The organism is Ulvibacterium marinum (genome assembly GCF_003626755.1).
Lineage (GTDB): Bacteria > Bacteroidota > Bacteroidia > Flavobacteriales > Flavobacteriaceae > Ulvibacterium > Ulvibacterium marinum.
Map to the genome: position 1 here is coordinate 518,921 of NZ_RBCJ01000002.1, position 57,671 is coordinate 576,591.

Annotated in this window: 50 protein-coding genes (2 of these 50 running past the window's edge); 34 read left to right on the forward strand and 16 right to left on the reverse strand. The window is 39.5% G+C overall.

The window, feature by feature from the left end:
- The 3 genes from D7Z94_RS09470 to D7Z94_RS09480 all read left to right on the forward strand — a co-directional run.
- Window positions 1-219 carry the final stretch of an RNA polymerase sigma factor gene (locus D7Z94_RS09470; RefSeq protein WP_120711319.1) on the forward strand. It extends 369 nt beyond the left edge of the window, so the window shows 219 of its 588 coding nt (coding positions 370-588); its start codon lies off the left edge, out of view; it ends in the stop codon at window positions 217-219.
- Complete coding sequence (locus D7Z94_RS09475; protein WP_120711320.1) at window positions 216-542, forward strand: hypothetical protein; 327 nt, start codon at window positions 216-218, stop codon at window positions 540-542. The genes D7Z94_RS09470 and D7Z94_RS09475 overlap by 4 nt, the downstream gene beginning before the upstream one ends.
- Before the next feature lie 80 nt (window positions 543-622).
- On the forward strand, window positions 623-1,456 hold the full coding sequence (locus D7Z94_RS09480) for a 3-keto-disaccharide hydrolase (RefSeq protein ID WP_245967173.1): 834 nt from the start codon (window positions 623-625) through the stop codon (window positions 1,454-1,456).
- A gap of 36 nt (window positions 1,457-1,492) precedes the next feature.
- On the opposite strand, the gene D7Z94_RS09485 is transcribed toward D7Z94_RS09480, so the two are convergent.
- Window positions 1,493-2,599 (reverse strand): Gfo/Idh/MocA family protein, encoded by a 1,107-nt coding sequence (locus D7Z94_RS09485; protein WP_120711321.1) that lies wholly within the window; start codon window positions 2,597-2,599, stop codon window positions 1,493-1,495.
- A gap of 170 nt (window positions 2,600-2,769) precedes the next feature.
- Window positions 2,770-4,023, reverse strand: coding sequence for a mechanosensitive ion channel family protein (locus D7Z94_RS09490; RefSeq protein ID WP_120711322.1), 1,254 nt, complete (start codon window positions 4,021-4,023; stop codon window positions 2,770-2,772).
- A 238-nt stretch (window positions 4,024-4,261) separates the two neighbouring features.
- On the opposite strand from D7Z94_RS09490, the gene D7Z94_RS09495 reads away from it, so the two are divergent.
- The 4 genes from D7Z94_RS09495 to D7Z94_RS09510 all read left to right on the forward strand — a co-directional run bounded on the left by D7Z94_RS09495 (window position 4,262) and on the right by D7Z94_RS09510 (window position 8,085).
- A complete protein-coding gene (locus D7Z94_RS09495; protein ID WP_120711323.1) occupies window positions 4,262-4,723 on the forward strand; it encodes a cold-shock protein in 462 nt (153 codons plus the stop codon).
- Between the two features lie 225 nt (window positions 4,724-4,948).
- Window positions 4,949-6,037 (forward strand): sensor histidine kinase, encoded by a 1,089-nt coding sequence (locus D7Z94_RS09500; protein WP_120711324.1) that lies wholly within the window; start codon window positions 4,949-4,951, stop codon window positions 6,035-6,037.
- Window positions 6,027-6,767, forward strand: a complete 741-nt coding sequence (locus D7Z94_RS09505) for a LytR/AlgR family response regulator transcription factor (protein WP_120711325.1) — start codon at window positions 6,027-6,029, stop codon at window positions 6,765-6,767. Before D7Z94_RS09500 ends, D7Z94_RS09505 begins: the two co-directional genes overlap by 11 nt.
- Window positions 6,768-7,227: 460 nt before the next feature.
- Window positions 7,228-8,085 carry a phosphatidylserine decarboxylase gene (locus D7Z94_RS09510; protein WP_120711326.1) on the forward strand — a complete coding sequence of 286 codons (858 nt, stop codon included), beginning with the start codon at window positions 7,228-7,230 and terminating at the stop codon, window positions 8,083-8,085.
- Window positions 8,086-8,206: 121 nt separating this feature from the next.
- Here the strand turns inward: D7Z94_RS09510 and D7Z94_RS09515 are convergent, their stop codons facing one another.
- From D7Z94_RS09515 to D7Z94_RS09525, 3 genes are all read right to left on the reverse strand, one after another.
- Window positions 8,207-8,947: a LytR/AlgR family response regulator transcription factor gene (locus tag D7Z94_RS09515; protein WP_120711327.1), complete on the reverse strand. Its 741-nt coding sequence runs from the start codon at window positions 8,945-8,947 to the stop codon at window positions 8,207-8,209.
- 103 nt (window positions 8,948-9,050) lie between these two features.
- A complete protein-coding gene (locus D7Z94_RS09520; protein WP_120711328.1) occupies window positions 9,051-9,560 on the reverse strand; it encodes an ankyrin repeat domain-containing protein in 510 nt (169 codons plus the stop codon).
- A gap of 161 nt (window positions 9,561-9,721) precedes the next feature.
- Window positions 9,722-10,804, reverse strand: a complete 1,083-nt coding sequence (locus tag D7Z94_RS09525; protein WP_120711329.1) for an adenylate/guanylate cyclase domain-containing protein — start codon at window positions 10,802-10,804, stop codon at window positions 9,722-9,724.
- A gap of 102 nt (window positions 10,805-10,906) precedes the next feature.
- Between D7Z94_RS09525 and D7Z94_RS09530 the strand changes: the two genes are divergently transcribed.
- The 9 genes from D7Z94_RS09530 (at window position 10,907) to D7Z94_RS09580 (ending at window position 23,135) form a co-directional block, all read left to right on the forward strand.
- Window positions 10,907-12,496 carry an L-serine ammonia-lyase, iron-sulfur-dependent, subunit alpha gene (locus tag D7Z94_RS09530; RefSeq protein ID WP_120711330.1) on the forward strand — a complete coding sequence of 530 codons (1,590 nt, stop codon included), beginning with the start codon at window positions 10,907-10,909 and terminating at the stop codon, window positions 12,494-12,496.
- A 79-nt stretch (window positions 12,497-12,575) separates the two neighbouring features.
- Entirely contained in the window at window positions 12,576-13,433 is an 858-nt protein-coding gene (locus D7Z94_RS09535; protein WP_120711331.1) for a sulfite exporter TauE/SafE family protein, read from the forward strand.
- Between the two features lie 794 nt (window positions 13,434-14,227).
- The gene (locus D7Z94_RS09550) at window positions 14,228-15,664 is read left to right on the forward strand and encodes a CotH kinase family protein (RefSeq protein WP_120711334.1); all 1,437 of its coding nucleotides are present in this window, start codon (window positions 14,228-14,230) and stop codon (window positions 15,662-15,664) included.
- A 504-nt stretch (window positions 15,665-16,168) separates the two neighbouring features.
- The gene (gene fabD, locus D7Z94_RS09555) at window positions 16,169-17,044 is read left to right on the forward strand and encodes an ACP S-malonyltransferase (RefSeq protein WP_120711335.1); all 876 of its coding nucleotides are present in this window, start codon (window positions 16,169-16,171) and stop codon (window positions 17,042-17,044) included.
- A gap of 248 nt (window positions 17,045-17,292) precedes the next feature.
- Window positions 17,293-18,981 (forward strand): leucine-rich repeat domain-containing protein, encoded by a 1,689-nt coding sequence (locus D7Z94_RS09560; RefSeq protein ID WP_120711336.1) that lies wholly within the window; start codon window positions 17,293-17,295, stop codon window positions 18,979-18,981.
- Between the two features lie 276 nt (window positions 18,982-19,257).
- Entirely contained in the window at window positions 19,258-19,860 is a 603-nt protein-coding gene (locus D7Z94_RS09565) for a 2'-5' RNA ligase family protein (RefSeq protein WP_120711337.1), read from the forward strand.
- A gap of 236 nt (window positions 19,861-20,096) precedes the next feature.
- Complete coding sequence (locus tag D7Z94_RS09570; RefSeq protein ID WP_147415864.1) at window positions 20,097-20,387, forward strand: hypothetical protein; 291 nt, start codon at window positions 20,097-20,099, stop codon at window positions 20,385-20,387.
- The gene (locus tag D7Z94_RS09575) at window positions 20,380-21,912 is read left to right on the forward strand and encodes an FAD-dependent oxidoreductase (RefSeq protein WP_120711339.1); all 1,533 of its coding nucleotides are present in this window, start codon (window positions 20,380-20,382) and stop codon (window positions 21,910-21,912) included. The genes D7Z94_RS09570 and D7Z94_RS09575 overlap by 8 nt, the downstream gene beginning before the upstream one ends.
- Window positions 21,913-22,202: 290 nt before the next feature.
- Window positions 22,203-23,135, forward strand: a complete 933-nt coding sequence (locus D7Z94_RS09580; protein ID WP_120711340.1) for a hypothetical protein — start codon at window positions 22,203-22,205, stop codon at window positions 23,133-23,135.
- A gap of 219 nt (window positions 23,136-23,354) precedes the next feature.
- Here the strand turns inward: D7Z94_RS09580 and D7Z94_RS09585 are convergent, their stop codons facing one another.
- Window positions 23,355-24,179 carry a dienelactone hydrolase family protein gene (locus D7Z94_RS09585; protein ID WP_120712006.1) on the reverse strand — a complete coding sequence of 275 codons (825 nt, stop codon included), beginning with the start codon at window positions 24,177-24,179 and terminating at the stop codon, window positions 23,355-23,357.
- A gap of 383 nt (window positions 24,180-24,562) precedes the next feature.
- Here D7Z94_RS09585 and D7Z94_RS09590 point away from each other — a divergent pair, with 383 nt between their 5' ends.
- On the forward strand, window positions 24,563-25,336 hold the full coding sequence (locus D7Z94_RS09590) for a 3-keto-disaccharide hydrolase (RefSeq protein ID WP_120711341.1): 774 nt from the start codon (window positions 24,563-24,565) through the stop codon (window positions 25,334-25,336).
- A gap of 13 nt (window positions 25,337-25,349) precedes the next feature.
- Here the strand turns inward: D7Z94_RS09590 and D7Z94_RS09595 are convergent, their stop codons facing one another.
- Complete coding sequence (locus tag D7Z94_RS09595; RefSeq protein WP_120711342.1) at window positions 25,350-27,572, reverse strand: S9 family peptidase; 2,223 nt, start codon at window positions 27,570-27,572, stop codon at window positions 25,350-25,352.
- A 765-nt stretch (window positions 27,573-28,337) separates the two neighbouring features.
- On the opposite strand from D7Z94_RS09595, the gene D7Z94_RS09605 reads away from it, so the two are divergent.
- Both D7Z94_RS09605 and D7Z94_RS09610 read left to right on the forward strand, forming a co-directional pair.
- Complete coding sequence (locus D7Z94_RS09605; RefSeq protein ID WP_120711344.1) at window positions 28,338-28,955, forward strand: hypothetical protein; 618 nt, start codon at window positions 28,338-28,340, stop codon at window positions 28,953-28,955.
- A gap of 205 nt (window positions 28,956-29,160) precedes the next feature.
- On the forward strand, window positions 29,161-30,672 hold the full coding sequence (locus D7Z94_RS09610) for a PQQ-dependent sugar dehydrogenase (protein WP_120711345.1): 1,512 nt from the start codon (window positions 29,161-29,163) through the stop codon (window positions 30,670-30,672).
- 71 nt (window positions 30,673-30,743) lie between these two features.
- On the opposite strand, the gene D7Z94_RS09615 is transcribed toward D7Z94_RS09610, so the two are convergent.
- From D7Z94_RS09615 to D7Z94_RS25630, 5 genes are all read right to left on the reverse strand, one after another.
- Window positions 30,744-31,850 (reverse strand): Acg family FMN-binding oxidoreductase, encoded by a 1,107-nt coding sequence (locus D7Z94_RS09615; RefSeq protein ID WP_120711346.1) that lies wholly within the window; start codon window positions 31,848-31,850, stop codon window positions 30,744-30,746.
- A gap of 12 nt (window positions 31,851-31,862) precedes the next feature.
- Window positions 31,863-32,414, reverse strand: coding sequence for a hypothetical protein (locus D7Z94_RS09620; protein ID WP_147415865.1), 552 nt, complete (start codon window positions 32,412-32,414; stop codon window positions 31,863-31,865).
- Between the two features lie 212 nt (window positions 32,415-32,626).
- Entirely contained in the window at window positions 32,627-33,268 is a 642-nt protein-coding gene (locus D7Z94_RS09625; RefSeq protein WP_120711348.1) for a DUF3313 domain-containing protein, read from the reverse strand.
- A gap of 222 nt (window positions 33,269-33,490) precedes the next feature.
- On the reverse strand, window positions 33,491-34,063 hold the full coding sequence (locus D7Z94_RS09630) for a Crp/Fnr family transcriptional regulator (protein WP_158594616.1): 573 nt from the start codon (window positions 34,061-34,063) through the stop codon (window positions 33,491-33,493).
- Between the two features lie 23 nt (window positions 34,064-34,086).
- On the reverse strand, window positions 34,087-34,353 hold the full coding sequence (locus D7Z94_RS25630; protein WP_158594617.1) for a hypothetical protein: 267 nt from the start codon (window positions 34,351-34,353) through the stop codon (window positions 34,087-34,089).
- Between the two features lie 391 nt (window positions 34,354-34,744).
- Here D7Z94_RS25630 and D7Z94_RS09635 point away from each other — a divergent pair, with 391 nt between their 5' ends.
- Entirely contained in the window at window positions 34,745-36,580 is a 1,836-nt protein-coding gene (locus D7Z94_RS09635) for a phytoene desaturase family protein (protein ID WP_120711350.1), read from the forward strand.
- Between the two features lie 53 nt (window positions 36,581-36,633).
- Window positions 36,634-37,548: an alpha/beta hydrolase family protein gene (locus tag D7Z94_RS09640; RefSeq protein ID WP_120711351.1), complete on the forward strand. Its 915-nt coding sequence runs from the start codon at window positions 36,634-36,636 to the stop codon at window positions 37,546-37,548.
- 511 nt (window positions 37,549-38,059) lie between these two features.
- Here the strand turns inward: D7Z94_RS09640 and D7Z94_RS09645 are convergent.
- From D7Z94_RS09645 to D7Z94_RS09660, 4 genes are all read right to left on the reverse strand, one after another.
- Entirely contained in the window at window positions 38,060-39,103 is a 1,044-nt protein-coding gene (locus tag D7Z94_RS09645; protein ID WP_120711352.1) for an alpha/beta fold hydrolase, read from the reverse strand.
- A complete protein-coding gene (locus D7Z94_RS09650) occupies window positions 39,100-39,747 on the reverse strand; it encodes a hypothetical protein (protein WP_120711353.1) in 648 nt (215 codons plus the stop codon). Before D7Z94_RS09650 ends, D7Z94_RS09645 begins: the two co-directional genes overlap by 4 nt.
- 273 nt (window positions 39,748-40,020) lie before the next feature.
- Window positions 40,021-40,719, reverse strand: a complete 699-nt coding sequence (locus D7Z94_RS09655) for a LytR/AlgR family response regulator transcription factor (RefSeq protein WP_120711354.1) — start codon at window positions 40,717-40,719, stop codon at window positions 40,021-40,023.
- 4 nt (window positions 40,720-40,723) lie between these two features.
- Window positions 40,724-42,409, reverse strand: a complete 1,686-nt coding sequence (locus D7Z94_RS09660; RefSeq protein WP_147415866.1) for a histidine kinase — start codon at window positions 42,407-42,409, stop codon at window positions 40,724-40,726.
- Between the two features lie 208 nt (window positions 42,410-42,617).
- Here D7Z94_RS09660 and D7Z94_RS09665 point away from each other — a divergent pair, with 208 nt between their 5' ends.
- The 13 genes from D7Z94_RS09665 to D7Z94_RS09730 form a co-directional block, all read left to right on the forward strand.
- Window positions 42,618-43,856: a serine hydrolase domain-containing protein gene (locus D7Z94_RS09665; RefSeq protein ID WP_211341775.1), complete on the forward strand. Its 1,239-nt coding sequence runs from the start codon at window positions 42,618-42,620 to the stop codon at window positions 43,854-43,856.
- A gap of 23 nt (window positions 43,857-43,879) precedes the next feature.
- Window positions 43,880-44,794 carry a PD40 domain-containing protein gene (locus tag D7Z94_RS09670; RefSeq protein WP_120711356.1) on the forward strand — a complete coding sequence of 305 codons (915 nt, stop codon included), beginning with the start codon at window positions 43,880-43,882 and terminating at the stop codon, window positions 44,792-44,794.
- Between the two features lie 53 nt (window positions 44,795-44,847).
- On the forward strand, window positions 44,848-46,836 hold the full coding sequence (locus D7Z94_RS09675) for a serine hydrolase (protein WP_120711357.1): 1,989 nt from the start codon (window positions 44,848-44,850) through the stop codon (window positions 46,834-46,836).
- Between the two features lie 1,067 nt (window positions 46,837-47,903).
- Entirely contained in the window at window positions 47,904-48,905 is a 1,002-nt protein-coding gene (locus D7Z94_RS09685) for a DUF4097 family beta strand repeat-containing protein (RefSeq protein ID WP_147415867.1), read from the forward strand.
- 500 nt (window positions 48,906-49,405) lie between these two features.
- Window positions 49,406-49,984 carry a TetR/AcrR family transcriptional regulator gene (locus D7Z94_RS09690; protein ID WP_120711360.1) on the forward strand — a complete coding sequence of 193 codons (579 nt, stop codon included), beginning with the start codon at window positions 49,406-49,408 and terminating at the stop codon, window positions 49,982-49,984.
- Between the two features lie 58 nt (window positions 49,985-50,042).
- Window positions 50,043-50,456 carry a nuclear transport factor 2 family protein gene (locus D7Z94_RS09695; RefSeq protein ID WP_120711361.1) on the forward strand — a complete coding sequence of 138 codons (414 nt, stop codon included), beginning with the start codon at window positions 50,043-50,045 and terminating at the stop codon, window positions 50,454-50,456.
- A gap of 19 nt (window positions 50,457-50,475) precedes the next feature.
- Window positions 50,476-50,919: a nuclear transport factor 2 family protein gene (locus D7Z94_RS09700; protein ID WP_120711362.1), complete on the forward strand. Its 444-nt coding sequence runs from the start codon at window positions 50,476-50,478 to the stop codon at window positions 50,917-50,919.
- 69 nt (window positions 50,920-50,988) lie between these two features.
- A complete protein-coding gene (locus tag D7Z94_RS09705) occupies window positions 50,989-51,774 on the forward strand; it encodes a hypothetical protein (RefSeq protein ID WP_120711363.1) in 786 nt (261 codons plus the stop codon).
- A gap of 144 nt (window positions 51,775-51,918) precedes the next feature.
- Window positions 51,919-52,326 (forward strand): hypothetical protein, encoded by a 408-nt coding sequence (locus D7Z94_RS09710; protein ID WP_120711364.1) that lies wholly within the window; start codon window positions 51,919-51,921, stop codon window positions 52,324-52,326.
- A 533-nt stretch (window positions 52,327-52,859) separates the two neighbouring features.
- Window positions 52,860-54,083 carry a DNA cytosine methyltransferase gene (locus tag D7Z94_RS09715; protein WP_120711365.1) on the forward strand — a complete coding sequence of 408 codons (1,224 nt, stop codon included), beginning with the start codon at window positions 52,860-52,862 and terminating at the stop codon, window positions 54,081-54,083.
- Window positions 54,076-56,433 carry a sensor histidine kinase gene (locus D7Z94_RS09720; protein ID WP_120711366.1) on the forward strand — a complete coding sequence of 786 codons (2,358 nt, stop codon included), beginning with the start codon at window positions 54,076-54,078 and terminating at the stop codon, window positions 56,431-56,433. The genes D7Z94_RS09715 and D7Z94_RS09720 overlap by 8 nt, the downstream gene beginning before the upstream one ends.
- Complete coding sequence (locus D7Z94_RS09725; protein ID WP_120711367.1) at window positions 56,426-57,535, forward strand: hypothetical protein; 1,110 nt, start codon at window positions 56,426-56,428, stop codon at window positions 57,533-57,535. The genes D7Z94_RS09720 and D7Z94_RS09725 overlap by 8 nt, the downstream gene beginning before the upstream one ends.
- Window positions 57,535-57,671: the 5' end (the start) of an HNH endonuclease gene (locus tag D7Z94_RS09730; RefSeq protein WP_120711368.1), read on the forward strand. It continues 628 nt past the right edge of the window; only the first 137 of its 765 coding nucleotides appear in the window; the start codon lies at window positions 57,535-57,537; its stop codon lies off the right edge, out of view. Before D7Z94_RS09725 ends, D7Z94_RS09730 begins: the two co-directional genes overlap by 1 nt.

Genomic DNA, 57,671 nt, shown 5'->3' on the forward strand with positions numbered 1-57,671 from the left:
GAAAAAAGGAAATATATAGATCGCGCAATGGACCGATTATCCCCCGAAGATCGCTTACTGTTTACTTTACATTATGTACGCGGAAAGACGATTTCCGAGATAGGCAATATAATGGATCTGAAAAGGTCGGCCATTAAGATGCGCCTGTTACGGGGGAGGAAACAATTGAAAATCGAGTTGGAATCCGTATTGGGAAACGAAGTAAAGAATCTATTATGAAAAAGTACAGTATCGAGGATGAGGAACTCATTGAGCTATTACGAAAAAGTAAATTAGAAGAGCCATCGGAAGATTTTACTAAAAGACTCACTGAATCGGTGATTGGGAGGTACCATAAAAAGAAGGTTCCGGAAAGCATCTTCGACAAATATTTCGGAAGATTTGTCCTTTTTTTCCTTGTCTTTTCCAACCTGTTGTTTTTATATGATTTGAAGCTTTTCCAAGCCGAGCCCCAACTTTTTATGGGTGTAATTGCCTTTGTTATTGGTTTGTGGTTACTAATGGCCTTAATGATCGGATTCAGAAAACCATCTCTTTCTTGATAGTTTGATGGATTCCTTTAGCGGATTATCTTTTTATCCCTACATTTAAAAAGAAAATGACGCTTTAAATCTGACTATAAATGCAATCAATCCCTTATAAATTGATGAAATTCATTTTATTATCATTGTCACTATTGCTAGTTTCCTGCGGAGAGAAAAAGACCGACGCTAATAAGGAATCAGCCGTTTTGGAAAAAACTGAATCGAAAAAAAACAATTGGGTATCTATCTTCAACGGAAAGGATTTAGAGGGTTGGACCATGAAAATCAGCAGTTACCCCCTTGGTGAAAATTTTGGAGATACCTTTCGTGTGGTTGATGGAATCCTAAGCATCCGCTATGATGGCTACGGCCCGGATTTGAATAATCGTTTCGGCACCCTGTACTATGATAAAAGACTCACGGACTACCGCCTCAAAGTAGAGTACCGATTTGTGGGTGAAACAGCGCCAGGGGCGCCTGAGTGGGGCTATCGCGATAGTGGTATTCAATTTCACGGCCAACCACCAAATACACAAAAATTGAATCAACCATTTCCTGTTTGTATGGAATATAATTTCCATGGCGGAAATGGTAAGGACGACCGCCCATTAGGAGCCTTATGCGTCAATGGAATATTTGTGGAATTTGATGGGGCAAAGAATACGACTACCTGTATTCCGGCAACGGTTCCCCGAACCTTTCACGGAGATCAATGGGTAACCGCGGAAATAGACATCAAGGATGGAGAAATAACCCACTTTGTCAATGGAGAAGAGATTTTAAGTTATACCAATCCCTCCTACGACCCCAACAATGAAACTGCAAAAACATTGATTGTGGATGGAGATACCTCTGTAAAGGGCGGCTATCTTTCCTTTCAATCCAATAGTCACCCCATCGACTTTCGAAAAATAGAGCTGTTGGAATATTAGTCTCCGATCATCACCTTTGGAAGTTGTCTTGATATGTCATAAATCAACACGTTTTCCGGTCTTTACCGCTAGGTATATGGCATCTATAATCTTCATATCCTTAACACCTTCCTCACCATCAAGAGGTACAATAGGTTCAACACCTTCAAAAATGAGTTGGGCCATCCCGTCCATTTGAAGGGTCTGGTGCGTAATATGAGGCTGCTTCAATTCACCCTTATGTGTACGTCCCTTGATAGGGCCATAGCCTGTAGAGGGTTGCATTTCTGCAAAACCGTCCTCCCCGTTAAGAAAAAAACGATCCAAATGACTCATGGCGTAAGTAGATAGGCAAGAAGCTACGGCACCACTGGGAAAACCCATTTGAAACTGTATGGTTTCGTCCACCCCTTCCTTAAATTTCACCGAATCTGTTTTTGTCTCCTGGGCAGTGACCCAAATAGGTTCCTCCCCGAGCATATAGCGCGCGCCATTAATAGAGTAGATACCGATATCCATCATAGCGCCACCACCGGCCAGTTTCTTGTTCAAACGCCATTGCGTAGGATCTCCTATGGTAAATCCGGATTGGCCTTGAAAAAATTTAAGCTTTCCAAATTCACCTGCTTTACGCATCCGAATCACTTCTACCGTCTTTGGTTCGTAGTGCATGCGATAACCTATCAACAATTTTACATTGGCCGCTTTGCAGGCGTCTACCATTTCTTGGCCCTCTTGGGCGTTAATGCCCATTGGCTTCTCGCAGATCACATGTTTCCCAGCCTTGGCGACCCTTATCGTCTGATCCTTATGTAGTCCATTGGGGGTAATAACATAAACGACATCTATATCCGGGTTCTCCTTGATACGATCAAAATTATCGTAGTTATAACAATTCTTTTCGGGAATACCATATTTGGCACGCCATTCAACTATTTTGGAGGGGGTTCCACTAATGACGCCAGTCAGTTTGGCCCGTTTGCAGGACTCCATCGCTTTTGCCACTCTACGTGCATAACTGCCCAACCCCATAATGGCGACCTTTAAAATAGGCCCGTCATAGGCTTCATCTGAAGCAGCGAACAAGTTTGTGGGATTGTACAATAAGGGTAAACTAATTGTTGAAACGGTCAATTTTTCTAAAAAATCTCTTCTTGAACCCATAGTGTCATATTTGTTGGTTCTAAAATAACCAAAATGAAGTTATACCGCCTTCAGAATAAAAAATGTTTTGTTATAAAACAGCAGAAATACAAAGTTTTGGGTCGTACTACGTTTACTGAATAGTATACTCCTAACCAGACGGACCACGCAAAAATCTCTTTAAAAACATGTTAAGTATTTATTGCGGATTCCAAAGATGTGGGCAATTCAAAGACTTCCAACTCAAAATAGGGGAGGGCCGCCAATAAGTGGTCGAATATATCTGCCATGATATATTCATAATTTTCCCACCGCTTATCACTGCTAAAAGCATAAATTTCCAAAGGAATTCCTTGCGGAGTAGGGTTCAACTGGCGTATCATCAAAGTCATATCCTCGTTAATCGCAGAATGGTTCTCCAAATAGCTCTCCATATATTTGCGGAAGACACCAAGGTTTGTAAGGTTCCTTCCGTTTATGGCCAGATCCTTATTAATTCCACGTTCTTGGTTAAACGAAGCAATTTTTTTATCCCTGGTTTCCAGATATCGGGTGATAAGCTCTATTTTCATTAAAGATTCCACATCATCCGGACTTAGGAATTTTACACTTTTCTGCCGAACGATCAATGCCCGCTTTATACGTCTTCCTCCTGATTTCTGCATACCTCTCCAATTTTTAAAGGAATCTGAAATCAAGGCATAGGTAGGAATAGTGGTAATGGTCTTATCGAAGTTCTGCACCTTCACCGTTGCCAAACTTATTTCAATAACATCGCCGTCCGCACCATACTTCTCAAAGGTAATCCAGTCGCCGATTCGAACCATATCGTTTATGCTCACCTGTATGCTCGCCACAAGGCCCAGAATGGAATCCTTGAAAATCAATAGGATAACTGCGGATGCGGCACCAAGGGCCGTAAAAAATTTCCAAATGGTCGTATCCGTGATAATGGCGAAAATGGTCAAAATACCGCCTGCCCAAGCAAATATCATAAAGACCTGAATGTAGCTATCCAAGGGTTTGTCCCGCAAATGGGGTAGCGTCCTTAAGTAGTCCTTGGTGCTTGAAAGTAAACTTTTTACCAGCACCAAAGCCAACAGTACCCCTAAAATCATTAATACTTTAAGTACTAGGGCACCTCCATATTCAAAATCCATGAATACTATCGGGATAAGCTCAAAAAGCAGTAATAAAGGAAAGACATGGGCAATATATCTTGGCACCTTGTGGGCAACAAGGAAGTTATCAAAATTGGTTGCCGTACGCCTTGCCAACCGGACCGAAAGTGTTCGGAGGATTTTCCAGATAATGAAATCGAGCAGCCAGGAAATAGCAATACTCCCCACCAGTAGCACAAATAGATTAATATAGGATGCAGGGGTTTCCTCTATTCCGATTTTCAATAGATAATCATAGAGAATATGACCATATTGGGTGTCCATAATTGGGTTCTGTTGAAATTAGCAACTGCAAAAATACGGCTTACCGTGGATTGTTGTAGCAAACCAAGGAAAAGCCTATGAAAAATTTAACAGAACCATAGGGGTCAAATGTATTAGCAGATGAGCCATTGAACCTTTAAAATTAGAATGTTAGCCCTACTGTTTGGATTATTTTAATGTAAAGAGATATCTTTGTATACTAATCGTACCTTTTGGTCAAAACATTTTAAATAGACGAATGGCAAAATCACAGCAAACATTTAACAAAAGTGAAAAGGAAAAAAAACGTTTAAAAAAGCGTGAAGAGAAACGGAAGAAAATGGAAGCTCGCAAGGCCGAGGCAAAATTAAACGGGAAAAAGGGAATTGAGTTTGCCTATGTAGACTATAATGGCAATTTAACGGATACCCCACCCGATCCCTCGCAAAAAATTGAAATAGAGGCCGAGAACATAATTATCGGTATTCCAAAGACTTTGGAAAGCGATAAAGAAGAATTTGATCCGGTTAGAAAGGGAACTGTTTCCTTTTTTGATTCTTCCAAAGGATTTGGGTTCATAATCGATGCCGAAAACCAAGAGAAATACTTCACCCACGTCAGCGGTTTAATCGATGAAATCGCGGAAAATGACAAAGTTACTTTCGAACTGGAAAAGGGAATGAAAGGTATGAATGCCGTTAAAGTTACCTTACAAAAGTAACACGGATTACTCTATTTACTTTATATTCTGTGTCATACCCCATAACTTGATTTTTTAAGAGTATGATATCATACAGCTATTCCATTACTCTGCTTTTAATCTAAAAAAACGTTTACAGGGACAAAATGGACTTTAGCGGTCAAAAGCATGTCGTTTAGTTTCGTTATTTTATAAGCTAATCGGTAATTAGTAATTTCACCAAGAATTGCTGGCAAATCGCTCCTAATGATCGACAAGATTTCAAATCGTAAAAACAGGGTGTACTACCACGTCCTTTTTTGGATGTCCTATGTAGCGCTGTATACCCTAATGTGGGGGAGCTATGATGATGAATATTGGGAACAATTTCAACAACTGCTATTTCTTTTGCCGTGGAAAATGATTCCCACCTACATTACCCTCTACTATTTAATGCCCAAGTTTCTTTACCCAAAGAAAACCGTCCAGTATATATTCCTTTCCATACTTTTGGCTTTGGCCATAGGAGTAATAGACCGTTATATGATATGGACCTATCTCTATCGCTGGTATAGCCCGGAAAAGGAACACTGGAAAACACCCATGTTATATCTGCCCAAGTTGCTTAACTCCATTGTGGCGGTATATACTCCGGTATTCGTAGCCATGGCCATTAAACTACAGTTATTTTATTATCAGAAGGATAAGATCAATAAAGAACTGGAAAAAGAGAAGGTGGCCACGGAGCTTAAATTTCTTAAGGCACAGATCCATCCCCATTTTTTGTTCAATACCTTGAACAGTATTTATTCCCTATCGCTTTCCCAATCCAAAAAAACCCCTGATGTGGTCTTGGGGCTGTCCAAGTTTTTGGATTATATGTTGTACGAATGTAACGAGCGTTTTATTTCCATTGGAAGGGAGTGGGAGCAATTGATGAACTTGGTGGCCTTGGAGCGCATACGGTATGAAGAGGGTTTAAGTATAAACGTTTCAGAATCCATTGATAATACCGAAACACTTATTCCTCCTTTGTTGTTATTACCTTTTGTGGAAAATGCATTTAAACATGGAGCGGACAATGAAATCAATGATGCCTGGATCAACATAGACCTTAAGTTGATCAAGGAAAATCTGGTATTTATGGTGGAAAACAGCAAAAGTTCCGAGCTTTCCAAAGAAGGGTTGGATACGGACAAGAACATAGGACTTACCAATGTAAAAAGGCGATTGGAGCTGTTTTTCCCGGACAAGTATGAACTAAAGATTTTGGAGGAGGAAGATAGTTTTTTGGTAAAATTGAATATCGATTTGAGCGACATCTCCGACCTAATGCAAGAAGAAAATGTCCAATAAGATCAAGTGTATCATTGTAGATGATGAGCCCCTGGCCAGAGATGTATTGGTAAAGTATGCCAAGCAGATCGATCAATTGGAAGTGGTGGCAAGTTGTAGTAATGCCCTGGAGGCCTTTGAACATATTCAGCAAGGACATGTACAGTTGGTTTTTTTGGACATTAAGATGCCTAAATTGAATGGATTGGAACTGATCGAATCAATAAAGAATCCACCACTGATCGTTTTCACTACCGCCTATAGGGATTTTGCCGTAAAGGCATTTGAGCTGGATGCCATAGATTACCTCTTAAAACCGATTTCCTTAACTCGTTTTTTAAAGACGATTTCAAAGGTGAACAAGTATCTTCAGGGGCAGCAGATAGAACTTAATGGCGGGGAATCCGAAATGGCAAAGAGGGAAGGAACTACTACTTTAGAGCAAGAGTTTCTCTACATAAAGGCTGATCGCAAAGTGGTTAAATTGGATTTGGCCTGTATCCATTATTTGGAAAGTCTAAATGACAAGGTCATTATTCACCTAACGGATAGGGAAGTCATAACTACCCAACGTATCAGCTATTTGGCCGAGAAACTGCCCAAACAACAATTCATTAGGATCCATCGCTCTTTCATCATTTCACTCTCACATATAACCGCCTATAACAATATTATGGTGGAAGTAAAGGGCCGTGAACTTCCCATCGGAAGAAATTACCGCTCCCAAGCGTTGGAAGCCTTGCGCCAATAAGCACCCTTTTTTAGTTTTTTTCAATCTACAAAATAGATCTTCGTTTCAGGAATGTGGCTACGCTTCCCGTCTTAGGAATGGTATTTCATGTGGTTTTCTGTTAATCATTCCTTAAATGGGAGGTCAGTGACTTTTTACATCCTTGAACAGCACTTTTAGACCCGTTTTCGTCATCAATCGACCCTTAAAAGTCATATCCTAAGTGAAACGGGTCATTCACAAAAATGTCTTGATAATAGACTTTAAGGTGCCTTACTTTGAATTGTCATCAAAAAGCGGACAGTCTTTTTTATAGAGCTTTCATCAGGTTTTGAAAGACTTCCAAAAGAGAACTAATCCCAATATCAGAAAACAGGTATTGGGATATCTATTACGGATTTGGCAAGGTGTTCATACTATTTGGACCTTGAGGAGGGAAAACTGGATAGTTGGGCACTTGCCATTTAAATAAAAGAAACGTATGTCTTCTGTTTTCTATTCTACATCGGAATCCGATATTCATTTCACAGTTTTTAAGGTACCACGGTGGAGAGCTGCCATTTATCAATTCCTTTCTGTTCAACTTTGGGGAAATTTACCCAGTAACCTGCAACGTGGCATATCCGCATGGTACTCGTCCCTATATACCAAACCTTATTCCAAAAAAATAATAGGGCCGTATCTAAGGGTCAACTATTCCGATAAGAACTATCTGCAAAAGTTTAAACCGCCCAATGGGAAAAAGGAGTTTACTAATTTTCAGGATTTTTTCACCAGGGAATTAAAAGAACTCCCCCAAAACCAAAATGCCCATGTTTGGCCATGTGAAGGTCTGCTTTGTGATATGGGATCTGTAGCGGATACTACAATCTCCAATGTAAAGGGCGACAAGCGCCATATCGAAGCTATTTTTCAGATAGGTGAAGGTACCATCCCAAAGGATTATTACTTTACAAATGTATTTTTGCATAATAAGAACTATCACCGTATCCATGCTCCGATATCAGGTACGGTAAGCCGAATTCAACATGTTCCCGGTGATCTTGTGGTACTCAGGCCATGGATTTATAAGCAAAATCCTTCTTTACCCGCATTACGCAACGAACGGTATAACATCGATATTGTGGATATCTGGGGACGTACATGGTACCTATCCATAGTAGGTGGTCCGGCAGTGGGTACCATTGCGCTTCCTAAAAAAATAAGCGTAGGGTCCACCGTTGAAAAACTAGAGGAGATTGCCTTATTTTATTTAGGGTCTACCTGTTGTATGGCAGCTCCCGAAGCACCAAAATACCACTCAAAAAATAGTTTTGTTCGGGTGGGCGCTACGTATTAGACATGGTTAGTTAAGATCGTAGGCTATGTTGAGCTCTACTCATATAGTTATGTAGCGCCTTACCCAAAACAATTTGGTTTTGCTTGGTACGAGTTTTAAAAGAGCCGGTAATCCGGTGTTTTTACCAAAACACAGGTGCAAAAGACTGACCCACTTTTAGCCTTTTTCCTGAACTTAAGAGGATAAATTCCTGGCGTTGCTTCTTTTCTTTAGAAACGATTTGACTTTTGTTGACCACATATTTTCGGTGAATTCTAATAAAATCCGGTGCGAGTTGTTTTGCCATATCGCCCAGATTGGCACGTTTGATAAAAACATCGGTTCCCGTATAGAAGTTGAGATAGTGATCATCCGCTTCAATCCAATGCACTGTATCCAAACGGAGGGTAATGGTTTTTCTTCCCTTATTAACCTCTATGGTCGTCCTTTTTTTCTTCCCTTTAAGTCGTACAAACAAAGAAGATCCAAAAATTACCAAAAGATGATATAGGGCCTCCCGACCAAAATAGTAACGTGCATAATCCTCGGAAATAAAATGATCAAAGAATTCCAGACTATGCAAAAGAATTCCTGAGAGAAGATAGAAAGTAAACAAAATAACAAGGGCAAACAAAACGACTGTAAGCCAGTACCATTTTCCAAATCGCCTATTTAATTCCTTTTGTACTTGAAACGAAAGCACCATGAAGGGAATAAACAATAATACGGAAACTGCTAGGTAAATTACCGAGGTCCAAATATCATAGCTTGCATGATGTTGATACCGGATAACATTTTGAATAAGCGAAATGCCAAATACGACTAGTAGCACTAACGTAGCGAAATAAAAGAATCGTCTGTCGGTGTTAAGGGACCACATCATTTAAAAATCAATTGGAAAAACATACTTTGTTATTCCAACACTTACAAATATAGAATTTTGGATAGGTTGAAGATGTTTCAAATGATTTGAAGTTTCATATTGCCTACCCGAAAACGCCCTTGAAAAAGGTTTCTGCTAGCCCTTTTTCCTGTAACCAAGCGGCCAATTCCTTGCGTTCACCTACTTCTGCATGATGCAGCAGCGTAAATCCATGAGGTCCTGGTGCATTGAGTAAATGGGGATGGTCCGTAATGAGCTTCCGGACAAAATCGTCGTATCCCAAAAAAGTGTAGTTAAAAATATCCAATCGTGCCCCTTTGGATACCAGAAAATCCGCAATATCCTTTCTCCCCATATGTGATGCACCCCCGATGGCCGTCTCAAAATCGCCTTTGGCAAGTTGGCTAGTGCAATTCAACAATAAGGGTTTGGCCTCAATAATCTTTTGGGTGTCCTCCAAACTTTTATGTGCAGCCGATACAAATTCAGAAATTTCCTGTTGGTCGAACAACTCTTTTATAGCTCTTTTTTCATGGGACATGGCCATAGTGGGAACTATAGTGGCAATTCCTCCAAAAGCCATACTTTTTTTGATAAATTCATTTCTTTCCATGTTCACAAAAAACCAAGAATCCTGTGAACCTTCAAAGTAAAGTGTCCTATTTGTCGTGAACCTGTATGCTACCGTCGTAAACCTGCCCGTTTAAATTTTAAAAAATCCCAATTTATTTAAGTGATTTCCAAAATTAGCTAGGTAATTTTCCTTATCAAAGATTAACCTTGAAGAATAGTAAAAACATTCAGCTCTTTCTTTTTCCCTTTTAAAAGTAGATTTCCTATGGATTTCGTGGAATACTTTGAGTCTACCGGCAAATTTTCCTTTAACTCTTCAGATATCAAAACAGTAACATTGTGTTTGTTACATTCTGCTTGTATTCTTGCGGAGGTATTGATTACGTCGCCATGAAAGGCCAATTCTTTTTTTACGACACCTACTTCGGCAACCATTAACTTTCCGCCATGGAGACCCGCCTTAAATTCGGGAACCAGGCCATATTTATCCAAATAATAGGAATTCCTGGACTTCAAAACGTTCTGAAATGCAAAAAACAAAGCCACACAATTCGTATTGGCCAAACCCCTATGGTACGGCCAACTAAGTACAGCTTCATCTCCCACATATTGATAGATTTCAGCGGCATACTTTGGAACAATATCATTCAAGTCATAAAAACAATCCTGAATAAGTTGGCTATATTTAAAATGCCCTAGGGCTTCGGCAATAGCGGTCGAAGATTTCAGGTCGAGAAACATAAAAATCCGTTTCTCTTCCTGAGGTTTTTTATACCTCCCCAATAACATTTTCAGAAATACTCCTTTTCCAAATTTTTCATTGGCAATCCTAATAAAGGAAAATATCAGGGAGGTAAACAAAATGTATAGGGTAGTTATCCAAAAACCCTTGTCATGCCGCCACCACCCCGGGTCATTATTTTTCTGGAGCCCAAACAGGTTTGTTCCCAGTTCAATCATAGAAGTCGCTATCAATATTATAAAAAACAAATAGATAAGTGTCTTTATAACAATCGTTAACCCTATGGAACGCCTTTTGGAGTTATACCTTTCAAAAGCGAACTCCACCGTGGCGTAGAAAATGCCCATTAGAAAACCGGCAAGCGCAAATAATGGAAGTATGTTCTTCATTTGCATACCTTGGCGAAAGTCCGCGCTAATAGTAATACCCTCTTCGGACTCAATGCCATAAAACCGGAACATTGCCCAGAGTAACATCGCAAAGGTCCAGAAGAGTATGGATTGCCATAAGTAGTTCAAAAACATTCGTATTGCTTTGTTCATCTCTTTCGTTTTAAAGTAGGATCAAGATAGATGATTTAGATCTAAGATGTTTTATCTTTATGAAATCTTGATGTTTTCAAAGATTAAAATGTAGTGCACAGGATGAGAGGATATCCCAGCATATTCAACGATGTAATCGGACCGGTAATGCGGGGGCCGTCAAGCTCGCATTGTGCAGCCTCTTTGCGCATTGGCCGAATGTGTCGCGATTTAATGGATGGCCATATCAAGGAAGTCTATATTGAGTTTGACCCCAATGGTTCCTTGGCTACGACCCATAAGGGTCAGGGATCGGACATGGGACTTTTTGGTGGGTTCCTGGGATGGGAGGCGGACGAGGAGCGTCTACCGGATTATCTTCAGGCCATTGAAGAAGCAGGCATTCAAATCAAAATAGATATTCACCCCATAGGAGCCACACATCCCAACACCTACAAGATTACCCTGAAAAAAAATAAGGAAACTAGAACGGTAACGGCCATTTCAACCGGAGGAGGCATGATCGAAGTTGTTGAAATCGATGGGGCCCAAGTATCCATGGCCGGGGATTTTTATCAAACCTTGGTTTATGTCAAATCTCCTACTGGTCTTATTGAACATATTGAACGATCCCTCTCTTGTGATGAAATCGCTATACGCGAAGGAGTTTCTTCTTTCATCGAAATAAAATCAAGCCGATTCATTCCCGCTGACCTGGAAGCAGCACTTCTAGAAATGGATCAGGTCCTTTGCATTAAGAAAATTCATCCCGTACTTCCAATAATGGCCCGTAAAGATCTTACGGTACCCTTTATCACTTGTAACGAGATGCTGGAATATAACGCGGATAAAAACCTTGAATTGTGGGAGTTGGCCATAGCCTATGAAAGCATACGAGGGAATATATCCAAAGGGGAAGTATTTGAAAAAATGCGTTCCATATTGGGAATCATGCAAAACGCGATAGACCTTGGACTAAAAGGAACAAAATACGCCGATCGCATTTTGGGTCCTCAGTCCTTGGCGTATCAGGAACGGATAAAGGACAAAACGCTCGTGGAGGGCGATATTCTGAATCAAGTGATTTTGTACACTTCGGTAATGATGGAGGTTAAAAGTTCCATGGGTGTCGTAGTAGCCGCACCTACGGCAGGATCCTGTGGTGCTTTGCCCGGAGCGATTATCGGCGTTGGCAGAACATTGGAGCTTTCAGAAGATGAAATGGTAAAGGCGATGTTGGCGGCTGGAATCATAGGAGTTTTTATCGCGGCCCATGCCACCTTTGCAGCTGAAGTAGGAGGATGTATGGCCGAATGTGGATCAGGGTCCGGTATGGCGGCGGCGGCAATTGTAGGATTAAAAAGAGGTACGTTGAACCAATCACTTTCAGCAGCTTCAATGGCATTGCAATCCAGTTTAGGTATGATATGCGATATGATTGCCGACCGCGTTGAGGCCCCTTGCCTGAATAGAAATGTAATGGCGGCCACGAACGCCATCTCCTGTGCAAATATGGCCCTGTCCGACTATGATCATCTGATTCCCCTGGATGAAGTAGTGGAGACCATGAAACACGTAGGTGACGCATTGCCCAACACCCACCGTTGTACAGGTCTGGGAGGTCTTGCCATTACAAAGACTGCAAAGGAAATAGAGGCCAAACTGGCCAAAGGAGAAATGAACAAAAGCACGACTTTTTTTAAGGTTTGTTAGGTCGGTTAAGCCGTTTTGATAAAATTTTCCCAAGGACGGTGGTCGTTCTTAAGCTCCATATTTTTCTTAGAAAATAGGTATGATTACGATAATTTGGGTTTCATTGGCTGGTCTAGCGGTCTGGTTCATCGTTGTTTTGACAAGGGACTTCCTAGCACATAGAAACACACTAGAAAACAGCAGTTGGTTAAAAACATCGATCATTGGCTTTGTTGTCAACTTTTTTGATGTACTCGGCATTGGTGCATTTGCCCCACAGACGGCTCTTCTAAAGTTTACCAAACAGACCAAGGACAAACAGATTCCGGGAACGATGAACGTGGCGAACACCCTTCCTGTGCTTTTACAAGCCTTGATTTTTATTACCATTATAGAAGTAGAGCCCATAACATTGGTTTTGATGCTCATCTCTGCTGCTTTAGGGGCCGTTTTGGGCGCAGGGGTAGTGGCTAAATTGTCCGAAAAAAAGATTCAGTTGGTCATGGGCTTTGCCTTATTGGTAACGGCATTTTTTATGTTGGCCACCAATATGGAATGGATACAAGGCGGGGGAGAGGCCATAGGACTCCAAAAAGAAAAACTGGCAATTGCCGTTGTTGCCAACTTTGTTTTGGGCGCTTTGATGACCGCCGGTATCGGATTATATGCTCCCTGTATGGCCTTGGTCTTCGCTTTGGGCATGTCGCCCAAAGTGGCTTTTCCGATCATGATGGGTTCCTGTGCTTTCCTTATGCCTCCAGCTTCGGTACGATTTATCCGAGAAAAAGCCTATAACCGAAAGGCCGCCATTGCTATGGCGATTCCCGGTGTGGTGGCCGTATGCATAGCCGCTTTTATTATAAAGTCGTTGCCATTGGATGTGTTGAGATGGGTAGTAATTGGGGTGATATTGTACACATCAGGAGTGATGTTATATGAAGGATTTGCTAAGAACTAACCCCAATTCCTATGGGTTCTAGGCAATAATTTTTGTTAAAGTTCGCCTCCGTCAAAAACCCAAAATTAGAATCAAGAACTAGTCTTTCAGGTTCGGAATCCGCAGGAAAAGTAAACGTGTTCGATTCTTCATGGAACATGGTTCTTAATGGGAAACGCAATTCAATACCAACGCGATGATTCACTGAAATACCCACAAGAATAAGGTTTGCCAATACCAAAACTCATTTGAAGCTCTGGAACAGCATAAAAACCATGGGATAGTTTGTGAACAAATACCCTTTTTCTTAGATCGGAAAAGAGAGCGCAAAGAAATTCAGTTTACCTACTCAAAATCAGATGTTTGTAGCGGTTTTTTCAAAGGATATGCCTTTTGAGCCATGAACTCTTAAAGTGGCGTAAAGTAGGTCCAATCCAGCAGATATAGCACTGATTCATTTTGAAAAAGATGCTGGAGCCATAAAGTTTTTTTGGCATTTTTTTAACGCAACTGGTCACAAGTTTATAAAGCCAATCACATCTAAATCTAACAAACACCTAAAAATTTTAGATATGATCAGAAACACATTTAGAAGAGTAGTACTCATTTTTCGGGATGGCTTTTTTTTCAAACCATTCCTTTGGCAGAATCCTACGGAGAAGAAATACAAGCGCCCAACTTTTTTTGGAGATAGGCAATCAAAATGATGGATATCCATTGAATGGCTTCATCATTGAAGAGAAACTAAAACGGGCTTCAAAACCAAAACGAAGTTCAAAAAATAAACTTAGAAAGAACTTAAAAGATAGTACTAGATGAAAATAATTAAAAATGGTATCAACTTACTTTTTGTGGTATTCATGTCTTGCACTTCAATGCTAACATTTAATTCGTGTAGTGAAGATGATTCTTCTATAACTACGAACCCGGACGAAGCCGCTGACGAAAACGAAGTTACAGATGATGTGAATTTTGAAGCAACGGACTGGACGACGCAGACACACAGCAATGATGCAGATCCAAATTTTGATGAAGTATTTGAGGACAATGCCGTAAAAAGACTAGATATAGTTATCACCGAGGACCGGTGGCAAAGTATGCTAGATGATATGACCGGTCTGTATGGAACCTTTGGAGCGGGCGGAGGACCCGGTAGTGGTGATTTTGCCGAAGAAGACCCCATTTTTGTGCCCGCTGAGGTATTTTATGAAGATAAGCAATGGTATAGAGTAGGTGTGCGTTTTAAAGGGAATTCAAGCTTGCAATCAAGTTGGCAAAACGGAATTCTAAAATTATCGTTTAAACTGGATTTTGATGAATTTGAAGATGATTATCCTCAAATAGACAACCAACGTTTTTATGGTTTTAAAAAATTGAGCCTTAAAAATAATTTTGATGACAAATCGATGCTACGTGAAAAAGTAGCAGCTGATGTGTTTAGGAGCGCCGGTCTAGTAGGTTCGCATACGGCTTTTTACACCCTTTATGTAGATTATGGCGATGGACCATTATATTTTGGACTGTACACCCTGGTCGAAGAGGTGGATGATACGGTCATCGATACGCAATTTTCAGATAACGATGGAAATTTATACAAACCAGATGGTGATGCGGCAAGTTTTGCGGAGGGGACTTACAATGAAGACGAATATGTAAAGAAAACCAATGAAGATGAAGCAGATTTTTCAGATGTTGAAAGCTTATTGGCAATCTTACATGATGACTTAAGGACTACAGATTCGAGTACCTGGAGAACAAATTTAGAAGCAGTTTTTGATACAGACGTATTCCTAAAATACTTAGCGGTGAATACGGTAATTCAAAATTGGGATACCTATGGAAGAATGACACATAATTATTTCTTATACAATAATCCGGATACAGGTAAGCTAACTTGGATCCCTTGGGATAATAATGAAGCCCTACAACATGGTAAGATGGGAGGATCTCTCCCGTTAGACTTTTCCGGGTTAAATACATCCGAATGGCCGCTAATTGGTTATTTGTATCAAGATGAAGTCTATAAGGCACAATATGACGCATACCTTCAAGAGGTTATAGATGGTGCTTTTAATTCAAGTACAATGCAATCAATGTATGCCACATATTCAGCTTTAATTGAGCCTTATGCAATTAGCGAAGTTTCAGGATATACTTTTTTAAATTCTAGCTCAGATTTTCAAGTGGCCGTAAATGAGTTGAATGCACATGTTTTAGAACGAGCAACAGCAGTAAGTAATTATTTGAATTGATGTAAGGATAAGGTTAAAATAATTTAGGTTGGGTTAGTTTGTAGTTGGTTTTAAATGGCTTCGTAAAAGATTACGAAGCCATTTAACTTTTGTTAGCAAAACGAATATTAAGGCATTTTCAGGATAGGTTTAGGTAAAATGGTAGTAGCGCTCTTGGCCATTTGGCACTGGTCTCGTATTAGTCAAGGCTCTTTCCTATGCTTAGCGGAGAACCCTAAAACAGGATAATAGCATGCTGTCCAGATTGGTTTCATTAGTAGTGTTGAAGATTTGATAGTCCAAAAAAGTTCCGTCAACAAAGATGTTGTTATCCTAAGAGTAAAATGTTATCCTAAACCATAAAGTTTTAAAAGAAATGGAGTTTGAAAAATATCAGCGAAATGTACTTTACCGATTATATGAGTTCTTGATGGGGATACTATTGGTTTACTAGCGAATAAAGTGTTTATTTTAATATCGATTCTTATCTAGGTCGAATAAAATTACTAACAATTTTCTGTATCTATGCATGCATACCTATTTCCTGGTCAAGGTGCTCAATTTCCCGGTATGGGAAAAAATATGTTTGAAAAATCCAAATTGGCCCAAGACTATTTCGAAAGGGCCAATGCTATTTTGGGATTTTCAATTACCGATGTAATGTTTGAAGGGTCTTCCAAAGATTTGAAACAGACAAAGTATGCCCAGCCCGCAATTTTCTTGCATTCATTTATTCGAGCAAAAACCATGGGCAAAGATTTTAGTCCAGATATGGTGGCCGGGCACTCTTTAGGTGAGATATCCGCCTTGGCAGCTGTTGGATCTTTAGATTTTGAATCGGCCCTAAAACTTATTTCCAGACGTGCCTTGGCCATGCAAAAAGTTTGTGAAATTGAAAATACGGGCATGGCCGTTGTGGTAGGGCTATTTGATGTTATTGTCAAGGATATTTGCAAACACGTGGACGGCATAGTCGTACCTGCCAATTATAATGCACTTCATCAAGTAGTCATCTCAGGTGAAAAGAAAGCACTTAAAGAAGCTTGTGACAAATTAAGACCAGGTGCCAAGGGAGTGGTAGACTTACCGGTAAGTGGCGCTTTTCATTCTCCTTTTATGGAACCCATAGTGGAGGAATTTAGCTCTGCCGTAGAAGAAACGGAATTCAAAAAACCTATTTGCCCCATTTATCAGAATATCGCGGGTCGTCCAAGCGATAGCATAGCATTGATAAAGAAAAATTTGATCGATCAGTTGACACACCCTGTCATGTGGAGACATACCATCCTACATATGGTAGAAGATGGAGCAACCGAATTCACGGAAGTTGGTCCCGGAAATTTTTTGAGAGGACTCGTTCGCCAAATCGACAAAAATGTAGAGGTTTGCGGAATATCGTAAACGAACAAACACTTTTCTGACTATTTTTATCTTAATGGAATTCCCCCTCTGATTAGTACAAAACAGGCACTATTGCATCTTCCTAATTTTTGCCTAACATGTACTATACTATTTTTTGCTGCGTTATACTTTTGCATTGGAAAATAGCAACACATTAAGGCAAGCAAAAAATATCCCATTTAGGCTAAAGAATCTTAGCACATTCATTTTTCAGTAAAGATGACAGATTTAATATAACCAGTTGTTCCATGAAAAAAACGTTCCTCCTATTACTTTTTTCCATAATTTTCATTTCATGTTCTTCCGACAACGATGATCCAGATGTATGGGGAGGTGATTCATCCGGAGCAAAGGGAAAACACGCATTTAGTATTGATTTTAAGGACATAGCGCCGAACACATCGTTAAAGAAAAGCTCTAAGAGTTTTGTTCCTGCTTTCGCGCTTATCAGTATTGCTGATGATAATGGGAATACAATTCTTACCCAAGAAAAAATTGCAGTACAAAAAGTAGGTGAAAAGTACACAACGGATGAAATTACTTTAAACACGGGAACCTACAATCTTACAGAATTTATAGTTACCGATGTTGATAATGCTGTTATTTCCGTGGTCCCGAAAACAAATTCGGATCTATCATCACTTGCGGAAAAAACACTTCCATTTAGTATCAAGGTGGAGACGGACAAGTCCAATATTACTACAACGGATAATATTGGTGCCGAAGGTTTTAAGCCTGTCGATTTCGGTTATCCCTTATTGAGTTTGACCTTCCCAAAGTCTACGGATTTCTTCAGTTTGACCATAGACGAATCTACATCAATTACTACCAAGACTATGGTCTTGAAATCAATTACAGCATCAAGTTATGAAGTTGATTGGGGAGATGGTACCGTTGAACAGTATTTGTCCACCAAAAGTGATACTGAGGAGGAAAATGAACTAATGCATACCTATTCCGAAGAAAATGTGTATACCGTAAACATCAGTGGGGCCATTGGGGTTATCGAAGATTTTAGTTTTTATAGTAACGATCAAGAAGGATATCCACTTCAAAGCAATATCGTTACAGCCGACATAGGCGAATTGGCGTTGTTAAAAAAATGTCATATCTATACTGGAAGGCTTTCAATGCTAGATACCTCAAAAAATTTGGCATTGGAAACCTTATCATTGGGATATAACCAAATTACCAGCCTTGACCTTACAAACAACCCAAAATTAATAACTGCTTGGTTGAGGTACAATCAGTTAACGGATCTGGATGTTTCCAAAAACTTAAATTTGGAATACCTATGGGTAACGGGAAATCAAATTTCCGCTTTGGATATCTCTAATAATACCAAATTGGAATATTTTCTAGCAAGAGAAAATCAATTGACCAGTTTAAACCTCACCAACAATTTGGAGCTCATATTATTAGACTTAAGTGATAACTTATTACCAGGTTTGGACGTTTCAAGTAATAGCAGTTTGGAAGAAATGAATGTGGGGAGGAATGAACTGACGGAAATCGATCTTTCAAAGAACATTAACCTGAAACGTATAGATCTATATGGTAATCAAATCACTACTATTGATCTTTCCTCGAATCTGATTTTAAGAGATTTGTATATCGACGATAATTCACTGAACAATATCGATTTGTCCAATAATCCGGAAGTAGAGCGCTTGTTTCTTGGGAATAATAATTTAAGTAGCCTGGATATTACGAATAACCCCAAAATCTTTAGTTTCGGGATAAGGGGGAATCAATTTAGCGGTTCCCAATTGGATCAGATAATAACGTATATCCATGAGCAAGCTGTGTTAAATTCAATTATGAATGGGTATATGGAGTTCAATAATAATCCAGGATTTGAAGAAATCGATCCAACCACAACCGATAAAGTAAGCGAACTAGAGGAAACGTATGGCTGGTTTTTTAACAATTTTTAAGGGAAACCTGAATGCCCAGGCCATTTTGGTTTACTTCATTTTGCCCCACATTACCTCTATTATTGTATTACGACTCAATTTGCGTCATTAGAAGCAGAATGCTCTATACTTTTACAATAAGACCAAGTTTGCTATATTTATAAAGACCTAATCCTAAATGGAGGTCTTGGGTATACGATCTTTCGAAATCGCAATAGGTTGTTGTGTTACCGATGTTCAGTTACAATCTTTGTAATTGGTCATAGCCTAAGTCCACAGGCCATATGTTTCTATGCCATGAAGCAATTACGATTACCCCTCTTTACGTCCAAAATAAAGTATTATAATCTCAGGATTGTACCCCCGGACCTTGTTTTTGAAAATGTAACGGCACTTAAAAAACAATTTGAATTCACCTTTGGAAAGCAACCCCTATCTAGATCCAAGCCCCACATTACGATAGCAAGCTTTAAAATGAATTCAAAATACCAAGACCTGCTCATACAGGTTTTCGACCAATTGTCTCAACGGGAGACTTTCAAATTACACATAGATGGATTCGATGTTTTTGAAAGTTCCAAAACATTGTATTTAAAAGTTCCAAAGAAAGATGCATTAACTACACTACATGGAGACCTCCAAGTTTTGTATGATAAACACTTAAAAGGAAGGGTGAGATCATTCGCTATTTCGGAAAACCCGCATATGACTATTTCCAAGACCAGGGGAAAGAAAATGCTCTATCAAAGTCTACACCATTTTCAGAACAGGGGGTATTCAAGGCAAATTGACGTAGACCATCTCACCTTGGTTTCAAGGTCAAAATACAGGACTTGGGAGGAACAACATGAAATTAGATTCGATTCATCGAAAGGCATAGGAGACTTTCTGAAGTATTAGGGGAGTTGCGTTGACAGGTATTTTGGCTTCATATCCAACTGCCAAAATTTTCAAAGAACCTTCTGCTTTAAAGATTATTATTACTGAAAAATTCCTTTATAAAAGGCAGCAACATCACGCTTTGTGAGATACGTGAATACGGTTCCAAAAAATTTCCAGCAATAAACAAACACTGCTTTCGCATTCCGAAAATGCCTTCGCCGAGCGGAGTCACAGGATAAGGAAACAGTTATGAAATGGGGTTTTCTATTTATAATCGTTACATTAGTTACGTGATTTCCCGTAGAGCTTTTATAAATTTTTGCGGTTTTTTTTTGGTCTTTACACCCTTTTTAGGATGTTTCGCCGAAGGAAAAGAAACTGATGTGATTTGGTTCCTTTCTGAACAGGATATTATGGGAATTGGAAAATCATATTCCTCCAATTCATTTACTACGATTGATGCCGAGATAGTGCTCATTAACGGTTGGGTCTTAACATTGGCCGAAGCCGAAATTTGTAAAAAGAAATTTTTGGAAAGTGCATAAAGACCTCGGAGCGTTATCAAAACCTACCATTGAAAAATGTGATTTATGCATTGTTGGCGCAGGAGCTGCGGGCATCAGTATGGCTATGGATTGGCTTAACCAAGGCGAAAAAGTTGTGTTATTGGAAGCTGGAGGCTTTGAATTTGAAACTGAGACCCAAGCTTTAAACCAAGGAACAAACATAGGGCAACGTTATTATTCCTTGACGGCCACACGCCTGCGGTTTTTTGGGGGCACAACCGGTCATTGGGGTGGTTATTGTACCCCGTTAGATCCCATCGATTTCGAAACAAGGCCTTACGTCCCCAATTCCGGATGGCCAATCGATTACGACGAATTTGCCTCTTTTTTACCTCGAGCAAGTAAACTGGTAGAAATTGACGACCGAACGTGGAATCTTGAGGATTATATTGCGAACAAGAAGGACTATGTGTCCTTGGATTTAAATTCTAGAGTTTTCTATTCCAAATTGTTTAAGTTTTCACCGCCAACCCGTTTCGGTACAAAATACCGAAAAGCCCTAGTGGATTCCAATTCCATTACGGTATATACGCATGCAAATCTCACTAGGATTAACTTACATGAATCAGGACAATTCGTAAAAGATGTTGAAGCCCAAAGTTTAAATGGCAATGTATTGACCGTTAATGCAAGACATTATGTTTTAGCCATGGGTGCCGTTCAGAACGCGCGCATGTTGTTGGCCAACAACCAGCAACAAAAAGCTGGAATAGGAAATGCGTATGATCAGGTAGGGCGATATTTTATGGAACATCCTGAAGTAAAGGCAGGGCACATTTTTCTAAAACGGCCACAATCCATGAAACTGTATTTCTTCGACTATATGAAAATAAAGATGTATAGTGAATTGGCGATAGCTTCGTCTGCCCAGCGAGCTCACGGCATTCTGAATATGACGACTGCCTTGTTCCCAAAAGAACTCTCAGGAGATTGGGCATGGATCAACAAATTGCCCAAGGATGGAAAGCAGAGCTATGATTTTTGGATGAAAGCAGAAAAGAATACACTGTCAAGAGCTCCAAGCGATGTGGATACCAAAAAATACACTGCTTATCAAATGCAAATACGGATGGAGCAATCCCCCAATCCCAATTCACGGATTACACTTGGAGATAAAAGGGACAAGCTGGGCACTCCCCAACCTTTGATCAATTGGCAGTTGACCGAACTGGAACGAAATTCCATACGGGGTATGAATATGGTTTTGGGTAAAGAATTGATAGAATCCGGTATTGGTAGACTGCATGCCCCACCTTGGGTTTTCGATACTTCCTTGGAATGGCCCAATACCCTTGGCGGAGGCTGGCATCACATGGGTACGACCAGAATGCATAACGACCCTAAAAAAGGGGTAGTGGATGCCCATTGTACGGTACATGGTATGGACAACTTACATATAGCTGGCTCATCTTGTTTTACAACTGCTGGAGCAGCAAACCCTACCTTGTCCCTTATTGCCCTGACGCTTAGGTTAAGTAAACGTTTAAAGGAGCTTTTGGCGTGACTTTCCCTTCCCTATAGTTAATTGTACAAAAACCCTAGAATTTCTAAGGTTTTTCTATAGATAATTCTAGATATTATTTTCTATATTTATGTACGCCAAGACATTCACTTCATACATTTTACTTCCCCAAAACAAAATACCCGCGTATTGCTATGTACATGGTTTACCATAGCGGTAAGCATTATAACGGTACCTGGCGTAGGGTAGTGGATTTCACAATGTGCTTATATCATGCTCTTGGCCATAAGCTGCATTTTAATATTGTCATAACAAACCTTAAAACCGACATCATGTCCTCAGAAAAAAAAGAAAACTTGTTCAAAACCAGCATCACCCCGGAATTTGATGCCTTGACGAAAAAATTTGTTCAAAATGTTCATCGGTATGCTTCAAATGAGCTTAGCTTACAGCACGAGCTTTTTGCAGATCGACCGATTTCTACGGAAAAATTACAGGCCCTGACCAAAAGAGCCGTAAGAGCAGCTCTTCCTGAGCTTATGGATATTAAACTTATCAAAGGCTTTTTAAAAAAGCTAAACGGTTCGATACCTTGCAATTCCTTAGAATTTCAAAGAAGGTTGGCAAATTCCCCTGTACGGGGACCAGAAGAAGATATCGTATTTTTATTGGTATATGGAGCAAAACATGGACTTAAGAATCGAGACTTCAATGCCGTACCGATCCAGGCCATTGGTTTTAATTTTATCTCCGATCCTACATTGGAAACCACTAGATTGACAAGTTTTAACATGATTATGCCCATTAAGGCTGAGCGTGCCTATTTATTTTCCAGCAGCGCTTCACAGCGTATTGGTGATTCCCACCTTCAACATGTGGTCGATACTGGGGGAACGTTACAACAAGGAGCGGGCCTTGCCCACGAAGCCATTGAATTGCTTAAGGAACTCTTCGCCTGTTTTAGGGACTTGTTCAAAACAATTAGGGAAGCTCTTTTAGGAGGGGATAAGGATGATATTGAAGAAGCCATTGATGACGTTAAGGATGCCATGGACGATTTAAAGGACGATATTGAGGATTTGGATGAGGATATCGAAGATTTGGATGAGGATATTGAGGAAGAGGAGGACAATGAGGACAAGGCGGAACTAAGGGAAGAACGTAGCGAAAAACGGAGGGAGCGCCGTGTTAAAAAAAGAGCTTTGGATAAACTCGAGGAGGCTCTGGAAAGCTTGGAGGATGCCCAACGCACTCTAAAAGATTAGAGACCGTACAATCTAATTTTTAGGATACAGCATGTTCAAGTAAGGAGGTGTTCTCAACAATTTTAGCCTACTCCGGCTTAATGCATGAACTACTTAAGCTTTAGACAGTAATACAAGTTTAACAATCACTGCATTGATCACAAATGTAATGTTGCAAAAACTCAAAAAAAGATTCTATTTAACAAAGTCAACAATCAATTCAATTGAAACTGGAATTGTCTAAAACGCCTCTGAAAAAAGCTGTTGTAAACTTGCCCAGGATTTCTCATCTGCATCGGCGTCATATACCAGTGGTAAATTAAATTTCTTCCCATTGGCATCGGCTTCCTTACTGGTGAAACTATGTTTTACGCCTGGGTATGATAAATAGGTGTAGTCGGCATTGATCGAGTCTAGTGCACCTTTAAAGGCCACTACAGATTCTGGATTTATAAAAGGATCATCCGCTCCATTGCAGACCAAAACCTTGGCCTTAAGCCTATCGTTGGGCATTACGGGAAGTTGGACCCCACTATGGAAGGCCGCAACTGCATCTAAATCTGCCCCGGAATTGGCCATGGTCAGGACCACACTACCTCCAAAACAGTAACCTACGGCTCCAATTTTTTCTCCATCTACGGAAGAGTGGGATTTTAATAGATCCATAGCCGCATTAAAACGGGCCGTGGCCTCAGGCAGATTGGTCATAACACTCATAGCAAACTTTCCTGCGTCATCGGGATGACCGGCTAGTTTCCCATCACCGTACATATCAACGGCCAGTGCAGTGTACCCAAGTTCAGCCAACATATCCGCACGTCGGCGTACATAATCATTATGTCCCCACCATTCGTGGACAATTAATACGCCGGGACGCTTTTCGTTAGAATTCATATCATAGGCAATATATCCCTTTAGATTGGTTGAATCGGTAGCATAGGCCACCTCTTTTCCTTGAACCTTAATAGGAAGTTCTTCGGAAGCTTTCTTGGACTCGGTTTTAGATTTGCAGGATCCGAGGACTACTAAACCAACAATAAGCAAAAGGTGCATATAATTTTTCATTTTCACATAATTTAAGTACATCTAAAGATAATCAATCAAATGTTGAAATTCCGATTAAAGATATTTGAGTATTAATCGATTGGTTACTTCCTGAAAATTTCCCTTCAAATCTTCTTTAAAAAGGGAATAATACTTATCCTTACGGCATTTATGAAGCAATGATGCCTTTTTTTGACAGAATTATGACGATTATCTTTTAATTTTCCTATCCTGAGTCGAATATTTCTAACGGCAAAGTTAAGATTCAAAAAAAAACATTGGTTGTTTCCATTCGACCGCAATCTTCCGTATTTTTCCCGACTATTGATACGAATTACATTGTTTATCTTAAAAAGATGTGCTTCTATACCAGAATACTACGTACACTATTACACAACTAAAAAATGGCTCAAAATTCCCTTTTTATTTTACTGATAGCACTGCTCATCGGCGTCTCTTGTGAGACTGACAAGAAAAAGAAGTTCCAGATATTACGTTCCAAGGAGCTGACCATTAAGAACAGGGTTCACAATCAGTTGCTCGATATAGAAAAAGAGCAGGGTTGGGAATTGCTTTTTGATGGTAAAACCCTTAATGGGTGGCATCTTTACAATAAACCGGACTCAACCCGGTTTTCGGCATGGGAAGTACAAGAGGGCCGTATTTTTTGTAATGCCACCGATGAAACCAAAGTTTTTGGGGATTTAGTGACCGATAAGGAATTTGAAAACTATGAACTGGTGTTTGACTGGCAGATGGCAATCAGGGGAAACGGAGGTGTTTTTGTCAATGTACAGGAGTTACCGGAATACAAGGCTACCTATGAGACGGGACCTGAATATCAACTACTGGAGCCTGAACATATGGATACTAAAACTCCGATGAAAAGGCCGGGTTGTCTGTGGGGACTATCACCTCAATTGAACCAAGTTGAGGCCAAACCTACCGGGCAATGGAATACCGCAAGAATCGTTCAACAAGAGGGAAAGATTCAATTCTACCTCAACGGTGTGCTGACCGCGGAAGAAGATTTGACTTCAAAAGATTGGCTTACCAAAATTAACGCATCGGGTTTTAAGGACGCACCTGGTTTCGGTAAAGCTACCCAAGGGAAGATTGCGCTACAGAACTGGTATTTTGAGGCTTGGTTCCGCAATCTGAAAATCCGGGAGCTATAGCAAATTCCACCAATCACTTGTTTAAGTTCATGACGCGTTTCCAGTACCTTGCCATGGTTTTCCTTAGGTGCAAGGTAGTATTCTCGCGCTCGTTTATACGATGGGACCGCATGGGGTAGGACATCATATCAAACATTTTGTTGTGTTTGATGAGTTCATTGGTCAATCGTTCAAAACTCTGATAGTGTACATTGTCGTCTGCGGTTCCATGTATGATCATGAGATTCCCTTTCAATTTTTTGGCGTGGGTTATGGGTGAGCCCGCTATGTAATTCGCTTCATTGTCCTCCAATAGGCCCATGTACCGCTCTTGATAAATATTGTCATACAGTCTTTGATCGGCCACAAAGGCCACAGCTAATCCCGAATTGTAGATTTCCGGATATCTGAACAAGCAATTCATGGTCATTTGACCGCCACCGCTCCAGCCCCAAATACCTACTTTCTCGGTATCGATAAAAGGGTAGGTTTTGAATATTTGTTTCGCTGCAGCAGCTTGATCCTTTGCCGCTAAAATTCCTATCTGACCATAAATGGATTTCCGCCAATCCCGACCCCTGGGCGTCTTGGTTCCCCTGTTATCAATGCTAACGACAACATAGCCCTGTTGCCCGAGATAATGATGCCATAAATCCCCTCCTTGCCAGGCATCTTGAACCGTGGATCCCGCCGGTTCCCCATAGACATAAAAGATAATAGGGTATTTTTTTTCAGGTTTAAAATTAGCGGGCTTGATCATCCAAGCATCCAATACCACCTGGTCTATATCAATTTTAATGAACTCCTTGGGTGTTAACCCTAACGTATTTATCGTATTTGCCAATGCTGCATTGTCCTCCAGGACTCGGATCGATTTATGCTTCTGTAAATTGATCAAGGAGACCACATTTGGAGTAGTTGCATTTTGGAATGTATGAATGGCGAACTTGGCATCCGCCGAAATTTGATAGGCATGTTGCCCCAATTGATGTTTGGGACTGACCCGCTCCGGAGCACTGTTGCCATCGATCTTACTTCGATATAAATAGCGTTGAGTATAATTATCGGGTGAGGCAATGTAGTACACATAGCCTCCTTTTGGATCGATGCAATTGATCCGAACCACGTCCATATTTCCCTGGGTAATGGTACGCCATTGTTTCCCATCCCGGGACACTTTGTACAGGTGTAACCACCCATCCTTTTCGCTGGTCCAGGTGAAAAATTCCCCGTTCTCCAACCACATAATGTTGTCATGTATATCCAACCAGGCATCGTCCTTGTCGGTAAAAATCGTATGAAGCTCCATGCTTTTTGTATCCCCGATCCAAACCGTATTAGAGTTCTGCCTCCTATTTAATTGTTGGATCATTACTTCATCGGAATTGGGAATAAAATCCATCCGGGCCAAATAGTTATTTATGGGATCACCGGGAATAGCAAACCATTGGGTATCACCACCATTGGCATTAACGACTCCCACTTTGACCTCGGAATTTTTAGTGCCTACTTTAGGGTACGGAAGCGGAAGCGGCTTGGAATAAATGGAGTCCACATTATTGATCATATAAAATGTACCGATGTTCTTTGTATTGGACTGCCAATAGGCGATTCGTTCCCCGTCCGGACTCCATCGAAAACCATCCCTACACGACAATTCTTCCTCATAGACCCAATCAAAAGTACCATTGATAATCGTCTCATTACCATCAAATGTAATTTGGGTGGTTTGGCCGGATTCCAGATTATCGACATAAATATTGTTCTTGCTAACGTAGCCGACCCTTGAGGCGTCCGGTGAAAACTTGGCGAACATTAGGGAACTGGATTCCATGGATTTCCCCAGTTGCTTTAACAAACCCGATGCCAAATCCAAAACCCAATAATCCCCTCGGGTATGGTAGCGCCAAACCTTTCGCGTATTGGTGAAAATCAATAATTTTGAATTATCCAATGACCATTCGTAATTCCGAATGGGCAAGGGTGCTGATTCCCCAGATGGTATTAACTTTTCTGCCGACACCAATACAGACCTTTTTCCCGATTTTGCCTCATAACGAATGATATCGTTTCCACCTAATTCCGGGTTTCTCTCCAAGGTGGAATAGCCGGTATTGTCCTTCATCCACCGTACGGGTCCATATCCCTTGGCAGCATATGTGCCGTGGGTATACATATCCTCAAGTTTTAGGGTTTCCTGGGAAGGGGCAGAAAATGCAAGTAGCAAAAAAAATAGGAGGAATAGAACGGGTTTCATGCTTATGATTTTTGGTAGTACCCCAAAATAACCAAAAAATAGGGGAAATGAGACCGACCTCCAATTTTTCGTCTTGGAATACTAACGAAGGACGGTAGGTTGTTTTACAAAGCATAGGCGGACAAGGTGGTGGAGGCCAGTTTATCATTCTATTTGATGAGCTAAATCTGATGATTGTGGTTACAACTCATGATGGCAATAACAATACCCTGCAACTTACCGCAGAGCGTATTCTGTCCGCAATTATCAAATAATCTAAATGTTTTACTGGGGGGTAAGTCTTTTTCCGAAGTATAAGAACAGTTTCCGTGAATAATTTTGGAAGCCTTGGAGAAAATTTAGGAAACAGTGATGGTTTTGGTTAAGCCAAAAATACCTGCGGAAAAAGTGCCTTTTCTTTTGGTTCATTTTCTTTGGGCAAGCAAAGAAAATGAACAATACCGATTTGTAATGGGCCTGAGCCAGTGCACAGAAATTTGTCCTACAAATTTTTGTACTGTTGTGACCGGCGGCTTAATCATCACAGAAATAAACCTGACTAATTTTTCCAGTAGTAAGGGATTTCAATTAGAGACAATAGATTCAGCTTTCCTAGTTGCATACCATAAGGCATATAAACCGGCAGGCTGATGTATGAAATGGCCTATTTGCCAAAAAGAGGCAAGCTTTTCTTTTAGTTACCCCAAAATTGGGTTGAAATACAGTATTGTCGGGGATTATGGTATACCATTTGGTGTTGTATGTAGCGTACTAAAAACCAATTAAATGAATAGGATTTTCAAAAGGCAAATGCTAGTGGTTATTCTTCTTTGTGCTATCTATCCATTGACCGCACAGAAAAAATCGTTCCATACTGGATATATTATTGCACAGAATGGGGATACCATCCCAGGGCTCGTTAAGGACCGGTCGCCGGAACCCTTTGTTTCCCTGTTCAACAAGATCCGATTTAAGGAGGCGGGTAGATCACGCACCAAAAAGTATGGGCCAAACGATATTTTGGGGTACGGGTATCAGGGCCAGCATTTTGTATCGATGCCGTTTCAGGAGGAAAGTACCTTCTTTAAGTTTCGATATTATACGGATAAGACGGCACCGAGCGTATTTTTGAAAGTGATACGCCAATCGGAGGGGCTTATCTATTTTGAATATCTTTTTGTCCATGATGACAATTCCTACCTGGATGCCTTTCCCTTATTTTACAGACCCGGAGATCCGGAAATGGTTCGGGTGACCCAAGGCATTTTTGGATTTAAAAAGAAACAGCTTGCGACTTATTTTTCAGATTGTCCCGCATTGACAGAAGAACTCTTTGCGGATAAAACAGCTATTCGAACAGTTCCTGAGCTTTATGAGTTTTGCTTAGTACATTGTATTCCATAAATAACTGGAAAACAAAAAGAAAATGAAGTTAACGAATACCCTTTCGTCATCCCAACCCCATACTTTATTCGTATATAGTACGTTACATTATATAGAACGCGGATGTACTTGTTGTCTGTGGTCATGTTGGGGATGAACATGAATTTGCTACTACACAAGCTAGTAAATCCAGTAAAAGCGCTCCAACAATTTAAAATGGAATACTATGGCCCAAATCACCCCAAATCCGTTTTCTCAGATAACTTTCAAACTAAAGCATACCTATAAAGGGTTGAAGACCATAACGCAATTTGTTGGGCTGTTTTTTTTGTCCCTGCTGTTGGGCTGTAACAATTCGGAAGATGCCGAGTCGCCCGAAGAAGGAATGAATCCAGGCAATGAAATTGTGGATTTGGAAGGAGTTGCCCTTACGTATAGAAATCAATGTGGCGGTTGCCATGGTCAGGACCTGGGCTCCTTTGTGGAACGCGAATGGACCTATGGGAATTCCCTGGAAGAGGTGATACATTCCATAACGGATGGGTATGCAGACAATGGTATGCCCGCTTACGGATCGGCTTTGGGCGCCCAGGAAATCGAGGATCTGACCAACTATATCCTTACCGAGATCGATGGAAAGACCAAAGCGATGTTGGAGGAGGACAACCCCGATTTGTCCGGTTTGATCGCATCCGATGACCTGACCTTCCGATTGGAGACCCTAAACGATGAAATTCCCGGCATTCCTTGGGGGTTGGAACAATTGCCCAATGGCGAAATTTTGGTGACCGAGCGTGGGGGAAGGCTGTTTTTGGTAGGGAATGATAAGCAATTGACAGAAATCACCGGTGTCCCGGATGTGGCTTCGCAAGGGCAGGGGGGCTTGTTGGACGTGCTTATACATCCCGATTTTGAAAACAATGCATGGGTCTATCTTTCCTATTCCCGGGTCAATCCCAATAATTCCTCCGAGCGGACCACCGCTGTGGTAAGGGCTAGGCTTCAGGGCAACAGCTTGGTTGAAGTGGAGAATATCTTTACGGCACTGCCGTATCTCAATAGTGGGCAACATTTTGGTTCAAGACTGGTATTTGACAGCAATGGTTACTTATATGTTTCTGTCGGAGATCGCGGAAACAGGGATGTGTACCCTCAGGAATTGGACAATGCTATCGGAAAAATACACCGTATCCAAGACGACGGTCAAATTCCTATAGACAACCCTTTTTATAATACACCCGGAGCGGTCAATTCAATTTTCACCTATGGCACACGTAATCCTCAAGGAATGAGCCTGCACCCAGAAACCGGAGCGGTTTGGGAAGGCGAGCATGGGCCTCAGGGAGGTGATGAAATCAATATTTTGGAAGCAGGGAACAACAATGGTTGGCCTGTGATTTCATACGGTATCAATTATGATGGCAGCACATTTACGGACCTCACGGAATTGAATGGTATGGAACAGCCCGTATATCACTGGACCCCTTCCATTGCGCCTTGTGGAATGACATTTGTGTCCAGCGATTTTTATGGAAACTGGAAAAATGATTTGTTCGTCAGCTCGCTCAAATTCGAATACCTCCATCGTTTAAAGATGAATGGCAATGCGGTTGTAGGCCATGAAACGCTATTGGAGGGTATAGGCAGGGTACGTGACGCACAAATGGGTATAGACGGTTATTTGTACATTGTGGTAGAGGGCCCCGGTAGATTGATACGCCTGGTGCCTGAGCAATAGTACCCCACTTTGTTTGAGGTTGGATGTTATGTTTTGTAACTGACCTCTAATCCATGAAATCATGAATCTACCTAAATAATCACTTGGTCCAATGGCCTTCTTACAGACTTTGGTAGCCTAGGGCCATAACCAAAACGTACCAACAAATCTGTTCGTCTTTCTCCAATATTTAAATAGTTTGCCAATTGTTTTCGTACTTCCGGAACTTCCACGGCCTGATTAACAAAGGAATGTTGTAATCTCAGTGCGGTAGCCTGAAGGGCAAAACGTTGGTAACTTCTTCCCGCATTTATCCAATGCTCTATATCGTCTTTTTCAGAGATAAAGGCAATTACCCCCGCAGCCGTCCTTAATTGATCCCTATATTTTTCATTCTCAATTTTTTCCGTGAACGCAAGGTCAAACAACCGGCTGCCCAACCAATCGGGGAAAGTTGGATTGCCGGAAGTCGCCGTAAAAAGTCCATCTCCATATTTCATGGCAGTAGCTGGGTTAAATCGCAACCAATCCTTGAGTTCTTTAACAAATGCATGGTCCTGCATTTGATTTGTATTTCCTGCAACCACATACTCGAGAATCGTTTCCATATCATTTTCGCTTGTAAATATTCGGGTTGATATTCCATCATATCCACTAGTGGCCTCTAGGATCTTGAGCTTGTGTGATGATACCTTCTTGCCATTATAGGCAACTCTTGTACACTGTCTTCTTGGTATCGCTTGGAACAGTTCGGACTTGACAGATGGAATCTGATCAAAATCTATTCGAATGACTTCTTCGGCCTTATCATTGACCGTAATGTTTGCAAACAACCCCAGTGCAATTGCCGCATGTGCTATATTTTCAGCAGCACATCCCAGGCTAGCATAAAGATGATGGTCATCCGGATCAACAGCCAGACAGCGCCTTTTAAAATCAGGAAGTATAGTTATTCTCTGGTTTCCAATTTTGAATAGCCAAGGTTGAGTGTTATGACTGTTGGCAGCTAAAGTGCCATATCTAACCAGTTCTTCCATCACTTTATCACTTGATAGGGATACAGTATTCGTATGCCGCCACGTATCAGCTACACGTTGCTCGTATTTATCGGATTGATAGTTACTATGTATTTGGTAAGCCAATCCACCTGCGGCAACTGTGCCTATTCCCGCTATGACAATAAATTTTCGCCTTTTCATTTCTGGATATCTTTAAAAATGCCATCCAAGTTTTAATGAAATTTCAGGAGTAAATAACGGTGTTTCAAATATGCTGGAATCAACCGGTACGTCCTTATCTCCCGCGACCCTAAGATGCGCCGCTGCCCAAGGATTCAAATAAAAGTTCTTGTGAAATTTCCACACATACCCACCACCTAGGGTAAATACCGTGTTATTGTAATCGGCAGTTTCCAATTCTGCATCAGTTTGTATTTTGCTATCCCAATATTCCAAGCCCGTTCCTACCCACCAACCTTTCAACTCGGGTTTAAAAAAGTAGTCTACTATTACTGCATATGCTTGTAGCTCATTGTTGGTAAAACCATCTTCGACAAAAAAATCGGGCATTTCAAGGTTTGCTACAACCACTCGATATCTAAAATGATTGTGACCAACCCATACAGAGCCATAGTATCCCCCTGTTAGATAGGGTAACGCATCCAATTCGAAACCAACGGTTGTTTCTTTTACTTGCTGATTATTGAATTGTCCGTAAGTCATACACAGCACTGACAAGAAAAAAAGTAACGTTAGCCTTTTCATGATTTCCAAGTTTTTAATTATCCAAGGTATTTTTTAAGACAATGATCTACAATGATTTGCATCAGTTGAAAAGAACGTTTATTGTAGAAAGAGCCCAACTATTTTCAGGCCACCTAGCCACTTATCGGTAAGCCAGGGGAGCAACAGTGTTACCGCCTCCGCCGTATTGAAATTTCATCGTTTCAATTTGCCTTACTTCGAGGAAGATCCATTTATGGATTGGTATCAAGTGCAATTCTCAACTCTTTGGCCCAACCATCAAAAGCAGCTCTAGTATAACCCATTCTCGAAAAGGCTCGTGGTTTAAAAGGGCTACCCATTTTCTTGTCCACCATAGTGGCTATAACTTCATTAGTTTCTGAATCCAGAAATTCTACTTCAATTACGGCCCCACCCATATCGATAGGGAAAAACGCCACTGCCATGGCTGGATAATTAATGGCCGGACTTGCTGGGATTATTTCGGTTATGGCTGTTCTAATCCTTAAAACATCCGGGCCAGGTGTAATGACGATAGGATACTCATTGGCCAGTTTTTTCTCAACAGCATTTCGAAAGTAGTCGGTTAGTTTCTTTTCTTTTTCCGGATCTATTTTCTTACCCTTCGCTTCTGTATGGTAATACAAAATGACAGGGTCAAGTATAATCTTCCGGTATTGGCTCCAATTAAAGTCTTTCTTTTCCCACCATTGCATACTTCGGTCCCCATTTTGATCCGCCCGAAGCCTAGAGTAGTCTTCCAGAAAACCAGAATTGGAAGGTGATTTGGTAGCCGTACAGCTAACAAGAATGATCATAAAGATAAACGACAGCGCCTTGGCCATCAGATTCATGGATTTTTGTAATTTTTTCATCGGTCAAAAGTTTTACTACATTAAATTCAAGAGCAAAACTAGAGTGTATTTCGCCCAATTTCATTGACAATTGTTAAGAAATCATTTGGATGAGTTTGCCCAGAAATCTGGTTGAATTCGGTAGGCATGAGCTGTTAAAATTACTTTACTTTCAATCCGGTCCTCTCCTTTTTAAGGCCCGTTAGTAAGGTAATAGCTCTTTTGTAATTTGATCTCATTGGATCATTGTGTAAGGCTACGACGTATTCTGCTTAGAGATTCCGGTTTTATTCCCAGATATGTGGCAATGTGGTATTGAGGGATTCTTTCTAATATTTTCGAACTGTGCTTCATTACATAGAGGTATCGCTCTCGATTGTCCATGGTTTGAAAAATGGTTCTCCCCTTTGCCATCTTCATCAATCCTTCTTCAAGTAGCAATCGACCTATTCTTTCCATTTTGGAATACTTTTCATAAAGATGGTATAAACGTTCCTTGGATATCACCAGCAGGTGGGTAGGTTCATTGGCAATAATATCAATATCTGCCGGAGTCTCGGTTAGAAAACTTTGCAGGTAGGCGACAAATTCTCCTTCAAAAGCAAAATCAATAGCAATATGGTCTCCTTCCGGACTTGTCTGTAAATAGATTAAAGACCCTTTTTCGACATAGGCTATTTGGCGACATACTCTGCCATTGGTAAGGAATCTTCCCTTCTTCTTAAGCGTAACGGGCTTAAAATGAGATATGATATCCTCCACTTCCTGATCGGAAAAACTAGAGAGTTGTAACAAGGTATCCTTCAGTGTTTCCATAATTGGCAAGTTAACGAAATGAATCAAGTATAAATACATGATATACTGTCTACAAGACCTTCCAAAATACTGCCGTTAGCTTTTGCAGCAAGCTGACGAGAAGCTTGTGAAAAATTTAGAGAAGTTTTAATCCAAAAATGCAGCCGCCTCAACTCGCTCAAAATTTCAAAGTTTCTCAAGCCTTGAAATTTATGCCGTGGCGCTGGCCAAGTGGCTGAGAAATGCCAAGCATTTACAAATACCGATAAAATACAATGAGTAATTGCGTATAAAAATAAATGCTTGGGCATTTTCTTTATGTAAACTCAATTGGCATTTGAACGATAACAGCAACTCTCTTGTACATAATTATGGACGTTATAGTTCAAGCCAAAGCTTGTAACTGTAAATGGTAAATTAAAAAGTACAATTTGATTTTAAGCCCAAAAAACGTTCCTTATATGGAACTTTCAAAAACTACGATTTATTCAAAGGCTTGCCATCGGCAAACAAGACATTCACAAAAGGTCAATCGTACTGATTTTCATCATTTCATAGTTGATTTTTCGATGGTACTTTCGACTGATCCGTAGCATATCACGGAAAACTTTATCCCATTCTTCCCAGTTCTCCCATTTGATATTATACAACGTCAAACCGGTTGCCTACCTAACAGTCGGATTGTACACTAAATAAAATACTATGAAATATAATACGATTATCATCGGAGGCGGTTTAGCCGGATTGACTGCAGAAGCTACGCTCTCAAAATTTGGTAAGAAAGTCCTTTTATTAGAGCAGCACCACAAACCTGGCGGCTGTGCAACCACATTTAAGCGAGGAGATTTTATCATTGAAGTCGGCTTGCACGAAATGAGTGGACTGACCGAAAATGGCTCAATTACCAGTATTTTCAAAATGCTCGAAGTAGATAAGAATGTTCAATTTGAAAAAGTGCCAGAGTTCTATGGGGTGGTTTCCGGTAACGAAGATTTTGTGATGCCACATGGATATGATGCAGCCACCAAAGCATTAATAGATAAATATCCTGAAGATGAAAAAGGTATCAAACGTTTTATGAAGTTGATTGCGCGAACAAGAAAGGAAGCGGTCAGTTTACCTCGTTCACCACTAAAACAAAAATTAATTTATCCATTGATGCCCTTACTTTATCCTAGCCTAGTAAAGGCAACTAGGCATACCGTTGGATCTTGGTTGGATAAGTACATTACCAATGAAAATGCAAAACTTGACATCATAGCACATATCGTTTATTGGGGAGATGATCCCTATACACTATCAATGTTTTACTTTGCCACACCATTTTCAGGCTTTATTGAAAATAGTGGTCACTTTATAAAAGGCGGATCACAACAGCTTTCTAATTACCTTGCTTCCTATATCGAAAAAAATGGCGGCAGTGTTCTATTAGGTAAAAGAGTTGAGAAAATCATTACCCATAATGGCAAAGCGACCGGAATCACTTTCCGTGATAGTTTTAATGAGAACTCAAAACCTACCACCATTTCATGTGATAATGTTGTAGCTAATTGTGCTATTCCTACAGTACCGTTGATGCTAGATGAACCGTATTCTGCACAGCTTCAACAAAAAATCAGTTCAAAAACCAGTTCATGTTCACTATTATGCATGTATCTCGGGTTTAAGACTGATGTAGAAAAATTTGGTGTAAAATACTACTCAAATGTTTTTCAAGGAGATGATGTATCTACTTTAAGAGATATTAAAAACAACCACCATGGTGATTGGTTTAAACGCAGATTTATTTTTGTAGACTATGGTAAAGTGGATTCCCAACTGGCACCACCTGATAAATCTGAAGGTGTAATTTGTGCCGTTGATTACATTGAAGATTGGGAAAATCTGAATGAAGAAGATTACAACGCAAAAAAAGAAAAGGTAGCGCAAATTTTATTGCAGCGATTGGAAAGGCAGTTTCCCGGAATTCGAAATAGTATTGAGTACTACGAGGTCTCTACTTCCAAAACAATTCAATGCTACACCTCGAATCCTTCTGGATCAGTCTACGGTTATGCCCAGATCAAAGGACAAACAGGGTCCAAGCGATTTCGGAATAATTTCTTAATTCCCAATTTGTATTTCGCATCAGCTTGGGCATTTCCAGGTGGTGGTTTTGAAGGTTCCATTCAAGGGGGCTTTTTGGCCGCGTTACAGATGAATAAAGACAAAATTTGGTCAGAATGTGATAATGAAAAGTATTCTGATGACAGAGTTGTTGAGCTCAGGGAACGCAAAATAGTAGACGACAAAACGCTGGAACTAAGTTTTGTAAAACCGGCTGGTTTTCAAAACCAAAACGGAGAGCATGTTATTCTCAACCTTTTAAACCCGAAAGTGACCGAGCTGGACTTGCCCTATCGTTGGCTTCCTATCGTTTCTAATGTAGAGGACAAATACCTGGGGTTTCATATTGAATGGGATGGAAGCAATTTCTATAAGAGTTGTGAGCAGATTGACATTGGTGATGAGGCAATCGTTTTTGGGCCGATGTTATGAACAATCCGCAGAAAGATAGAAGATATGTTATGAATAACTGATAATTTATAGAAATGAGAAAGAGAAAGATAATACTATCGGCTGTTTTGATTTTTGTTGTTTTCCTACTTTTACCATTGATCTTCAATAAAAAAGGATATCAACACTTTGAGGCACCCAGTTTGTCTGATATCGATTATTCTGAAGTTTTTTTTACAAACGAAGGAGATGATTTGAAACTGGCTGGAATGTTAATGGTACCCGAAGGTGAGGGGCCATTTCCTACTGCTGTTATTATTCAAGGTTCGGGACCGAGTTTTCGAGATAATGGGTGGTACTTGTCCGTAGTAAAACATCTTCAAGATAATGGTATTGCCGTAATAATTCCAGACAAAAGAGGTTGTGAAAAATCTGAAGGAGAATGGATTGGTGCAAGTTTTAACGAATTAGCGACCGACGCCATAAGTGCAATAGAGTATATAAAGACCCAAGATCGTTTTGAACATGCTCATATCGGACTTGTCGGTATGAGTCAAGGAGGCTGGATTGCTCCGGTTGCTGCAACAAAGTCAAAAGATGTTTCGTTCATCGCAAGTTTATCCGGTGCTACGGTTAGTACTGATGAACAACTACTACACGAAGAGGTTTATAACATTTCAGAATACACTTATCCATTTATTGCTAAGATGATAGCACCGACGACTACAAATAGAATAAAGAAAATGCCTCATTTCAGCGCCTTTGCGGGTTTTGATCCAATACCTTATCTAAAGAAGGTAGATGTACCCGTTCTTTTCGCTTTTGGTGAGGGTGATAAAAATGTTCCCGTTACTGCATCTATTGAACGTCTAGAGAAAAATGGTTTAAATGACTTTGAAGTCATAACATATCCGAAAGGAGGTCATGCGATCATGGATGTTAAATCAAATACGGTTAGTAAGAGGTGTCTGAATGATCTGGCCACATTTATCAATGGTTTAGTTTTCTAGCGCTAAATAACATACTATGAATGGGGCAATTTTTTTCTCAGGTAAATATGGTAGTACAGAACAATATGTGAAATGGATTGGCGAAGCCAAGCAGAAGATACATTGAGGTTTGAGTCAGAAATACTTATGAACCAATTTGTACTATAATGTTCTGCGCCCGCCTGCCCGCCTCTGGCGGATAACTTGAGCTTTGACGGCATAAAAATGGAAGGCCTGGCAGGCCTTCCATTTTTTGCGCGAGTTGTAGCGCTGGCCGGAGAGAACCAAAGGTTACTTCACTAAAATTTCCCGAAAAGCTCTTCTAAAATCTTTTTTAAAAAGGTAATGAAACCGAGGTACGAGGTTCACGAGCACCTGTTCATAAATTAAAAATTGCGCGAGTAAATACTTATTTAACGAGCCGTAAGCGAATCCTTCGGAGCTTGAAAAGCGAAGTAGGGGAGTAGGGGGAGGGTAATGCCTGCCTGCCGAAGCAGGCGAAGGCAGGTGTGTGGAATGGAAATGGTCTGCACTATTTATTTTGATCCATAAATTGCAACACTTCCCTAGCAAATTGATTTGACTCGGTGAACATGGGAGAGTGGCCCGATCGCTCAAAAATCACCAGCTTTTTTTCTGCGGACCCCAAATTATCAAAAGCTTCCTGTGCATAGAACTCTGGAACCACCATATCATATTTTCCCCAAAGGATCAAAGAAGGAACGGTAATTTCCGAAAGTCTTTCGGTGAAGGACAATTCGCCAATGATATCCTCGTCCAAAATGGATTGAATCTTTAAAATGTTCCAGAAAAAAGTGAGTACATTGTAATCAGAAATATCAATGCCTCCAACTTTTACATCATTGATGAAGTTATCATCAATTAGGGATTCCTCTGCATCAAATGCCAGACTGTTCAAACGATTAAAATCGTCCAGGCTTACGGTATTCCTATCTACTTCATCCAATTCCCCATAAACCGACTCCCAAAAGGGAACGCTGTTTCCAAGTTCGATTTGAGCGGCCCCTACCCGCTCAAAGTTTCGTATGTATTCAAAATAGAGGTCCTTTGGGCTGTGGCTACCGTCCACATTGATCCAACCCAAAAATTCACTTTGGTCTTTCAATAAGGTAGCAGGCCCCAAGGCACCACCCCAGCTATGTCCCAATAAAAAGAAGCGAGAATCATTACCATAAACACGTTTTAGCATTTTAACCAAAGCGAGTACATCCTCGGCCATTAAATCAATCGTAACGTCATCTTCGGAATAATTTCCTTGTGACATTCCAGAACCACGTTGGTCAAAATATACGACTCCGTACTTATCTTCTATTTGATCAAACGCATTGCCTTGAAAACCTAATCCGGCACCTCCAGGACCACCATGCAAGGTAATAAGGAACACCTTTTCACTACCATTTCCCTTGATATAGGCCGGCATATCGGCATCTTTATGACGTACAAAAACCGTGGCATCCAGATTACTCAGCGTATGATCGTTCGAACAAGCATTGATAAACAACATGGTTAGTGCCAGAAACGCTATTCTGATGTTATCGGTAAGTGGCTGTTTCATTGTTTTTTGTTTTTGAAATTGAACCGAAAACCATATTGAAATGAAAAGGTGGGCAAGGCTCCTGCATTGTATGACGTTCTCATGGTATAGTTAATATTAAAATAGCTACCGGAACGTACTTTGCCTTTGCGCCATCTGCCAATTCCTACCGATAATGAAGGTGCATAATACCCACGTCCAGGCAAGAAAACCTTATTGACCTCATCGCCGTTGACCTCATAGGTCTCCGGTAAAAAAGAACGGTAATACCCCAAAGGATTCAGTTCTATGCTAAACTGTTTTCCCTTTTTATTGGTGCGGCGCCAGGTTAGCCCAAAATTAGTATATGCGCCTGTATCCGTTTTTGACGAAAAGTTAGTGACAAACCCCAAATTTCCATTAAATAGGAACTGGTGGGTATTGGTTCGCTCCTTACCTCTGCGGCTTTTTGTTTTTTCGCTTTCTTTCCAGAGGTATTCTGCGCCAACCGACAGACCATTACTCCAAAAAACAGTGCCAACGAATCCCACTTTAAATTCGGTTCTGTCCCAGAAGTACTCTGAGAGTCGCGTGTTTGTCGTTTGGCTTTTTGATTTTTTTTGCCCGTAGCCAAAAAAGGTAAATTGGAGTAGAAAAAGAAGGAGTAATTGTGGTTTGCGCCTCATAGGTTGGGTTAGGTGCAGACAAAAATATCTTTACAAAAACCAATTACCGTTAAAAATATGGTAATTAAAACTTAAGAAGTAGATAAAAATATCTTGGAATACTTTTTCGACGAACCGTAAACGAATCCTTTGTAGCTTAAAGAGCTAAGAAGGGAAGTGGGGGAGGTGAAAGTGTATGGAATGGGAAAGTAATTAAACACTCCCTTTTAATAAGGTGTTCCGTAACCAATCTTGATTGAAAACTTTATTCTTGAAGATTAGACCAAAGCTAGTTTAAAGCCACTTGGCCTTTAGATCTTTGTACTTGGTTCTTCCAATAGGGATACGCGCCCCGTTTTTTAGCTCGGCTATATATTTGCTGCCGGATGCTACACTAATTTTCTTTATCTCAGCTATTTTTACTAGGTACGACTTGTGTACCCGTTCAAAAGCATGCGATAATAACTGTTCCAATTTTTCGAGTGATTTATCATGAAGTTCTTTTCTTCCATCTGTTAGAAAGAGCTCGGTATAGGTACCGGCCCCTTTAATGTAAAGGACATCCTGTATGGGGATTAACTGTAATTTTTGTCTTTTTTTTATTGCTAAAAATTTAGTGGTATTAGTCACCATTTTTTCTTTTGTGACTATTCGGTTAAAGGCTTGCTCCAACCGATTTCTGTTAAAGGGTTTTGGCACAAAATCAAGTACCCCATATTCAAAAGCTGTAATGGCCTGATTCTTATAAGCGGAAATGATTATGGTATGAAACGACTCGGAAACCGCTTTCGTAAGCAAGTCAAAACCACTGTCACCGTTAAGGTTTAAATCCAAAAGAACAAGGTCTAATGAATTGTTTTCAATAAATCCCAATGCCTCTTGGAGTTTATTTATATGGGTTAAGGATTGTAAGGCATCACCAAGAATAGCACGAGTCATACGTTGGATTCTATTGGCAATTCTTGATTCATCTTCAACAATTAAAATGTTCATCTCCCTAAGAATATATTTTTATAGTGTTTTTCCAACCATGATTTACGGGTTCTGAGGTAAGTTCCCATTGCTCATGATAACTCTCAGTAAGTCGAGCCTTGATATACTTCAGCCCTGTACCTTCTTTTTTAGTATTCGCTTCTTGTCTCACAGCAGCAGCAAATGTTAAAAATGTATAACGTTTATAATCGCTATTCGATTCATAAACAAGTTTAAATTTAATACTGTTATCATCTAAGGGCAAGCTATGCGTAATTCCGTTTTCCAACAATGTATGAAGAATTCCTGGGGGTACTTTTTGCCCGGGATCTATGCCTTCTTCCTCCCAAGAATAGTTCACTTCTTTTCGGTATTCCATAATCTCAAGATGTGTACGACACAGTGCTATTTCTTGGGTAATAGATATTAAGGTTTGATTTTCAATTTGATTCAGAAGATCAAATTCTTTAGCCAAGGCTTCTATAAACAAGACGCCTTTCTTTGGAGTCTCTTCTATCCAGTCTATCAACGAAGTGAGTGTATTCATTAGAAAATGGGGTTGGATATTCTTTTTAAGTAATTCTAGGCGTAGCCGCGTAGATTGGACCAAAGAATTTTCATAGGCCAATCGTTGTTCTTTGATTCGTAGGGAAAGCAAATACAGCATGTTAAGCAGAATCAGACTAAAACCTGTGAAAAGACTCAAATTAAATGAAACGGAATAACGCATGAATATGCAGAGGAGTAGGGTAAAGAATACTAAAAAAGCGCCTTTTGCTTTCTTGTATACACCAAAAACCGCTATGCCTAAGGAAAACACCAATAAGCTAAACGCCATATTTAAGATTGTGTAATCAAATAAGTGGTGCTCAATAGAGAATATAAACAAAAGAATAGCAGTGTAAATACCTAAGAAGAGTTTCCATTTGGGGTAGGGAAACTGCATGGAAAAGTAGAGTGGAATTGAAAACGAAATACCGAACATTAGACCGGTAATAACTTCTAAACGTACAACATGCAAGCTGTAATGGATCGGTACGGTTGTTCTCACAAAGTGGGTCATTGTTAAGCCAAAAAAGAGAAAACAACTGATGCTAAAAATAAGTGCAGGGTATTCTTTTTTATTGCCTAAGAATAGAAAAAGAAAATAGATTGCAGCAATAAGAAAAGCCCCTGCAAAAACGTGCATATAGGAGTTTTGAATCAACCGGTCAGTAAGTAGATCATCGTAATCATCTATCTTCAACCCGTAATTACCAATATGATCCGGATAATAATAATTGCTCAGGCGTATTGCCATTACATGTTCGCCTGTATTGGTCAAATCAGTGGGTATAATAAAAGTGGTCCACAATTTACCTTCTGGAGGTAAATCTGCTTCCTGCCCCGGATTTCCATTTTTGCCTATTAAGACTCCATCCCAAAATACCTCATACTCACCGTAGACTTCTAATCGAAAACCATAGGGTTTTAATGCTTCTGGGGCTTTTAGAATATCGATTTTCGTCCTGGACCAGAAAACCTGACCATCTGGCACTAATGCTATGCGTTTTTTCCAGTGCTGATCATTCAGGTCTGTGGCTGCCCACTCAGGTTGATCTCCTATTCGAAATACCGTCCTATATTCATTAAAAACAGGCTTTGGGTTTTGGGAACACGAGGTTACCAATAACACTGGGCATACGAAAAGAAAGTATAGTAGATATCTCAAGCTTGTCTTGATGCGGTTAATAGTGCAAGATAATCATTACGATCCGCCTCTTCGAGTAGTTCACTAGCGCATAGAGCAGTTGGCAAAATTTAGGTTGGATGGATGAGAGCCAAGTACCAAATTTGCATTGACGCCAATAATAAACCCATCTCGTCGAGGTGTATTTTATCGATTTGAAAATTAACTGTATGCATTAAATATGAACAATATGAAGGGAAAGAGAGTTGTCGTATCATTGTTAATGAAAACTGTGAAAAACAAAAATGAGCTCTTACTTTTACTGTTTCTTATTCTAACAAGTGCAGGTTTTGCCCAACAAAGTGGTGGTCTCGCACCGAAGGCTACGACTGACGAGGCTGCGCTCTCATTCCGGGATATTCCTTATCTCAAAAAAGCCTTTATCGATGCAGCCCCAGCCGATAGAAAAGACGGTATCCTCGTGGGTGAATTGGGCATCGATGGTGGCAATAAAGCGATGATTCTTAAGGTGGTACAGGAGATTGCTGATAACAATGAAGGTAAATTTGACAGCTTTCTTATAGTTCATAAGGATAAGCTCCTCTTTGAATCTTATTACTTACACGGTCGCATCAATCTGCCCCATTTCCAAGCGTCAGCTACCAAGGCTTATACCAGTATGGCACTGGGTCGTGCCATCCAGATGGGATATCTGACCATGGCCGATTTAGACAAGCCGTTGGTCAGCTTTCTCAAAGACCTGGACCCGACAAAATTTGTTGAGGGTGCAGAAAAGATTACGCTGCACCAGGCGCTGACTATGCGTTCCGGTATCCGGATCCGCAAGGAACAGCGAGAGGCATTCGAGAAAACCCCCGCTAATTTAAAAGGTCAGGGGCTAGTTCAGGCTTACCTCGGGCATAGTGCGCCTATTACAGTAGCGTCTCAGAGTTTTTTATATCAAAACGATCCAATGTTGGTGATGCAAGTCATCGAGGCCGCCGTACCGGGGTCGGCCATGGATTTTATTAAAAATGAACTCCTTGACAAAATGGGCATTACCAATTATGTCTGGCAGACTGACGTTAGCGGCCTGACTTCGTCGGGTGCTTACTCGCGCATGACATCGCGTGATATGGTCAAATGGGGTACTTTGGCCATGAACAAAGGCAAATGGAATGGAGAACAGCTGGTTCCGGAAGCGTTTATCGTCAAAGCAACCAGCAGGATCATTTATACCGGCGATGATGATGTCTACGGCGGCGGCAAAGATGTCTCTAATCAGGGGTACGGCTATTACTGGTGGAATGCAGATCTAAAATATGGAGATAAAAGTTATTTCAGCGCATCCGCTCAAGGCGGTGGCGGCCAGTATATCATCCTGATTGAGGAGCTTGATTTAATAATCGTGGTTACTGCTCATAACAACGATAACAGTACCCTGCAAATAATAGCAGAGCGGATCTTACCGGCTTTTATCAAGAAATAGCAAACATTGTCAAAATCTAAATAATGAGAAAAACGTATTTTATTTTGATGCTTGTATTGACTCTGTTTTTAAATGCCTGCAACACTAAAAAACAAGAATCAAAAAACAATGATTCACCAACGATAGAAAGCCCCTATTTTGGACAAAAACCACCAGGCTTAATTCCAAAAGATTTTGCTGCCGGAATTGTTTCAATCAATGGAAGGAATGAAGCGGGTATTTCGTTTTCTCCTGATTTAGACGAAGTATATTTTACGGCCAATAAAAAAGATGAAGAAACAGCTATCTATTTCTCAAAACTTAATGGTAATAAATGGACTCCCGTTAAAAGAGCAAATTTCACCAATGGGGGAAAAAATGAGGAATTATATCCATTCGTTAGTCTTAATGATAAAAGGATTTACTTCACCGCTTTGGATTCTATTTTTTCGGATGAGAAAATTTGGTACGTAAACCGCTTAGAGGATTCCTGGAGTGATGCCATACAACTTGATTCACCTCTAAATGATGACCTGGTTTTTTATATTAATCAAGCTAAAAACGGAGATCTTTTTTATACCAATATATCAAAGCGAAAAATGTATTATGCACCCAACAAAAACGGTGAATTTTCCGAAGTACAGGAAGTTGAACTTGAATTTGGTCATCACGGGTTTATTTCCCCATCTCAAGAGTATTTGCTGGTACATACTCGAAACAAAGAAAATGAAAAAAGAAAAGATGCGGATATTTATGTCTGCTTTAAGGAAAAAGACGGGACATGGACAAAACCAATTGGCTTTGGAAATGAAGTAAATTCTAATTTTAATGAAGGGTGCCCGAGTATCACGCCAGATGGCAAATATTTGTTTTTTAGTAAATCCAACGACGAAGATGAGTTATCAAATTTGTATTGGGTGAGCACGGCAATTATAGAAAAACTTAGACCAAAACAATAAAACTACAACTACTGCCAACACGGTTAAGAAAAGTAAACTATTAAAAAAGAAACATGAATTCAATAAAGTTATTAATATTGATATTTGCCATTTCGTTACAAGCCGCCTTTGCTCAAGAAAATAGCGTAAACGGAAATTCGCAAGTAGTGAAAGGGTCTTCCTTAGAATTGCCACTTATTCAGGTAATCCCGATAAAGGATACCAAGAATGATAGACAATATGAGCTTTTTATAAAACTTCCAGAAGGATATTCAGAAAATAGTAATATTCAATATCCGGTGATTTACTATACAGATGCGATGTGGCATGTAGAAATACTATCTGCCTCTACAGAATATATGCTTGAAGATGTAATTCTAGTCGGAATTTCCTGGCAGAAGGACATAAATGAAGACCTGAAAAATGAAGTAGGAGCGCATGTGAGTCGGTTTCGAGATTACAGTTTTCGTAAATCGAACAAACCTGAAATTCAAACAAAATTTCAATTAGGGCAAGCAGATAAACATCTAAACTTTATTCGCGATGATGTAATTACCTATGTTGACAATACCTATCGAACCGACTCAAATAGTCGTACCTATTTCGGTTATTCCATGGGCGGAGAATTCGGTGCTTATATACTACTATCTCAACCCGATACCTTTAACAATTACATTCTTGGCAGTCCATCGATCAAAAATGAAGTTCCTTATTTATCTGAACTTAATTCGACATTTGGACCTTTCGATGCATCGAATAGAAACTCGAGTCTGAATGCGAATGTTTTCATTTCATACGGCTCCTTAGAACAAGAGATGGTTAAACCTATCGAGGAATTTATTGGTGTATTAAAAGATAGAAGAGATGATGGTTTATCGGTGCAAAAAGAAGTCATAGACGGTAATCATGGAACTGCATTCCCTATGACAGCCGTTCGGAGTGTCGCTTGGTTGTCATCCCTGATGAGTCATGTTTCGGCGAATAGCAAGCAGGTCTCGTTCTGGTCGATTCCGAATCTTAATAATCCATATGTTAGTACCGCCCCAGAGGACAGAAAAGATGGAATATCAGTTGATACCTTATCGGTGAATAGCGATGATCGAAACGCAATCCTTAACCTTTCCCAGGAGATTTTTGAAGGCAAGCATGGAAGCTATGATGCGCTACTCATTGCACACAAAAACAAATTAGTTTTTGAATCCTATTATAAAAAAGGTCGTATCAACTTACCTCATGGACAGGCATCGGCAGTAAAAGCATACACCAGTTTGGTTTTAGGTAGAGCTATTCAAATGGGTTACCTATCCATGGAAGATCTAAACAAACCCTTGGTTAGTTTTCTAAAAGATGTTGATCCTAAAAAATTTACCAAAGGGGCTGAAAAAATCACGCTTCATAAGGCGTTGACCATGCACGGAGGATTGAATATAGATAGCGACGAATGGAAAGAAATTGAGAAAGATTCGGTTCGATTAAAGGGCCAAGGGCTGGTTCAGACGCTTTTGGAGCAAAGCGGACCTATCACGTCAGCGTCTCAGACATATTTGTATGGTAATTTCAATCCAATGTTGGTGATGACGGTCATTGACGCCGTTGTCCCAGGAACGGCTAAGGATTTTATTAAAAGGGAGCTACTGGACAAAATCGGTATTACAAATTACAAATGGTCAGATCATATTAGTGGTTTGCCAGAAGCAGGGTGGCGGGCAAATATCATGTCTCGCGACATGCTCAAACTGGGCAATTTGGTTCTTAATAAAGGTAAAGTAAATGGCGAGCAGCTCATTTCTGCAGCATATCTTGCCAAAGCCGCCAGCGGAATTGTAAAGCCTACACAAGATTGGATGCCCAAAGACTATCGTTACGGTTATTTTTGGTATCAAACCCCCATAAATGTAGGAGACAAGAGTTATGATACAGCATTTGCTTGGGGAGGCGGTGGACAACGGGTAATAGTGATAGAAGAACTTGATTTAACCATTGTAATTTCTGGTCATGATGGTGAAGATAAAATAATGACTCAAATTGCTGAAATTGTTATACCTGCGTTTGTTAAACAATAAGCGTTGGCAGCGGCAACTGCAAATCTTTGATTTGTAATTATGAGGACATATTTATCAAATAGGAATGGGCCGGGTAATGTTGCATACTATTCAAATTATAGTATCCTGTGGATGGTATTTGGATACGCTTTGAGGTTGAGCATAAAATGTATAGTTACTATTTGTTTTGATTATGAATCATCCACTGGATAATCCATAATCAAAAGTGTACTATAATGTCTTGCATTATGCAGCATAAAAAGCAAAGGTCTAGTAGACCTTAATCTTTTTTGAGCGAGATGGTGCGCGGGCATATTTTGTACTACACTTTCTTTGGCCACCGCTTCATCTCGCCAAAACTTGTCCGCCTTTGGTGGAAAAGCAATCACCCACTGGGTAATTCCTTTTTATCGCGTCTAAAAACTCTCTCTGAAAAGGTAATGAAACCGAGGGCCGGATTTTGAAACAAACGAAATTACTTCTTTCCGAGGTTCATGAATACCTTTAAAAAACAATAAGCCAGCAATGAATAAACACCTGCCCCTACCGAAACGGGTACATTCGGGCGGGCTTATTATGCGCCTGTCCGCCTCTGGCGGAAGCCGATGGTAGGAGGGGAGTGTAATGCCTACCTGCCGCAGCAGGCGAAGGCAGGTGTGTGGAATGAAAAACTATGGATGACAGCGGAAAAGATTAGGCGAATATAATGTCTAGTTAAACGATGAATTTTAACCACTTTTAATTCCATAAAAGGTGAATTAAAGAAACTACTGAGAAGAACCACAAATGAATCTAGGTATAGCTTATCCTACGATATTATTTGTGCAACTACATAATTTTAAATTGTTATAGCTTCAAAATTTTTAGTAATACTGTATAATTTTTTGACACTTCTGTATAGATTTTTTACAAATAAAAAACACATAGGTTCAATATTATTTTTAATGATCTAATATTCAATCACTTATGAGGGTGGCACAAAATTCGAGATACTTTAATAAGAATATTGTTATCAAAAAAATAGAATGATACCATACGGTAACATACTTCGATAGAATTAATTCAATAAAATACTTAAAATTATTACTATGAAAACTCAAATTAATGTAAAAACGTGTACAATGATTACCATGCTTGTTGTCATGCTTTCGTGCCATAGCTATGGACAAGAAGAAAAAGTACCCACCATAACAAAAATCTTTGAGCTAAATCAACCTGGCACATTGAATTCCAAATCATCTGGCGGCGGAATAATAGTCAAAACCCACAATGAGAGTAAAGTAGAAGTTCAGGCATTCATTCGAAAAAACGGAAAGGTTTTATCTCCGACAGACCCATTGGTGGCTGATATTCTGGAAAAGTTTGATTTGGAGATTGAGAAAAACGGTTCCGTCATTAATGCGAATGCTGTGCGTAAAACAAATTTCAATCGATTGAAGAATGTGGGCATTTACTTTACCATTATCGTCCCACGTGAAATGTCGTGCAATGTAACATCAAGCGGTGGTGGATTAAATATTTATGGAGTGGAAGGCACGCATAATTTTATAAGCAGTGGTGGCTCTGTATTTTTGAAAAGCACTACAGGGAATACCATGGCAAAGTCATCTGGTGGTAAAGTTGGAGTGACGAATCATAGTGGTGATATTCGCTTAAGTTCCAGTGGTGGTGGTGTTACTTTAGATGAAACTCATGGCAGTGTTTATGCACGTAGTTCTGGAGGTGGTGTGCGCCTAAAGAATATTCAGGGCGATGTGGATGCTGGCAGTAGTGGTGGCGGAGTTAGTGTTTTGGGAGAATGCAATTACGTGAAAGCCAAATCGAGCGGAGGATCCGTGCATGTTAACATCAGCAATTTGAATGAAGAATTATACCTGCAATCCAGTGGGGGTGGAATTGATGCAGTAATACAAAATGGTAATGAACTTGGACTTGATCTGGATTTGAATTCTAGTAGAGTTAAAATTGATTTACAAAATTTCTCTGGTCAATCTAAAAAAAATCGCGTGAAAGGAACTATGAATGAAGGTGGAATTCCTGTTTATATGCTTGCATCCGGAGGAAGTATTAAAGTGCGATATGAGGATTAAAAGGAAGGATAAAAATGAAATAGGATCTAATGTAATGTACAAATTTTTGAGCAATAAGATTTATAATTCTAAAAAATTCCGGTAGCGTAAACCTACCTACCGGTAGGCAGGTTAAAAAGGTTAATGACCCTGTTGGTAATTCGCTTAAAAGATACAATGTTGAGGGATGTTTTACATCATAGACCCGAGAAGCGCCGATGAACACCTTTAAAAAACAATAAACAAGCTTCGTGAATGATTATGACTTACAGCCGTTAGAGTTCACAGAGCGTAGGAGGGGAGTAGGGGAGGGCCATGCTTGCCTGCCGGTTTACATACCTTTGGTATGCAGGCAGGTGTGAAATGGCATTATTTAACTAATGTTTCTGTTTTTTTCAATATAGTGCTTCATACGATAGAGATGATTTTATTTGGTAATTCTACGTATGGAAATAAAAAATTAAATATTTTCACTTTTTTTGTAAGCGGATAGATTTATATACGACTGTTCGAATATTAAAATGAAAAAAGAGAATATACATAGAGCTTTGGAGACCGGGATAAAGATTTTGAGCCAGAAAGGATATCATAATCTCGGCCTTAGGGAGTTTTTGGAAAACGCCGAAATTCCCAGTGGTTCTTTCTACTACTATTTCAAGAGCAAGGAAGACTTTGCCGCCAAGGTACTGGAACATTATGGGGATAAGGCTGCGGCCTATTACACTGTGAGGTTACTGGAAAGTGATGCACCCTATACAAAGAGGCTGGAAACCGTCTTCAATGAGGAATTGCAACGATTGGACGCCACCGAATGTAAGGAAGGTTGTATGGTAGGCAGCCTTACCAGCGAAATTGCGGGACAGAACGAGGTTATTCAGAAGGTAGCGGACAGTAACTACAAAAAATGGCAGGACATATTTGAGCGGTTTTTCACTGAAGGACAAGAGAACGGTGCATTTTCAACGGATTTTAAGGCCTCCGAAATGGCGGTGCTTTTTCTCACTGGCAGACAGGGTGTGATGACGCGTATGAAGGCTTCGGGAAAAGATGAATCCTATCGATTGTTCAGATCCTTTATGATGAAAATAATTGAACGCTGATTTTTTTTAACATTTAATATACGAACGTTCTAATATAAATACAATTAAATAAATTAAAATGGAAACAATTACAGAATTGACAAAAGAAACAAAAGCAGATGAAATTCAAAGCTTTAATGAGTACAAGGAGGTGGAAAAGGCATTGCAAATCTATATCGATAGTGCAAAGTCGGGAGATGGGAAATTAAGCCGTACGGCATTCTATGATCATGCCCATATTTTAGGATCCATAGGGGGACAACTCTATAATATGACGGCCGATGAATTTGAGGGTGCGGTAGCAGAAGGTGGTGCATCCCCAAATGTAAAGAGCCATATCGCATGGATAGATATTTCTGGCCCAGCTGCAGCTGCCAAGGTAGAATTCATCGATTGGGGCGGACTAAGATTCACCGACTTTTTTGTCCTTTACAAGGAGAACGGTGTATGGAAGCTCAGTGGCAAGGTCTACGACTCACACGCAAACAATTAATCCATAAAACTCAAGTCAAATGAAGACCTTAAGTATATTGTTGTTTTCCCTTATCGCCTTTAATGTGTTCGCGCAAAAGGGAACAGTGCAAGAAAAACAAAGCTTTGATGAATACAAAGAAGTGGCAAAGGCATTACAACCTTATATCGAAAGTGCCAAGACAGGCGATGGCAAATTAAGCCGTTCTGCATTCTATGCCCATGCCCACGTTGTCGGTTCGGTTAACGGAGAAGTCTATAACGTGACCGCAGATCAATTTGAAGATATTGTCAGTGAAGGCGGGCCTTCCAAGAATGTTGAGCACCATATTGCATGGATAGATATTTCAGGACCGGCAGCAGCGGCAAAAGTTGAATTTTATGACTGGGGCGGATTCCGTTTCACAGACTTCTTTGTCCTTTACAAGGAGAACGGTAAATGGAAAATCAGTGGCAAGGTCTACAATTCACACGCTAACAATTAATCCATAAAATTAAATCACAATCTTTTTTAAAAAACAAAACGAAGTAAAAATCGAATTAAATAATTTATCATGAAGAAAATAATTTTTAAAACCATCCCATTAGTACTAATTATATTTATAACTGCGGCCCAGGCACAGGAAGCTAAAGAATTGATCACCAAAGTGGTAGAATCCAATGGTGGCAAGAAGGCCTTATATAAATTAAAAGATGTATCCTATGATTATATATTTAAAGTTAAGGATAACAATTTAGCCGATGTTTCTAAAGAGCGGTACATTTTTAATGGAGAAGTCTCCTATGCCGAATATACTAAAAGACAGGTTTATGTCCTACCTCAAATGCCTGGTAAAAAATACACACAGTTCTTTGATGGCGACAATTCTGTTTCCAAAATGGACGGAAAAGTTATTACAGGGGAACAACCGGCATTTCTTGGTCATATCTTTAGAAAAACCAACTATTATTGGTTTACCATGATGTTCAAATTATCGGACCCGGGCGTGAATCATAAAATGTTGCCCTCCAGAAATGTAGATGGGATTACCTATAAGGTAGTTGAGATGAGCTTTGGGGATAACATAGGTGAATCAAGCAAGGATAGGTATATTTTGTATGTCAATCCAAAAACTTATAGAGTAGATCAATTTCTATATAATGCTACCGGATTTGGTCTTACTGAACCAAATATTGTGAAAGTTAAGTATGAGAAAGTAGATGGTATCTATATACCTACGTATCGTAAATATGCACCTGCCGATTGGGATGGAAACGTAATAAAAGAATCTTGGACTGAACAGTTTTCCAAGAATGTAAAATTTAATAATGGGTACAATTTAGAGAATATCCAGATTTAGTATTGTTACTTCAATTGTATCAAAACTCATTAATAAATTAAATCATTAAGTAACCATAATTGGTGATATTCTGTAAATCAATCATATATAAAGTCCAGATTGTGAACATATCTCCACCGGGGAAACCAAGAAAAAGAATAAATTATGATACCTGAACATATAGCTAATAGAAAAGGGGCGAGGAGCATAAAAGATTTGGATTCCAAAGTAATAGAATACCTAAACGCAGGGATAATAGAAACCAAGAATTTGATGGAATGGTTGGCAATAGACCAACTTGTACTGTTAAAAACCGTGTTAAGGCTGACAAATAAGGTGGATTGGTATGAATCTTTCGAAGAAGCCGTGAATAATCAGAAAAAGCTAACATCAAATAGCACCACAAAGATAATTGGTCAAACTTTTGCACAATTGTCGGATTCCACTTTTGTGAAAACACATCTGTCCAACAGCCAGAGTGATATGGTAAGTTGTTGGGGATGTTGGGCAGAAAGTTTATTTCATGATTCTCTCAACGGATTATTGGAAGCAATGAAGCCCCATGCCGCGTAGAAACGACAAGTTCCCAAGCTATTTTATATAACGTCTGATTATAGCTATGAAATGTACTATAATCCGCCAGAGACGGACAAGTTGTTCCGCGCCCGCCTGAATGAAATGAATTCATTGATTTCGGGCAGGTTATGCCTGTCCGCCTTTGGCGGGTAACTTTGCTTGGGTAAACGGCATAAAAAGAGAAGGTCTTCCAGACCTTCTCTTTTTTGAGCGAGATGATGCGTTGGCCAAGTTTGTACTGCACTCGCTGAAAAATTTCTTCTAAAAAGCTTCTTCTCAAAAGGTAATGAAATCGAAGAATGGGATTAGGCGCCAGCCAAATCACATTCTAGATTCATGAATACCTTTAAAAAAAATAAACAAGCCATGAATAAACAATTTTTACACGACCCGAGGTAGGAGGGGAGGGTAATGTGTGTGGAATGGCAAATATAGCTAGACAACTTAATTTTTAGTTCAATATTTAATGTAAGATTATTCCTCCAAAAATACCTATTGCATAGGGTTTTCTAAAGATGTAATTTCACAAAGTGAACTATATCGATCTATTTTCTGGTGCAGGAGGCTTGTCCGAAGGGTTTTTAACAGCTGGTTTTAAGCCAATTGTACATGTCGAATTCGATCGAGCTGCATGTTTCACTTTGAAAACTAGAGCCGTTTTTCATCACTTACGGAGGATAAACAAGTTAGATTTTTACTACAGTTATTTAAAAGGAGACATTGATCGAAATGAACTTTACAAAGAGGTTCCGGCAGAAATAATAGATTCCGTTATTAATGCTGAGATAGGAAGGGACAACAAAAGGGTTTTTCAGAGAATAGAGGATTTATTAAGTGGAGATAGTGTTGATTTAATAATTGGAGGTCCACCGTGCCAGGCCTATTCAGTTGTTGGTAGAGCTCCTTTGAAACACAAAAAAGATGATGAGCGTACAAACCTTTATATTCAGTATGGTAGGTATCTAAAAAAATTTAACCCTAAGGTTTTTGTTTTTGAAAATGTCCCGGGACTCCTTACGGCGGCAGGCGGTAAGTACTTTAATAATCTTCAAAAGTACTATAAGAGAATTGGTTACAAGGTAAAAGCAAAGTCATTAAATGCATACGATTTTGGTGTCGTTCAAAATAGAAAAAGGGTAATAATAATTGGGTGGAAAAAGGATTTAGAGTTTAACTATCCCGATTTTGAGAAGATTGAAAATAAGTTTTATCGGGATGATATTTTTAATGATTTACCATCAATTAAACCCGGAGAAGTTAAAAGAATACAAAACTATGCATCCGAAACCAATGCCTATCTGTCTTCAAAAGCAATTAGAAATGGGATTGATTTTGTAACTCAACACATAACTAGACCACATAATGAAAGGGATTTAGCAATTTATAATTTAGCAATTGAATTACTGGAAAACGGCAAAAGACTAAAAAACAGTCAAGTTCCAGAAGAAATGAGAACTCAAAAAAACACTAAGCATTTTCTTGATAGATTTAAAGTAGTTGGTGTTGAACCTCATACAGTTATAGCGCACATTGCTAAAGATGGTCATCATTTTATTCATCCAGACAAAAAACAATTAAGGTCTATTTCGGTGCGCGAAGCTGCTCGTATACAATCTTTTCCAGATGATTTTTATTTCGAAGGAATAAAGGAAGATCAGCCGAGGACCTCTGCTTTTAGGCAGATTGGTAATGCAGTACCTCCTTTATTAGCTAAGGAAATTGCTGTTAAAATAAAAGATCAATTACATGGCTGAAAAAGCAATAAGGCAGCATATTTTTGAACCCGGAGCGATGTCCATAATTCAAATGGGGGAAGAATTAATTGGCCATCCTAGCACAGCTGTTAACGAATTAGTTAAAAACGGTTATGATGCCGATGCCCAAAATTGTGGCGTATATTTTCATTACGATCCGGTGACAAGTAGGTCTTTTGCTATTATTTACGATGATGGTAGCGGAATGGATGAAAAAACTCTTTTTGGTGATTGGCTAAAACCTTCCGTAAGCAAAAAAAGGACACTAAATGCCAAAAGTGAAATTTATGAGAGGCACTTACTTGGTAGTAAGGGAATAGGCCGCTTGGCAGCAATGGCCCTGGGTGAGTATGTTACTGTAGTATCAAGGAAAAAGCCAAACCAAAGATTTTGTTGGATTACAATTAATAGAGAACTTTTCAGACAGGACAAGCTCTTATCAAAGATAAAATTTCCCGGAGATGAGATTGAAAATTATTTCGAACTGCTAACATCTAAAAAGGTTTTAGAAACTAGAAATATCAAACACAATGAAAATTTAACCAATTTTCTCAAAAATGCTGATTTAAACACTTTTTCTAAAGGCACATTAATAATAATCGAGCATTTGGACGAAACGGTTTTGAAAATATTAAAAGATAATTTTAGTCAAACTGAACTATTAAGTGATGAGGATGAAACACTTAGAGACACTGATTTTTACAAATCAATAGCAACCTTAATAACCCCTTTAGAGCTCAATAAAAAAATACAAAAAGAACTATTAGAAAAGAAAATAATTGGTAACGAAAAAATTATTTCTTTAAAAGACAGTAGTTTCCAAGTGGAGTTTGGCACAAATCTTCTGCCGAATCAGACAAAAAATATTATTGATTGGCAAAAAGTTGAATCAATTCCAATTCAGACAGCCTATGATTATAGGGTTTACGGTAAAGTGTCCGAAGAAGGAAATGTAAGCGGCTATATGTCATACCATCGGCTAGTAGGTGAAAAATATGATGAAAAATTTGAAATTTCGTTTGAGGACATATTCGAGGATGATAAAAAGGACAATTCAAATCAATTTGATATTGAACTAAATGGGCGAAAAAATAAACCTGAGACAGGAGAATATTACTTTGACTTAAGAGTATACGATATAGGTGAGAAAGATAATTTAGAGAAATTAGCCAAAGAAGCGAAACTTCAAAGTGGTTCTAAATTTAGGAGCGCTTTTAAAAAACTCCAAGGACTTCGTATATCAAAAAATGGTTTCGGTGTAAAACCCTATGGAGAAGAGGTGGAAGATTGGATTGGGCTTTCTAAGGCTAGGGTTCAAAACCCAGGTCAAAATGTAAATACTAATCAAATACTTGGTTATGTATATTTTTATTCCCCAGTAAACGACAATCTAGAGGAGAAAACAAATAGAGAGGGTTTTCTTGAAAATAAAGCATTCATTCGAGTTAAAACCACATTGTCAATAATTTTTAAAAATCTAGGCCGTAGAAGATATAATTTTAGATTATTACATGGAATAGGGAGAATACCCGAAAGCAAACATCAAAGGCCAAGATTGGAGGAATTTCTAGAAACAATAAATACATATACTTCTGATAAGAATATAATTAGTTATTCTGAAAAATTTATGAAAGAGGTAGGTACCTCACTGGATAATTTAGAAGAATCACTTTCATTTTCAGAAAGATTGGCGTCGTTAGGTGCTGGAATAGAATTGGTTTATCACGAAATGGCTCAACCAATTTCAGGTTTAAGAACCACTGAATCTTCTCTGGGTTTCAAAAAGGAAAAGATTGACCAAGATGCGTTAGAAAGTTTCATTTCAGATTTAAACACGTTAGAGCATTCTACTAGTGTACTTGTTGAATTAAGGAAATCATTACAGCCTGCGATTGGTAGGACTAGACGAAAAGCTTTTAAACCCTGTCAGACTTTTTTGAAGGTTTGTAATCTTTTTAAATCTGATACAGAGGATAGTCAAATCAAAATAGTTATTGACGAAAGATTAGAGGACTATAAGATAACGGACTTGGAATATGCATTTTGGATAACCTTCTTAAATATTATAAATAATGCAGTTTATTGGATTAAAAAATCTAACAGGCCTGGTGAAATACGATTCCATTTAGAGAACAATGACCTTGTTGTTAGCAACTCAGGCCCGAAAATAAATGAGAAAATTATAGATCATATTTTTAGTTACGGAGTTACTACGAGACAGGAGAAAAATGCGACTGGTCTAGGATTGGCATTCACTCAGAGTATCCTAAGTAGAAATAAATGGGAGATTTCTGCCGAAAACAGACAAGATGGTCCAGCATTTATTATCAAAAAAGACGAAGATGGCTAACGGGGTTATTATACATTTAGATAACGAAAAAAAGAAAATTCTTGATCCTTCAAAGAATTTATTTGATCAATATGGTCTCGATATTGAATATGTTATCTGTGAGAACAAAGAAGAATTCGAGAAGGCTTTGGATGAGAATTTTGGTTCACTTAAAGCATTGATTTTTGATTTGTTAAGTGAAGAACCAGGAGGTGAGGAATTACAGAAAAATAATGCAAAATTTTTAGAAAACATCAAAACTAGTTTTGCGAATTATAATATACCAATATTTATTTACAGCGGATATTTAGAAGCCCTCGGCGATGATTTTGATGGGTACGGAACTGTGTACAAAATAGATAAAGACAAGGGTATCAAACCTGTATTTGATCAGTTTAAGTCATTGTATGATTCCGGTTTTATTGAAGTCTTTTGCCCTGGAGGCTTGATAGAGAGTCAACTTCATGAAGATTTGCATATTGCCTTCACAAATCAATTCAACCAAAATGACCAAATCGGCAAAATAATTGAACAGATAAAAATTAATGTTGGTGAAGAACTAGCGCCAGGGCGAACAAAGAAGGTTTTCAAAAGAATAGCCATCAGAAGTTTACTTTCAGATTTATTAGCACCAGAGGTGGGGGAAGATGGAAGATTAGTTGAGGAAAATGTTAATACCATTGAACATTATATTCAAAGAGCCGGTAAAATACCGGTGTGGACAGGAGATATTTTCAAAAAGAATGAGAGTGAAGAATTTGTGTTTATACTTACACCTAGATGCAATGTTATGAGAAGCCAATCGCTTCTTGTTTGCCCTTTCATTTTAGGGGAAATTATCACAAAAAAGGATAAAATTTCTAAAATGTTACAAGGAGATCCCACAGTTTCAGGCTATGATAGACATATTCCTCCATCCCCTATATTTGAAGGAGGCAAGCTAGCACTATCTAAATATTTTATGATTGAAAGACAGCAATTAATAAATAATTATTTTAAACGGGTATCTTTAAGTGATGAGCTTACTAATGAAATTATTGGGAAATTTGGTGCACACTTCTTTAGAACAGGAATTACTCCTTGGGATTCAAATGAAGTAAAAAATCAAATTGACAACCCATAATGGCTAATAAAAATTGGACAAGAGAAGAACATATACTGGCATTCAATCTCTACTGTAAGATTCCCCTATCAAAGATTAATTCGACTTATCCTGCAGTCAAAGAGTTAGCACAAATATTAGATCGTTCTGATGGTTC

Bases quoted from the DNA above. Each gene is read 5' to 3' on its own strand.
- D7Z94_RS09725 (WP_120711367.1), top strand. From the start codon at position 56,426: ATGGCTAACGGGGTTATTATACATTTAGATAACGAAAAAAAGAAAATT.
- D7Z94_RS09710 (WP_120711364.1), top strand. From the start codon at position 51,919: ATGATACCTGAACATATAGCTAATAGAAAAGGGGCGAGGAGCATAAAA.
- D7Z94_RS09665 (WP_211341775.1), top strand. From the start codon at position 42,618: ATGAAGGGAAAGAGAGTTGTCGTATCATTGTTAATGAAAACTGTGAAA.
- D7Z94_RS09635 (WP_120711350.1), top strand. From the start codon at position 34,745: ATGAAATATAATACGATTATCATCGGAGGCGGTTTAGCCGGATTGACT.
- D7Z94_RS09530 (WP_120711330.1), top strand. From the start codon at position 10,907: ATGAGAGGATATCCCAGCATATTCAACGATGTAATCGGACCGGTAATG.
- D7Z94_RS09500 (WP_120711324.1), top strand. From the start codon at position 4,949: ATGATCGACAAGATTTCAAATCGTAAAAACAGGGTGTACTACCACGTC.
- D7Z94_RS09705 (WP_120711363.1), top strand. From the start codon at position 50,989: ATGAAGAAAATAATTTTTAAAACCATCCCATTAGTACTAATTATATTT.
- D7Z94_RS09505 (WP_120711325.1), top strand. From the start codon at position 6,027: ATGTCCAATAAGATCAAGTGTATCATTGTAGATGATGAGCCCCTGGCC.
- D7Z94_RS09560 (WP_120711336.1), top strand. From the start codon at position 17,293: ATGAAAAAAACGTTCCTCCTATTACTTTTTTCCATAATTTTCATTTCA.
- D7Z94_RS09645 (WP_120711352.1), bottom strand. From the start codon at position 39,103: ATGAAACAGCCACTTACCGATAACATCAGAATAGCGTTTCTGGCACTA.
- D7Z94_RS09640 (WP_120711351.1), top strand. From the start codon at position 36,634: ATGAGAAAGAGAAAGATAATACTATCGGCTGTTTTGATTTTTGTTGTT.
- D7Z94_RS09655 (WP_120711354.1), bottom strand. From the start codon at position 40,719: ATGAACATTTTAATTGTTGAAGATGAATCAAGAATTGCCAATAGAATC.
- D7Z94_RS09485 (WP_120711321.1), bottom strand. From the start codon at position 2,599: ATGGGTTCAAGAAGAGATTTTTTAGAAAAATTGACCGTTTCAACAATT.
- D7Z94_RS09615 (WP_120711346.1), bottom strand. From the start codon at position 31,850: ATGAAAAGGCGAAAATTTATTGTCATAGCGGGAATAGGCACAGTTGCC.
- D7Z94_RS09590 (WP_120711341.1), top strand. From the start codon at position 24,563: ATGGCTCAAAATTCCCTTTTTATTTTACTGATAGCACTGCTCATCGGC.
- D7Z94_RS09630 (WP_158594616.1), bottom strand. From the start codon at position 34,063: ATGGAAACACTGAAGGATACCTTGTTACAACTCTCTAGTTTTTCCGAT.
- D7Z94_RS09535 (WP_120711331.1), top strand. From the start codon at position 12,576: ATGATTACGATAATTTGGGTTTCATTGGCTGGTCTAGCGGTCTGGTTC.
- D7Z94_RS09605 (WP_120711344.1), top strand. From the start codon at position 28,338: ATGAATAGGATTTTCAAAAGGCAAATGCTAGTGGTTATTCTTCTTTGT.
- D7Z94_RS25630 (WP_158594617.1), bottom strand. From the start codon at position 34,353: ATGCCCAAGCATTTATTTTTATACGCAATTACTCATTGTATTTTATCG.
- D7Z94_RS09520 (WP_120711328.1), bottom strand. From the start codon at position 9,560: ATGGAAAGAAATGAATTTATCAAAAAAAGTATGGCTTTTGGAGGAATT.
- D7Z94_RS09480 (WP_245967173.1), top strand. From the start codon at position 623: ATGCAATCAATCCCTTATAAATTGATGAAATTCATTTTATTATCATTG.
- D7Z94_RS09525 (WP_120711329.1), bottom strand. From the start codon at position 10,804: ATGAACAAAGCAATACGAATGTTTTTGAACTACTTATGGCAATCCATA.
- D7Z94_RS09610 (WP_120711345.1), top strand. From the start codon at position 29,161: ATGGCCCAAATCACCCCAAATCCGTTTTCTCAGATAACTTTCAAACTA.
- D7Z94_RS09495 (WP_120711323.1), top strand. From the start codon at position 4,262: ATGGCAAAATCACAGCAAACATTTAACAAAAGTGAAAAGGAAAAAAAA.
- D7Z94_RS09550 (WP_120711334.1), top strand. From the start codon at position 14,228: ATGAAAATAATTAAAAATGGTATCAACTTACTTTTTGTGGTATTCATG.
- D7Z94_RS09490 (WP_120711322.1), bottom strand. From the start codon at position 4,023: ATGGACACCCAATATGGTCATATTCTCTATGATTATCTATTGAAAATC.
- D7Z94_RS09690 (WP_120711360.1), top strand. From the start codon at position 49,406: ATGAAAAAAGAGAATATACATAGAGCTTTGGAGACCGGGATAAAGATT.
- D7Z94_RS09585 (WP_120712006.1), bottom strand. From the start codon at position 24,179: ATGAAAAATTATATGCACCTTTTGCTTATTGTTGGTTTAGTAGTCCTC.
- D7Z94_RS09515 (WP_120711327.1), bottom strand. From the start codon at position 8,947: ATGATGTGGTCCCTTAACACCGACAGACGATTCTTTTATTTCGCTACG.
- D7Z94_RS09580 (WP_120711340.1), top strand. From the start codon at position 22,203: ATGTCCTCAGAAAAAAAAGAAAACTTGTTCAAAACCAGCATCACCCCG.
- D7Z94_RS09510 (WP_120711326.1), top strand. From the start codon at position 7,228: ATGTCTTCTGTTTTCTATTCTACATCGGAATCCGATATTCATTTCACA.
- D7Z94_RS09475 (WP_120711320.1), top strand. From the start codon at position 216: ATGAAAAAGTACAGTATCGAGGATGAGGAACTCATTGAGCTATTACGA.
- fabD (WP_120711335.1), top strand. From the start codon at position 16,169: ATGCATGCATACCTATTTCCTGGTCAAGGTGCTCAATTTCCCGGTATG.
- D7Z94_RS09595 (WP_120711342.1), bottom strand. From the start codon at position 27,572: ATGAAACCCGTTCTATTCCTCCTATTTTTTTTGCTACTTGCATTTTCT.
- D7Z94_RS09570 (WP_147415864.1), top strand. From the start codon at position 20,097: ATGGGGTTTTCTATTTATAATCGTTACATTAGTTACGTGATTTCCCGT.
- D7Z94_RS09685 (WP_147415867.1), top strand. From the start codon at position 47,904: ATGAAAACTCAAATTAATGTAAAAACGTGTACAATGATTACCATGCTT.
- D7Z94_RS09620 (WP_147415865.1), bottom strand. From the start codon at position 32,414: ATGAAAAGGCTAACGTTACTTTTTTTCTTGTCAGTGCTGTGTATGACT.
- D7Z94_RS09565 (WP_120711337.1), top strand. From the start codon at position 19,258: ATGAAGCAATTACGATTACCCCTCTTTACGTCCAAAATAAAGTATTAT.
- D7Z94_RS09700 (WP_120711362.1), top strand. From the start codon at position 50,476: ATGAAGACCTTAAGTATATTGTTGTTTTCCCTTATCGCCTTTAATGTG.
- D7Z94_RS09675 (WP_120711357.1), top strand. From the start codon at position 44,848: ATGAATTCAATAAAGTTATTAATATTGATATTTGCCATTTCGTTACAA.
- D7Z94_RS09650 (WP_120711353.1), bottom strand. From the start codon at position 39,747: ATGAGGCGCAAACCACAATTACTCCTTCTTTTTCTACTCCAATTTACC.
- D7Z94_RS09695 (WP_120711361.1), top strand. From the start codon at position 50,043: ATGGAAACAATTACAGAATTGACAAAAGAAACAAAAGCAGATGAAATT.
- D7Z94_RS09720 (WP_120711366.1), top strand. From the start codon at position 54,076: ATGGCTGAAAAAGCAATAAGGCAGCATATTTTTGAACCCGGAGCGATG.
- D7Z94_RS09670 (WP_120711356.1), top strand. From the start codon at position 43,880: ATGAGAAAAACGTATTTTATTTTGATGCTTGTATTGACTCTGTTTTTA.
- D7Z94_RS09625 (WP_120711348.1), bottom strand. From the start codon at position 33,268: ATGAAAAAATTACAAAAATCCATGAATCTGATGGCCAAGGCGCTGTCG.